Source organism: Oceanobacillus iheyensis HTE831, assembly GCF_000011245.1.
Classification (GTDB): domain Bacteria; phylum Bacillota; class Bacilli; order Bacillales; family Amphibacillaceae; genus Oceanobacillus; species Oceanobacillus iheyensis.
Genome location: NC_004193.1, coordinates 1659630 through 1717300 on the forward strand (window position 1 = coordinate 1659630; position 57671 = coordinate 1717300).

General features: G+C 36.1%; 52 protein-coding genes, 2 pseudogenes and 1 riboswitch (2 of these 55 cut by a window edge). Of the genes and pseudogenes, 44 read left to right on the forward strand and 10 right to left on the reverse strand.

The genetic code is table 11. The features are described 5' to 3' along the window. From OB_RS08380 to hfq, 16 genes are all read left to right on the forward strand, one after another. Positions 1-661 carry the 3' portion of a DUF3388 domain-containing protein gene (locus OB_RS08380; RefSeq protein WP_011066020.1) on the forward strand. It extends 125 nt beyond the left edge of the window, so the window shows 661 of its 786 coding nt (coding positions 126-786); its start codon lies off the left edge, out of view; its stop codon occupies positions 659-661. Positions 662-689: 28 nt separating this feature from the next. Beyond that, positions 690-1607 (forward strand): helix-turn-helix domain-containing protein, encoded by a 918-nt coding sequence (locus OB_RS08385; RefSeq protein ID WP_011066021.1) that lies wholly within the window; start codon positions 690-692, stop codon positions 1605-1607. A gap of 65 nt (positions 1608-1672) precedes the next feature. Beyond that, positions 1673-2251, forward strand: a complete 579-nt coding sequence (pgsA, locus tag OB_RS08390) for a CDP-diacylglycerol--glycerol-3-phosphate 3-phosphatidyltransferase (RefSeq protein WP_011066022.1) — start codon at positions 1673-1675, stop codon at positions 2249-2251. After that, positions 2251-3504 (forward strand): competence/damage-inducible protein A, encoded by a 1254-nt coding sequence (locus tag OB_RS08395; protein WP_011066023.1) that lies wholly within the window; start codon positions 2251-2253, stop codon positions 3502-3504. The genes pgsA and OB_RS08395 overlap by 1 nt, the downstream gene beginning before the upstream one ends. Before the next feature lie 168 nt (positions 3505-3672). Beyond that, positions 3673-4716: a recombinase RecA gene (gene recA, locus OB_RS08400; RefSeq protein ID WP_011066024.1), complete on the forward strand. Its 1044-nt coding sequence runs from the start codon at positions 3673-3675 to the stop codon at positions 4714-4716. Positions 4717-4977: 261 nt separating this feature from the next. Continuing rightward, positions 4978-6540, forward strand: coding sequence for a ribonuclease Y (gene rny / locus OB_RS08405; RefSeq protein WP_011066025.1), 1563 nt, complete (start codon positions 4978-4980; stop codon positions 6538-6540). Between the two features lie 246 nt (positions 6541-6786). After that, positions 6787-7584, forward strand: coding sequence for a TIGR00282 family metallophosphoesterase (locus tag OB_RS08410; protein ID WP_011066026.1), 798 nt, complete (start codon positions 6787-6789; stop codon positions 7582-7584). A 91-nt stretch (positions 7585-7675) separates the two neighbouring features. Continuing rightward, positions 7676-7936 (forward strand): stage V sporulation protein S, encoded by a 261-nt coding sequence (locus OB_RS08415; RefSeq protein WP_011066027.1) that lies wholly within the window; start codon positions 7676-7678, stop codon positions 7934-7936. Positions 7937-8072: 136 nt separating this feature from the next. Then, a complete protein-coding gene (miaB, locus tag OB_RS08420) occupies positions 8073-9632 on the forward strand; it encodes a tRNA (N6-isopentenyl adenosine(37)-C2)-methylthiotransferase MiaB (RefSeq protein ID WP_011066028.1) in 1560 nt (519 codons plus the stop codon). A gap of 1 nt (position 9633) precedes the next feature. After that, positions 9634-10062: a RicAFT regulatory complex protein RicA family protein gene (locus tag OB_RS08425; protein ID WP_011066029.1), complete on the forward strand. Its 429-nt coding sequence runs from the start codon at positions 9634-9636 to the stop codon at positions 10060-10062. Between the two features lie 426 nt (positions 10063-10488). Next, positions 10489-11061, forward strand: a complete 573-nt coding sequence (locus tag OB_RS08430; RefSeq protein WP_011066030.1) for an outer spore coat protein CotE — start codon at positions 10489-10491, stop codon at positions 11059-11061. Between the two features lie 117 nt (positions 11062-11178). Beyond that, entirely contained in the window at positions 11179-13782 is a 2604-nt protein-coding gene (gene mutS / locus OB_RS08435) for a DNA mismatch repair protein MutS (RefSeq protein WP_011066031.1), read from the forward strand. 13 nt (positions 13783-13795) lie between these two features. Then, positions 13796-15688, forward strand: coding sequence for a DNA mismatch repair endonuclease MutL (gene mutL / locus OB_RS08440; RefSeq protein ID WP_011066032.1), 1893 nt, complete (start codon positions 13796-13798; stop codon positions 15686-15688). 76 nt (positions 15689-15764) lie between these two features. Continuing rightward, the gene (locus tag OB_RS08445; protein WP_011066033.1) at positions 15765-16208 is read left to right on the forward strand and encodes a Dps family protein; all 444 of its coding nucleotides are present in this window, start codon (positions 15765-15767) and stop codon (positions 16206-16208) included. A 22-nt stretch (positions 16209-16230) separates the two neighbouring features. Further along, positions 16231-17172, forward strand: coding sequence for a tRNA (adenosine(37)-N6)-dimethylallyltransferase MiaA (miaA, locus tag OB_RS08450; protein ID WP_011066034.1), 942 nt, complete (start codon positions 16231-16233; stop codon positions 17170-17172). A 33-nt stretch (positions 17173-17205) separates the two neighbouring features. Continuing rightward, positions 17206-17430: an RNA chaperone Hfq gene (gene hfq, locus OB_RS08455; protein ID WP_011066035.1), complete on the forward strand. Its 225-nt coding sequence runs from the start codon at positions 17206-17208 to the stop codon at positions 17428-17430. 59 nt (positions 17431-17489) lie between these two features. Here the strand turns inward: hfq and OB_RS08460 are convergent. The 7 genes from OB_RS08460 to OB_RS08495 all read right to left on the reverse strand — a co-directional run bounded on the left by OB_RS08460 (position 17490) and on the right by OB_RS08495 (position 25571). Further along, a protein-coding gene (locus OB_RS08460; RefSeq protein WP_152023700.1) for an IS3 family transposase occupies positions 17490-18652 on the reverse strand; the annotation gives its coding sequence in 2 pieces (ribosomal slippage) (positions 17490-18370 and positions 18370-18652; 1164 coding nt in all). A gap of 181 nt (positions 18653-18833) precedes the next feature. Continuing rightward, positions 18834-19292, reverse strand: a complete 459-nt coding sequence (locus OB_RS08470) for a hypothetical protein (RefSeq protein ID WP_011066038.1) — start codon at positions 19290-19292, stop codon at positions 18834-18836. A 31-nt stretch (positions 19293-19323) separates the two neighbouring features. After that, positions 19324-21027, reverse strand: a complete 1704-nt coding sequence (locus OB_RS08475) for a sodium:solute symporter family protein (RefSeq protein WP_011066039.1) — start codon at positions 21025-21027, stop codon at positions 19324-19326. Positions 21028-21041: 14 nt separating this feature from the next. After that, positions 21042-21344, reverse strand: coding sequence for a DUF4212 domain-containing protein (locus OB_RS08480; RefSeq protein WP_011066040.1), 303 nt, complete (start codon positions 21342-21344; stop codon positions 21042-21044). A gap of 199 nt (positions 21345-21543) precedes the next feature. Further along, on the reverse strand, positions 21544-22284 hold the full coding sequence (locus OB_RS08485; RefSeq protein WP_011066041.1) for a LytR/AlgR family response regulator transcription factor: 741 nt from the start codon (positions 22282-22284) through the stop codon (positions 21544-21546). 30 nt (positions 22285-22314) lie between these two features. Further along, entirely contained in the window at positions 22315-24072 is a 1758-nt protein-coding gene (locus tag OB_RS08490) for a LytS/YhcK type 5TM receptor domain-containing protein (protein WP_011066042.1), read from the reverse strand. Continuing rightward, positions 24069-25571: a solute symporter family protein gene (locus OB_RS08495; protein ID WP_011066043.1), complete on the reverse strand. Its 1503-nt coding sequence runs from the start codon at positions 25569-25571 to the stop codon at positions 24069-24071. Before OB_RS08495 ends, OB_RS08490 begins: the two co-directional genes overlap by 4 nt. 450 nt (positions 25572-26021) lie before the next feature. Between OB_RS08495 and OB_RS18405 the strand changes: the two genes are divergently transcribed. The 22 genes and pseudogenes from OB_RS18405 (at position 26022) to OB_RS18790 (ending at position 49613) form a co-directional block, all read left to right on the forward strand. Beyond that, positions 26022-26216, forward strand: a complete 195-nt coding sequence (locus OB_RS18405; protein ID WP_011066045.1) for a hypothetical protein — start codon at positions 26022-26024, stop codon at positions 26214-26216. 134 nt (positions 26217-26350) lie between these two features. Continuing rightward, positions 26351-26548 (forward strand): hypothetical protein, encoded by a 198-nt coding sequence (locus tag OB_RS08510; RefSeq protein WP_041544135.1) that lies wholly within the window; start codon positions 26351-26353, stop codon positions 26546-26548. Between the two features lie 13 nt (positions 26549-26561). After that, positions 26562-26981, forward strand: coding sequence for a hypothetical protein (locus OB_RS08515; protein WP_011066046.1), 420 nt, complete (start codon positions 26562-26564; stop codon positions 26979-26981). 512 nt (positions 26982-27493) lie between these two features. After that, positions 27494-28708: an ISL3 family transposase gene (locus OB_RS08520; RefSeq protein ID WP_081427511.1), complete on the forward strand. Its 1215-nt coding sequence runs from the start codon at positions 27494-27496 to the stop codon at positions 28706-28708. Between the two features lie 376 nt (positions 28709-29084). Beyond that, complete coding sequence (gene spoVK / locus OB_RS08525; protein WP_050750242.1) at positions 29085-29954, forward strand: stage V sporulation protein K; 870 nt, start codon at positions 29085-29087, stop codon at positions 29952-29954. 44 nt (positions 29955-29998) lie between these two features. Further along, positions 29999-31240, forward strand: a complete 1242-nt coding sequence (gene hflX, locus OB_RS08530; RefSeq protein ID WP_011066049.1) for a GTPase HflX — start codon at positions 29999-30001, stop codon at positions 31238-31240. Positions 31241-31245: 5 nt separating this feature from the next. Beyond that, positions 31246-32484 (forward strand): aminotransferase class I/II-fold pyridoxal phosphate-dependent enzyme, encoded by a 1239-nt coding sequence (locus OB_RS08535; protein WP_041544136.1) that lies wholly within the window; start codon positions 31246-31248, stop codon positions 32482-32484. A gap of 138 nt (positions 32485-32622) precedes the next feature. Then, complete coding sequence (locus tag OB_RS08540; RefSeq protein ID WP_041544526.1) at positions 32623-32997, forward strand: MerR family transcriptional regulator; 375 nt, start codon at positions 32623-32625, stop codon at positions 32995-32997. Between the two features lie 89 nt (positions 32998-33086). Beyond that, positions 33087-34424, forward strand: a complete 1338-nt coding sequence (gene glnA / locus OB_RS08545; RefSeq protein ID WP_011066052.1) for a type I glutamate--ammonia ligase — start codon at positions 33087-33089, stop codon at positions 34422-34424. Between the two features lie 518 nt (positions 34425-34942). Continuing rightward, a complete protein-coding gene (locus tag OB_RS08550) occupies positions 34943-35665 on the forward strand; it encodes a phosphoadenylyl-sulfate reductase (protein ID WP_011066053.1) in 723 nt (240 codons plus the stop codon). A 119-nt stretch (positions 35666-35784) separates the two neighbouring features. After that, the gene (locus tag OB_RS08555; RefSeq protein WP_011066054.1) at positions 35785-37626 is read left to right on the forward strand and encodes an assimilatory sulfite reductase (NADPH) flavoprotein subunit; all 1842 of its coding nucleotides are present in this window, start codon (positions 35785-35787) and stop codon (positions 37624-37626) included. A gap of 29 nt (positions 37627-37655) precedes the next feature. Then, complete coding sequence (gene cysI / locus OB_RS08560; RefSeq protein WP_011066055.1) at positions 37656-39386, forward strand: assimilatory sulfite reductase (NADPH) hemoprotein subunit; 1731 nt, start codon at positions 37656-37658, stop codon at positions 39384-39386. Between the two features lie 27 nt (positions 39387-39413). Further along, on the forward strand, positions 39414-40187 hold the full coding sequence (cobA, locus tag OB_RS08565; RefSeq protein ID WP_011066056.1) for a uroporphyrinogen-III C-methyltransferase: 774 nt from the start codon (positions 39414-39416) through the stop codon (positions 40185-40187). Positions 40188-40202: 15 nt separating this feature from the next. Beyond that, a complete protein-coding gene (locus OB_RS08570) occupies positions 40203-40949 on the forward strand; it encodes a sirohydrochlorin chelatase (RefSeq protein ID WP_011066057.1) in 747 nt (248 codons plus the stop codon). Between the two features lie 15 nt (positions 40950-40964). Continuing rightward, positions 40965-41594, forward strand: coding sequence for an NAD(P)-binding protein (locus tag OB_RS08575; RefSeq protein ID WP_011066058.1), 630 nt, complete (start codon positions 40965-40967; stop codon positions 41592-41594). Then, positions 41594-42397, forward strand: a complete 804-nt coding sequence (locus OB_RS08580; RefSeq protein WP_231847028.1) for a uroporphyrinogen-III synthase — start codon at positions 41594-41596, stop codon at positions 42395-42397. The genes OB_RS08575 and OB_RS08580 overlap by 1 nt, the downstream gene beginning before the upstream one ends. Before the next feature lie 22 nt (positions 42398-42419). Beyond that, positions 42420-43607 (forward strand): sulfate adenylyltransferase, encoded by a 1188-nt coding sequence (sat, locus tag OB_RS08585; protein WP_011066060.1) that lies wholly within the window; start codon positions 42420-42422, stop codon positions 43605-43607. A gap of 24 nt (positions 43608-43631) precedes the next feature. Continuing rightward, entirely contained in the window at positions 43632-45398 is a 1767-nt protein-coding gene (locus OB_RS08590; RefSeq protein ID WP_011066061.1) for an SLC13 family permease, read from the forward strand. A gap of 11 nt (positions 45399-45409) precedes the next feature. Further along, the gene (gene cysC / locus OB_RS08595) at positions 45410-46009 is read left to right on the forward strand and encodes an adenylyl-sulfate kinase (RefSeq protein WP_011066062.1); all 600 of its coding nucleotides are present in this window, start codon (positions 45410-45412) and stop codon (positions 46007-46009) included. Between the two features lie 448 nt (positions 46010-46457). Continuing rightward, positions 46458-46616: riboswitch (cyclic di-AMP (ydaO/yuaA leader) on the forward strand. Between the two features lie 58 nt (positions 46617-46674). Further along, on the forward strand, positions 46675-47352 hold the full coding sequence (locus OB_RS08600) for a potassium channel family protein (RefSeq protein WP_011066063.1): 678 nt from the start codon (positions 46675-46677) through the stop codon (positions 47350-47352). Next, positions 47353-48685: pseudogene (locus OB_RS08605) on the forward strand (TrkH family potassium uptake protein). It begins immediately after the preceding gene. Positions 48686-48773: 88 nt separating this feature from the next. Further along, on the forward strand, positions 48774-49613 hold the full coding sequence (locus OB_RS18790) for a peptidoglycan DD-metalloendopeptidase family protein (protein ID WP_011066066.1): 840 nt from the start codon (positions 48774-48776) through the stop codon (positions 49611-49613). 105 nt (positions 49614-49718) lie between these two features. On the opposite strand, the pseudogene OB_RS08615 reads toward OB_RS18790, so the two are convergent. The 3 genes and pseudogenes from OB_RS08615 to lexA all read right to left on the reverse strand — a co-directional run bounded on the left by OB_RS08615 (position 49719) and on the right by lexA (position 51711). After that, positions 49719-50549: pseudogene (locus tag OB_RS08615) on the reverse strand (manganese catalase family protein). Between the two features lie 142 nt (positions 50550-50691). Continuing rightward, a complete protein-coding gene (locus tag OB_RS08620) occupies positions 50692-50952 on the reverse strand; it encodes a hypothetical protein (protein WP_011066069.1) in 261 nt (86 codons plus the stop codon). 135 nt (positions 50953-51087) lie between these two features. Beyond that, entirely contained in the window at positions 51088-51711 is a 624-nt protein-coding gene (gene lexA / locus OB_RS08625) for a transcriptional repressor LexA (RefSeq protein WP_011066070.1), read from the reverse strand. A 289-nt stretch (positions 51712-52000) separates the two neighbouring features. Here lexA and OB_RS08630 point away from each other — a divergent pair, with 289 nt between their 5' ends. From OB_RS08630 to OB_RS08655, 6 genes are all read left to right on the forward strand, one after another. Then, positions 52001-52639 carry a YneB family resolvase-like protein gene (locus tag OB_RS08630; RefSeq protein WP_011066071.1) on the forward strand — a complete coding sequence of 213 codons (639 nt, stop codon included), beginning with the start codon at positions 52001-52003 and terminating at the stop codon, positions 52637-52639. 83 nt (positions 52640-52722) lie between these two features. Beyond that, a complete protein-coding gene (locus OB_RS08635; RefSeq protein WP_011066072.1) occupies positions 52723-52956 on the forward strand; it encodes a DUF896 domain-containing protein in 234 nt (77 codons plus the stop codon). Positions 52957-53039: 83 nt separating this feature from the next. Beyond that, positions 53040-55040 carry a transketolase gene (tkt, locus tag OB_RS08640; protein WP_011066073.1) on the forward strand — a complete coding sequence of 667 codons (2001 nt, stop codon included), beginning with the start codon at positions 53040-53042 and terminating at the stop codon, positions 55038-55040. A gap of 156 nt (positions 55041-55196) precedes the next feature. Beyond that, on the forward strand, positions 55197-55655 hold the full coding sequence (gene sirA / locus OB_RS08645; RefSeq protein WP_011066074.1) for a sporulation inhibitor of replication protein SirA: 459 nt from the start codon (positions 55197-55199) through the stop codon (positions 55653-55655). A gap of 153 nt (positions 55656-55808) precedes the next feature. Further along, positions 55809-56276, forward strand: a complete 468-nt coding sequence (locus OB_RS08650; RefSeq protein ID WP_011066075.1) for a DinB family protein — start codon at positions 55809-55811, stop codon at positions 56274-56276. A gap of 220 nt (positions 56277-56496) precedes the next feature. Next, positions 56497-57671, forward strand: the 5' portion of a protein-coding gene (locus OB_RS08655) for a methyl-accepting chemotaxis protein (RefSeq protein ID WP_231847008.1). The gene runs 430 nt beyond the window's last position; 1175 of the gene's 1605 nt are visible here — the first part of the coding sequence; its start codon is at positions 56497-56499; the stop codon falls past the right edge of the window.

Below are 57671 nucleotides of genomic sequence, written 5' to 3' on the forward strand. Positions count from 1 at the left end.
TTCACGAAGAGGTATGCTGTTGTTGTCGAAATATGATGAAAATATTATGAGATTAAAGTCTATACTAAGTACGATGGGTGCAATTAAAGTTCATAAAATTAGAAAACCTAAACTCCGCGATAAAATGGCAGTTCGTCATGGAAAATACATTCATACGGATAGCGATGATCGAAAGACGATTCGATTTGTCAGAGAAGAGCTAGGTTTACTTGTTGATTTTATGGCTGAGTTATATAAAGTTGAAGGTCATAAACTGATTGGAATACGAGGTATGCCACGTGTAGGAAAGACGGAATCAATTGTTGCAGCTAGTGTTAGTGCTAATAAACGTTGGTTATTTGTTTCAAGTACGATGATTAAACAAACTGTTCGCAAAAGTTTAATTGAAGGTGAATACAATCCTGATAATATTTATATTATAGATGGAGTAGTCTCAAAAAGGAAGGCTAATGAACAACATTGGCAATTAATTCGTGAAATAATGCAACTTCCAACTATTAAAGTAGTTGAGCATCCGGACATATTCGTGCAATCTACGGAATATAGTATGGATGATTTTGATTATATCATCGAATTACGCACGGATGAAAATGAAGAGATTACATATGAAACAGTAGAAAAGCAAGATTTTCATCAGCAGGACGGGTTTTCTATGTTTTAATATTTTTTGACTATGGAAGGTGTTTTATATGGATGTTGGTGCGAAATTAAAAGAAGCACGTTTATCTAGCGGAATTTCACTAGATAGTTTACAGGAAACAACAAAGATTCAGAAAAGATATTTAGTAGCAATTGAAGAAGGAAATCTTCATATTTTGCCTGGTAAGTTTTATGCAAGAGCTTTTATAAAAGAATACGCAACTGCTGTTGGATTGGATCCGAATGAACTTCTCGAAGAACATAGAGAGGAGTTGCCTAGTACGGAAGAGGAGAATGTTCAATATACACGAATTCAGCGCACTAGAAGAGAAAATAATAGTAATGATAAAGGTTCACGCATTTCTTCCGTTATTCCTTCAATTATTGTCGTTCTATTAGTAATAGGTATAATTATTGTTGCGTGGTTGTTTATTCGTGCTAATTCTTCCTCGGATGCTACAGATTCATCTGAAGAGCCGCAAGAAAACAATGTAATTATTGAAGAAGGAACTAATGATTCTGAAAATAATACAGATGAATCAGCTGGAGATGAAGAAGAGAACAATGAAGAAAATGATGGTACTTCTGAAGGAAGTGAAGACAATGAATCTGAAGAGGATTCATCGGAAGATTTATCTGTTGAGGTAATTGAAGAAGGAACTGGGAGTTCCCCTAATTCAGTTATTGGTGTAAGCAATTACGGTGATGAACTTACTGTTTCTGTTGATGTTACAGCAGATGATATGGAGTCATGGTTAGGGGTAACAAGCGGAAATGGTGAATCACTTTATAACAGTATCTTTAATGCAGAGGCAGCTCCTCAAGAGTGGGATGCTACAGATTATGAATCAATTTCATTTAATGTAGGTAATACACCAGCTGTAGTCATTTCTATTAATGGTACTGAAATTGAATATCCAGTAGACACTTCTACTGCACATCAAAAAATAGAAATCCAATTTAATTAAACTTTGACCCTCCTATTTTTTGTGGGAGGGTTATATTTATTACTCAAAAGACGGAGGCAGACAGAATGAATTTACCAAATAAGTTAACATTTTCCAGAATATTAATGATCCCGATTTTTATTTTATTATTATCCATTCCTTTTCCTTGGGGAGCTTGGGATATCGGTAATAGTGAATTACCAGTCGCTCATTTTCTAGCCGCATTGATCTTTATTATTGCAGCTGCTACTGATTGGGTTGATGGTTATTATGCTAGAAAGTATCAATTAGTTACAAATTTAGGAAAGTTTATGGACCCGCTTGCAGATAAGTTACTAGTATCTGCTGCATTAATACTATTAGTGGAAATGGAAATTGCCCCAGCTTGGATAGTCATCATTATTATAAGCAGAGAATTAGCTGTTACAGGTTTAAGACTAGTAGCTGCAGGAGAAGGAATCGTACTTGCAGCAGGAAGTATGGGCAAATTAAAAACTGCAACTCAAATGATTTCTATTGCGGTATTATTACTACATAATTTTCCGTTTTCCTATATTGATTTTCCATTCGGTATAATCATGCTATATATAGCATTAATTTTCACAATTATTTCTGGAGTGGATTATTTTATTAAAAACTGGCATGTGATGAGGGATTCAAAATAATGAAAAATTATCAAGCTGAAATAGTAGCGGTTGGTACGGAATTGTTATTAGGCCAAATTGCGAATACAAATGCACAATGGTTATCCGAAAAATTAGCAACATATGGAATTAATATGTACAATCACACAGTAGTAGGCGATAATTTAGAACGTGTTGAGCAGGCTTTTCAGCTTGCTCAATCACGTTCTAATATTATCATTGTGACAGGTGGTCTTGGACCGACTGCGGACGATCTTACTCGTGAAGGTTTTCAACAGATGACAGGATTACCGCTGGTTGAAGATAAGGAAAGCATGGAAAAAATAGAGGGATTTTTTCAAAATCGTGGACGAACAATGACCCCGAATAACAGAAAACAGGCACGTGTATTTGAAGGTTCTACAGTACTGAACAATAAAGCAGGTATGGCACCTGGAATGTATGTTCATTATCAATCTTGTCATTGGTTCTTTTTACCGGGAGTACCTCGTGAAATGAAACATATTTCGCAAGAGGAACTCTTTCCATTTTTAGAAAAAGTAACCGGGAAACAACGAATTATACAATCCGTCGTACTAAAATTTATTGGTATTGGTGAATCAACATTAGAACATACATTATCAGACTTAATTGAAAAGCAAACAAATCCAACGATTGCGCCACTTGCACAAGATCAAGCCGTTGTTATTCGTCTAACAGCAAGAGGTGAAACAAAACAAGAAGCGGAAGCGATGTTAGAACAAACTAAAAAGCTTATTTTAGCAAGAGTTGGAGAGCATTACTTTGGTGAGAATGAGGAGTCAATAGAGGATATTGTTGTGCAACAACTCCAAGATTTAGGTTATTCAATAAGCGCAGCAGAGAGTATTACAGGAGGAATGTTTTCTCAAAGACTGGTGTCTGTAACTGGAGCATCGAATGTATTTGCGGGGAGTTTTATAACATACCAGTCTCGTATAAAGGAAGAGGTATTAGAAGTTCCGAGTGAAATCATACATTCACAAGGTGTGGTTAGCCGTGCATGTTCAGATGCAATGGCATCAAATGTTACGAGAAAAATACAAACAAATTTAGGTATTTCATTTACAGGAATAGCTGGACCGGATGAACAAGAAGGGAAACCAGTCGGAACAGTCTATATTTCAATCGCTGATGGTGATGAAGTGGTTGTCTCAAAACAATTTAACTTTACTGGAAATAGAAATCATATACGGGATAGAGCTTGTTTAAAAGGATTTGAACTAATATATCAATATTTAAAAAGTAAAAGCTAGGAGTCTTAATACAAGGATTTTTCTATTTATAAAACTATTTTTATAGTATTTTTCTAAATTTGACTATAAGTAGATTGTTAAAAAATAAGAACATCCATTCGTTTTTTTCTTGTTAAATAGATAAAAACATTGTATGATAGATACAGATATGTGAAGGAGGTAGTTTCTTTGAGTGATAGAAAACAAGCATTAGATATGGCTTTAAGACAAATAGAGAAGCAATTTGGTAAAGGTTCCATTATGAAAATGGGGGAGAATGAAATCCCGAAAATCGCTACTATCCCAAGTGGATCATTAGCATTAGATGTTGCCTTAGGTATAGGCGGGTATCCTCGTGGTCGTGTAGTTGAAATATATGGTCCAGAGTCCTCAGGTAAAACAACCGTAGCACTTCACGCAATTGCGGAAGCACAAAAGCAAGGAGGACAAGCTGCGTTTATCGATGCAGAGCATGCGCTTGACCCAGTATATGCGAAAGCTTTAGGTGTAAATATTGATGAATTACTGTTATCTCAACCAGATACAGGTGAACAAGCATTAGAAATTGCAGAGGCCCTTGTTCGAAGCGGTGCTGTAGATATTATCGTAGTTGACTCTGTAGCTGCGCTTGTGCCAAAAGCTGAAATTGAAGGTGAAATGGGAGATTCTCATGTTGGGCTACAAGCACGTTTAATGTCACAAGCATTACGTAAATTATCTGGTGCAATAAATAAGTCGAAAACAACGGCAATATTTATTAACCAAATCCGTGAAAAAGTCGGAGTTATGTTCGGAAATCCAGAGACAACTCCTGGTGGACGAGCATTAAAATTCTATTCCTCTGTACGTTTAGAAGTAAGAAGAGCGGAAACATTAAAGCTAGGTAATGATGCAGTCGGAAATAAAGCGCGAATTAAAGTTGTAAAAAATAAAGTTGCTCCACCGTTTAAACAAGCTGAAGTAGATATTATGTATGGAAAAGGTATTTCTAAAGAAGGTGAAGTATTAGATATTGGTTCCGATCTAGATATTGTTATGAAAAGTGGTGCATGGTATTCCTATAACAATGATCGTCTAGGACAGGGCAGAGAAAATGCGAAACAATATCTAAAAGAACATGAAGAAGTATTAACAGAAATCCATCAGTCTATTCGTCAGCATTATGAATTAGACAAGGTGGATGAAGATAAGACGGAAGAAGAAGCTTCTCAAGAGAGTCTTGATTTAAAATAGTCTAGCTTGTACAAAACTCTAAGGTCAAAAGCAATATGACCTTAGGGTTTTTTTATTTTAGTCGATCTCAATATTCAGAAGAGCTCGCCAACATGGATATTATTTCCGGGGATTCCTTGACATTCAACCAATTGAGAATTAATATTAGAAGTGTATAATTTTATAATTTCCATTATGAAATTAATATTTGATGCATTTAGAAAATGTTACATGCCGACACATATGAAATGTATAATTTTATAGGCAATAGGAGGTGAAATCATGGACATCGTTATCGTCGTCATCTCCATTTTGCTTGCTCTGATCGTCGGTATTGTTGTTGGTTATCTGGTACGCAGATCTATTGCAGAAGCAAAGATCTCTAGTGCGGAGAGACTTGCAAAGCAAATTGTCGAAGAAGCACACAGAAATGCAGATGCCGCCAAGAAAGAAGCGCTTCTTGAAGCAAAAGATGAAACTCATAAATTCCGTCAACAAGCGGAAGATGAAATAAGAGAGCGCCGCATGGAAGCTCAGAAGCAAGAAAATCGTCTGATGCAAAAAGAAGAGAATCTGGACCGAAAAAGTGAAACCTTAGACAAACGTGAGTCGAGTTTAGAGAGTAAAGAACAATCTCTAACCGAACAACAACAACAAATTGAAGAAATGAAAAGCAAAGTGGAAGCTATGAAAGACGAGCAGCAAGCTGAGCTTGAGCGCATTTCAGGATATACATCTGAACAGGCGAAACAGATTATTTTAGAGCGTATCGAAAAAGAGGTACAGCATGAATCAGCAGTGTTGATTAAAGAGTCTGAAACACGTGCAAAAGAGGAAGCTGATAAAAAAGCCAAAAACATTTTATCCCTTGCCTTACAGCGTTGTGCTGCAGACCATGTTGCTGAGACAACGGTTTCTGTTGTTAATTTGCCGAATGATGAAATGAAAGGTCGTATCATTGGTCGTGAAGGTAGAAACATAAGAACTCTAGAAACCTTAACTGGAATTGATTTAATTATAGATGACACTCCAGAAGCAGTTATACTCTCTGGTTTCGATCCAATTCGACGTGAAATTGCACGTATGGCATTAGAAAAGCTCGTGCAAGATGGAAGAATACACCCTGCACGTATCGAAGAAATGGTTGAGAAATCTAGACGCGAAGTAGACGAATATATTCGAGAAGTAGGCGAGGAAACTACTTTCGAAGTTGGAGTTCACGGATTACATCCGGATCTAGTGAAAATCTTAGGTCGTCTAAAATATCGTACAAGCTATGGTCAGAACGGACTGAAACACTCGGCAGAAGTTGCTTACTTGTCAGGACTGTTAGCGGCTGAACTTGGAGAAGATGTGACACTAGCTAGAAGAGCTGGTCTACTGCATGATATCGGGAAAGCTATCGACCATGAAGTAGAAGGAAGTCATGTTGAAATAGGTAAAGAGCTAGCGATGAAGTATAAAGAACACGAAGTCGTGATTAATTCAATTGCTTCCCACCATGGAGATGAAGAAGCAACATCTATTATTGCAGTATTGGTTGCTGCTGCGGACGCATTATCTGCAGCGAGACCTGGTGCTAGAAGTGAAACGCTGGAAAATTACATTAAACGACTAGAGAAACTAGAAGAAATCTCAGAATCCTTTGATGGCGTTGAAAAATCATTTGCTATTCAAGCGGGTAGAGAAATTCGTATCATGGTTAGACCTGATGAAATAGATGATATTGAATCTATAAGCATCGCACGTGATATCCGCAAGCGAATTGAAGGCGAACTTGACTATCCTGGACATATAAAAGTTACTGTAATAAGGGAAACAAGAGCAGTTGAATACGCGAAATAAGTACAGTGGCTGATATATTATACGTCGCTGTAAGAAAAAATCCGGTTATCTAATTGATAACCGGATTTTTTAGCATTATCGGTTTGACTATGTATCTCTTATTGCTTATGATGGATCAGCTTATTGCGTACATATAGCTTCTTTTATATTGAATAATACTACTCGCTTATGATCAACTAGTTTTTGACAATCGCTGTTAGGTGTGAAAAACTAAATATATATAATGTAGATAGGATGATTTTTAGAATGAAAATTTTATTTATAGGTGATGTTGTTGGATCACCTGGTAGAGATATGTTATTTGAGTATCTACCTAAACTAAAAGATAAATATAAGCCTCACATGACAATTATAAATGGGGAGAACGCAGCAGCCGGTAAGGGAATTACAGAAAAGATTTACAAACAATTTCTTGAGGCTGGTGCTCAGGTTATCACGATGGGAAATCATACGTGGGATAAGAAAGAAATCTTTGAGTTCATCGATAGTGCTCATAATATGATTCGTCCAGCAAATTTCCCGGATAATAATCCTGGTAAAGGAATTATTTACTCTAATTTTAACGGTAAAGAAATAGCGGTAATTAATTTACAGGGAAGAACGTTTCTACCGCCTGTAGATGATCCATTCCGTAAAGCCGATGAACTTATTGATGAAGCGAAGTTGCGAACAAATATTATTTTCGTTGATTTTCATGGAGAAGCAACGAGTGAAAAACAAGCAATGGCTTGGTATTTAGATGGTAGAGTATCAGCAGTTGTAGGGACACATACGCATACACAAACTGCCGATGAACGAATATTACCAGATGGTACAGCATATATATCTGATGTGGGGATGACAGGCCCGTACGATGGTATATTAGGTGTAGAAAGAGAAACGATAATGAAACGATTCTTAACATCTCTTCCTGTACGTTTTGAAATTGATAAAACGGGAAGAACACAATTAAATGGAGTAATTATTACCATCGATGATACATCGGGCCGAGCGAAAAACATCGAGCGGATTATGATTAACGAGGACCATCCATTCTTCTCGTAATAATGATTTGTTGCTCCTAAAGGGAATATGCTAACATCTCCAAGAATATAGTAGCAGTATAATTACAATAGTGCATGAGGAGGTACTAGTAATGGAAGTTTTAAAAGTTTCAGCTAAATCGAACCCAAATTCAGTAGCAGGAGCCTTGGCAAATGTACTAAGAGAACGTGGTACAGCAGAAATACAAGCTATAGGTGCCGGGGCACTAAATCAATCAGTTAAAGCAGTAGCAATCGCGCGTGGTTTTGTTGCTCCTAGTGGTGTCGATTTAATTTGTATTCCCGCATTTACGGACATCTTAATTGACAACGAAGAACGGACAGCGATTAAACTAATCGTTGAACCTCGATAACATCGGAAAAACCTTCCTTATAAGGAAGGTTTTTGTTTGTGTATAGGCTTACAATATTGTACTATTTGGAAAGAAGCTTTATACTATAGTATTGTACATATGTAACTATGATTCGAATGAAGAAAGGGGATACCTGATGAACGAACAGCAACGCAAACAGCAGTCCCAGATTCGTACAGAACAAGCAAATGTAGATAGAATTAAAAATACGTCAAGTGAAGATATGATTGCTAAGTATTTCCAACAAGAGTATGAGCCGCAATCGCCTGATATAAAACAAGCTAGAAAGCGTAAAAGAGAAGATGTTCAATTTCATTATGACTTCTCAATCCCAGAGGATATGGAGAAAATCGGGCACGGGAAGAAATTTTTAATTCGTACTTACGGTTGTCAAATGAACGAGCATGATACCGAAGTAATGGCAGGAATTCTATCTGAGATGGGATATGAATCGACTACTGTTACAGAAGAAGCTGATATAATTCTGTTAAACACTTGTGCAATCCGTGAAAATGCAGAAAATAAAGTGTTTGGTGAGATTGGTCATTTAAAACCTTTGAAATTAGAAAATCCAGATCTCATCATTGGGGTTTGTGGTTGTATGTCACAGGAAGAATCAGTAGTAGATCGAATATTACAGAAACATCAACATATCGATTTGATTTTTGGAACACATAATATTCATCGCCTACCACACCTTGTGAAAGAAGCATTGTTTGGAAAAGAAATGATTGTAGAGGTATGGTCTAAAGAAGGCGATATTATTGAAAATTTACCAAAAGCTCGTAAAGGCAAAATTAAAGCTTGGGTCAATATTATGTATGGATGTGATAAATTCTGTACGTACTGTATAGTTCCAATGACCCGCGGGAAAGAAAGAAGTCGTCGACCTAAAGACATTATTCAAGAAGTCCGTCATTTAGTTGCTCAAGGTTACCAAGAAGTAACTCTCCTCGGCCAAAATGTAAATGCCTACGGGAAAGATTTTGAAGATATCGAATATGGCCTAGGGGACTTAATGAATGATATTCATAAAATTGATATCCCGCGTGTTCGATTTACAACATCACATCCTAGAGACTTTGATGATCGATTAATTGAAGTATTAGCTCAGGGAGGCAACTTACTAGATCATATACACTTGCCTGTTCAGTCAGGAAGTAGTGAAATCTTGAAAAAGATGAATCGTAAATATACAAGAGAAGAATATTTAGAGTTGGTTCGAAAAATACGTATTGCAATGCCAAATGCAACGTTAACTACGGATATTATTGTAGGATTCCCGAATGAAACGGAAGAACAATTTGAAGAAACCATGACCTTAGTAGAAGAGGTTGGGTTTGAAGCTGCATATACATTTATATACTCCCCTCGTGAAGGCACACCTGCTGCTCGAAAAAAAGATGATGTGCCTGAGGAAGTAAAAAAACAACGTTTATACCGCTTAAACGAACTAGTTAACAAACAATCTGCGGCATCCATGAAAGATTATGCTGGAAAGAAAGTAAAAGTACTCGTTGAAGGTGAAAGTAAGAAGGATCCTGAAGTATTAGCTGGTTATACTGAAAAAAATAAACTTGTTAATTTCAAGGGACCAAAATCATCAATTGGTAAAATTGTAGAAGTAGAAATAACAGAAACCAAAACATGGTCTTTAAACGGCGTGATGGTTGAAAATACAGTTGAGGTGAACTAGTATGACAGAATATACTCGTAAAGAAGTGTTGGATGAAGCAAAGAAGTTAGCTAATATGTTAGCAAGCACAGAAGAAATTGATCGTTTTAAACAAGTAGAAGCAAAGCTTAACGAAAATAAAAAAGTTCAATCACTCATCCAAAAGATTAAAACATTGCAAAAACAAGCAGTTAATTTTCAAGCATATGAGAAAAGAGAAGCTTTAAAACGTGTAGAAGAGGAAATCGATCGTTTACAAGCTGAAATCGATGATATACCAGTTGTTCAAGAATTTAAGGAAACACAAATTGTCGTTAATGATGTATTGCAGTTAGTGTCAAAAACAATCGCTCGTGAAGTAACGAATGAAGTGATTGAATCTACTGGCGGAGATATTTTAGCAGGAGAGACAGGTTCTAAAGCAAAAAACAAGTCAGGGTGTTCGCATTAAACAGCGTATTCTCTAGAAACCGCACTGTTTTGATAAAGAAATAAAATGATAATCTCTCTTTGGCTAGAAGAGCTTGGGATAGAACAAAATTAAATTCAAAAGAAATTAAATAACGTAACATTGGAATTGTGCATAGGCTTTAAGAGGATGCCTAAGTGTTTTGCTCAAAAAACGCAACAACGATGCTACAGGGTACTGAACATAATTCCAAACATGCTGATTTTTCTTTTGTGTAAATTTTGTTACCCAAGCTTTTTGTATGTCTATATAAATAATTTATAGTGACAATCTTCATATTCATTGTCGTTCGAAAAGATATTCTAATCATTAAAACTCCTTCTTTTTTTCATTATCACGAAATGCTATGCACTTTAGGTATTTGTCTTGCATAAAATGACTATGAAAAAAGAGGAGGTAAAAGTAATCATGACTTTTCTTGATAAAGAATATAGAGAAATCATAACAAAAGCAGTTTGTGGTAAAGGTAGAAAGTTTACCAAAGAATCCCATACCATCTCCCCATCACATCGACCAACTAGTATATTAGGATGCTGGGTCATTAATCATTTATATCATGCAACTAAAAAATCTGAGGATAGTGTAGTTGTAACTGGAAGCTATGATATTAATGTATGGTATTCGTATAACGACAATACGAAAACCGAAGTGGTTACAGAGAGAGTAGAATATAAGGATACAATTCCATTATCGGTGAAGGATGATAATTGTATTAATGATGAGTATGATGTGATTGCAAAAGTACTGCAGCAACCAAATTGCCTTGAATGCAAAATCAGCGGAAAAGGAAGTAATATTACTGTTGAGATTGAACGTGAATTCGTAGTTCAAGTTATTGGGGATACTAGGCTGTTTGTAAAGGTTAGTCCGAAATTGGATCATGATGATGACGATGAAGAAAGTGTTTGGGATCATAATATGACGGATGATGAAGCAGAAAAAGTAAAACCAGACTTTTTTAATCATCGCCATAAGGATTAATCCGAAGACGAGGGTAGAAATTACTCTCGTTTTCTTTTTTCGACAGAATTGGACAAGTATAGGGGCAATTTATGCTATAATGGATGGAAAAAGATACGGTAAGTTGGAGGATTTAACATGGCAAAGCTCACGCCGATGATGGAACAATACATACAAATAAAGAACGAATATAAAGATGCTTTTCTTTTTTATAGACTAGGTGATTTCTATGAACTATTCTATGAGGATGCTACACGTGCAGCACAAGAATTAGAGATTACCTTAACAAAGAGAGCAGGTGGCAAAGGGGACCCTATTCCAATGTGTGGAGTGCCTTATCATTCTGCTGAAAATTATATAAAGACACTTATCGATAGAGGATATAAGGTAGCGATATGTGAACAGGTGGAAGACCCTAAAACAGCTAAGGGAGTTGTTAAAAGGGAAGTAGTTCAAATGATAACACCTGGAACGGTTATGGAAAGTACCATGTTAACTGATGGAGAAAATAACTATATTGGTAGTCTATCTCATTTTCAAGATGGTTCTTATGTCATCGTATATAACGATTTATCTACTGGTGAGAATCGTTTAGCATTTATTAATGATGGATGGGATGCTGTCATTCATGAATTTTATAATCAACCAATCAAGGAGATTGTTATCTCAAGCAATCTTCCAGAAGAACTGCAAATTCAATTAAAAGAACGTTTGAATGTCACCTTGTCTTATCAAGATGAAGTTACCTTTAATGCAGAGTTTCGTGAATTAAGTGAGAACCTAAATGACGAGAGATTGATGAAAGCATTTAGTAGATTATTGAACTATATCCAAACGACACAAAAAAGATCATTACATCATTTGCAAAAAGCAGAAGTGATCGAATTAAAAAAGTATATGAGTCTTGATATGTACTCCAAAAGAAATCTTGAATTAACGGAGACGATCATGAAAAAATCAAAACATGGCAGTCTTCTGTGGGTACTCGATAAAACTGTAACAGCAATGGGAGCAAGGACTTTGAAAAAGTGGTTAGAGCGGCCGTTGTTAAGTAAGCAGAAGATAAATGAACGATTAGAAGTGGTACAAGGTTTTTATGATGGTTTTATGGAGAGAGAGAGTCTTCGTGATTTATTAAAATCCGTATATGATCTGGAACGGCTTTCAGGACGTATTGCATTTGGCAATGTGAATGCCAGGGATTTAATCCAATTAAAACAGTCATTATCACGGATTCCGGCAATACAAGAAACTTTAAGACAATTCGATCAGCCAGAAATTACAAGATTGGCAGAAATGCTCATTTATCCTGAACAGATGGTAGAATCTCTAGAAAAGAGTATTGTAGACGAACCTCCAATTTCTATAAAAGAAGGCTCATTGATCAAGGAAGGATACCATGATCAATTAGATACGTACAGAGATGCTTCTAGAAATGGGAAGAAATGGATAGCCCAATTAGAACATCAAGAACGCGAAGAGACGGGTATACGTTCTTTAAAGGTCGGCTACAATCGGGTGTTTGGCTATTATATAGAAATAACGAAGCCGAATCTTCATTTGTTACCTGAAGGACGTTATGAACGAAGACAAACATTAACGAATGCTGAACGCTTTGTAAATGAAGAACTGAAAGAAAAAGAGAAACTTATTTTAGAAGCGGAAGAAAAAAGTGTGGAACTTGAATATGATTTATTTATTCAAATAAGAGATCAGATTAAAGAAGAAATTCCTTTAATTCAACAATTAGCTCATATTATTAGCCAAATGGATGTTTTGCAAAGTTTTGCTACGGTAAGTGAATCGAATAATTATGTTCGCCCGGACTTTAACGACGAACAGTTACAAGTCACTAAAGGGAGACATCCAGTAGTTGAACAAGTAATGAAGGATGGAACATTTGTCCCAAATGATGTTGTCTTTGACAAAAGTCAAAATATGCTCTTGATTACAGGACCAAATATGTCTGGTAAAAGTACGTATATGCGCCAAGTCGCATTAACTTCAATTATGGGACAAATTGGTTGCTTTATCCCAGCAGAACAAGCTACGCTATGTGTATTCGATCAAATATTTACTAGAATTGGGGCTGCGGATGATTTAGTATCGGGTCAAAGTACCTTTATGGTAGAAATGTTAGAAGCTAGACATGCAATCTCTAATGCTACTGATCGAAGTTTAATATTATTAGATGAAATTGGAAGAGGAACAAGCACGTATGATGGTATGGCACTAGCTCAAGCGATTGTAGAATATATTCATCATAACATAGCCGCAAAAACATTGTTCTCTACACATTATCATGAGTTAACAGCTTTAGAAGATTCTCTTCATCATTTAAAAAATATTCATGTACGTGCGGAAGAACATGAGGGTAATGTTGTATTTCTTCATCAAATAAAAGAAGGTGCAGCTGATCAAAGTTATGGTATTCACGTAGCTAAATTGGCGGATTTGCCTAATGAACTTATTGAACGTGCTTCGGTAATCTTAGAAGAACTAGAAGATGATTCAAATAAAAAGCCTACTCCGACAAAAGATAAATTAGAGTCAGGTCAGCTCTCTTTCTTTATAGAAGAGTCAAATAAGAAAAAGGCAGAAATGCCTAAACAAGAGAAAACTCATAACAATCAAGAACAGTCTGTTATTGAAGATTTAAAGAATGTTAATGTTCTGGATTTAACACCGTTAGAAGCAATGAATGAATTGTATCGCCTACAAAAAGGATTAAAGCAATATTAGAGAGGGTGATATCATGCCAATTATTCAAATGCCAGATGCACTCGCAAATAAAATCGCAGCTGGTGAAGTAGTGGAAAGGCCAGCTTCAGTGGTTAAAGAGCTATTAGAAAACAGTATAGATGCAGGTGCAACATGGATAAGAGTAGAAATAAAAGAAGCAGGACTGGAAGAAATTCGTATTACAGATAATGGCGCTGGAATGGAAGAGGATGATGTAGAAAGAGCTTTTCTGCGACATGCAACGAGTAAAATTAAGAATGAATCCGATTTGTTCCATGTAAAAACACTTGGTTTTCGCGGAGAGGCTTTAGCAAGTATTGCGTCTGTCAGTAAATTATCGGCCCAAACCTCCCAAGGAGATCAAGCAGGTACTCTCTTGCAGTTAGAGGGTGGAAGTGTTAAACATCGTGGGAAAAGCGATGCAAGGCAAGGGACAGATATTACAGTCAGTGAATTATTCTATAACACACCTGCACGATTAAAATATATGAAGAGCCTGCATACAGAATTAGGTCATATTTCTGATGTTTTAAATAGAATGGCATTAGCACATCCTGAGGTTCGGATAGAAGCTTTGCATAATGACAAAGGACTTATTAAAACAAATGGGAACGGAGATATTCTTCAGGTAATTTCGCAAGTGTACGGGATGAGTGTGGCAAAACAAATGCTGCCAGTTGATGTTAAAACGCTCGATTATAGAGTGCACGGTTATATCGCTAAACCAGAAGTGACAAGGGCTTCTCGTAATTATATGTCAACCATTATTAACGGACGTTTTATACGAAATATCGGATTAAATAAAGCAATATTACAAGGCTACCATACATTATTGCCTATTGGACGATCGCCGATTGTCGTACTCAATATCGAGATGGATCCGATTCTTGTGGATGTGAATGTACACCCTGCCAAACTAGAAGTTCGATTCAGTAAGGATAAAGAGCTTTTTACATCCATTGAAAGTATGATTCGAGATCGGTTTAGAGAGATTACACTTATTCCTAAGGTAGAGAAACAACCGGTGCAGAGGCAAAAATCAGAACAATCCTCTTTTCGATTTGATTCAAATAATCGTGAAAAACAACCCATTAACTCTGATTTTTCCCAGGATTCGCGCTCTATCATACGTGATCAAACAGAAAAATTTGATCTGCCTGAAACTCGAGATAAAATGATCAATCGTGAAATAGAGCAACACGCCAATTTAGTTGATAACGATGAATCAGAGGTAACTGAAAAAGTATCGGTGGATATGTCAACATCTTCATTTGAAGCAGCACATGCTCCAAATCGAGAAGAGCAAACGAATACCATTGATAAACGTGTTCCGATGATGTATCCAATTGGACAATTGCAAGGAACTTATATTCTTGCTCAAAATGAAAATGGGTTATTTATGGTTGATCAGCATGCAGCTCAGGAACGTGTGAAATACGAATTCTTTCGTAATAAATTAGGGAAACCGATGAACGAATCTCAGGAATTATTGATACCAATGACATTTGATTTCGCTAAGCAAGAATCATTGTTCATTGAAAATCATAAAGAAGATCTCGAACAAGTTGGATTATTTTTTGAGGCTTTTGGCAATCAAACGTATGTCATCCGTTCGCATCCTACCTGGTTCCCAAAAGGATTTGAGGAGGAAGTTATCCGTGAGATGGTGGATCAAGTGATGAATGAATCCAAAATAAGCGTAGAGGGTATTCGAGAAGAAGCAGCTATTCTGATGTCTTGTAAACGCTCGATAAAAGCGAATCATTATTTAACTTCGGATGAGATGTACCAACTTCTTGAAGATTTAAGAAATACAACGGATCCTTTTACTTGCCCACACGGAAGGCCGATTATCGTTCATTTTTCGACGTATGAATTGGAGAAGATGTTTAAACGTGTAATGTAGCAGTATAAACTTACTCTTTTATGTCAAACCTAGGAACATTAAATTAATACATAGGTTAACATTTGGAGTGAGTGACATGGAAAATCAACGGTTAATTAATTTTTTGAATCAATTACTTTCGAATTACTTCGTGTTATATGTAAAATTACATCGTTACCATTGGTTTGTAAAAGGTGTTCATTTCTTCACTTTGCACGATAAATTTGAAGAAATGTATGAACAAATTACTGTTCAATTGGATGAAATTGCAGAACGTATTTTAATGATCGGTGGAAAACCTTTAGCAACAATGGCAAAATATATTAAAGAGTCTACAATAGAAGAAGCAGCTGCAGATGATGAAGAAGCGGAGATTATTCAGCAATTAGTAAAGAATATCACTCAGTTAATCAGTGAAATCCAAGAAGAAGGATATGCACTTACAGAGGAGTTTCATGATCATCCTACAGAAGATTTGTTGACAAGTCTACATGCTGATTTAGATAAAAAGAAATGGATGTTAGAATCCTATCAAAAGTGATGGGACATTTAGGGGAATGTATATGAAAGAAACTGTTATATCGATAGTCGGACCAACTGCAGTAGGAAAGTCACTACTAGGAATAGAAATGGCCAAGCGTTTTAATGGAGAAGTCATTAGTGGTGACTCTACTCAAGTATATAAAGGCATGGATATTGGCACTGCAAAAGTTACAAAAGAGGAAATGGATGGAATCATGCATCATATGATTGATATAATTTCTCCAGATGAATCCTTTTCAGTTGCTGATTTTCAATTACACGCGAAGAAATGTATTGATGACGTGTTAGGTAGAGGCAAACTTCCTATATTGGTTGGAGGTAGTGGGTTATATATACAAGCTGTTTTATATAATTATAACTTTTCAGAGCAACGTCGTGATGAGTCATTCACGAAAAAACTAGAAGAGATTATTGAAGAAGAAGGACCTAACCAATTATATACGAGACTAAAAGAAGTCGATCCTGTACAAGCTGCAAAAGTTCATCCGAATAATCATCGTAGACTCATTCGTGCCCTTGAGGTTTATGAAACTACTGGAATGACTATGACAGAGTACCAACAGCAGCAACAGCTTGAATCACCCTATCACCTAATCTTAATTGGTTTAGATATGGATAGGGATGTATTATATGATCGAATAAATCAACGCGTGGATCATATGATTGATACTGGTTTAATAGAGGAAGTCAGGGATTTAATAGACCGAGGGTATGAAAACTGTCAATCTATGCATGCAATTGGGTATAAAGAAATTATCCAGCATATTTCTGGTAATCAACCGATGGAATACGCAATCGATGCTTTAAAGCAGCATTCTAGAAAATATGCAAAGCGACAGCTTACTTGGTTTCGAAATAAAATGAATGTTCAATGGTACAAGATGGAACCGTCAATAATCGATGAAAAAATTGAATTTATTTTGAATGATTTAGCAGGAATTTTAGAAGAAAAATCGAATTAATTATTATAGATAGAAAAGAGGAGGAACTTTCCCATGGCTCAATCCGTTAATATTCAAGATCAGTACTTAAATCAGCTAAGAAAGAATCATATTTCCGTTACTGTATTTTTAACAAATGGATTTCAATTACGAGGCTTAGTAAAAGCATTTGATAATTTTACAGTTTTATTAGAAACGGATGGAAAACAGCAGCTTATCTTTAAGCATGCTATATCCACGTTCTCACCGGTTAAAAATGTTTCACTCGATAAAGAATAATGAAAAAGCCAGCAGCGATAAAGTGAACTGACCTAGTAATATGAGACAAGAAAAAGCACCTATGCTGCCTTTTCCCTGAATTGAACAGGGGAGAGGCAGTTTAATTTTGAAAACGGTCGTATATAATTGTAATAATACATGTACGATTCCACTTTTTCTAGTACAATAGAATTTGTAAGACGCATCTTTTGATGTGTGTAGAATTCTTCTGACTTTATGGTGGAGTGGAAGGATTCAATGACGGCATTATCAAAGCAATTGCCTTTGCGGGACATGCTTGTGATAATGCCTTTTTCTTCTGCTAAACCTTGAAAAGCATACGATGTGTATTGTGATCCCTGATCACTGTGAAGAATCAGTCCTTTCGTTTCACGTCCATTACATGCTGTTTTCAATGTATCTAATACGAGTTCTACCCCTTGGGTATGGCTAACTTGATAAGCAACAATCTCGTTATTATACAAATCCATAATCGTTGATAGATACATTATTGATTCTCCAAAAGGCAAGTAGGTAATGTCGGTAACCCACTTTTGGTTTGGGCTTTCTGCCTTGAAATTCTGTTCCAATAAGTTAGGTACAACACATTTACTTTCGCCTGCGATCTTTGATTTTCTTTTTGGTTTGACGCGACATTGAATCTTATACTTTTGCATGATTCGTTGAACCGTATTTCGATTCACAAGAATATGATGATCCCCTTTCAACATCTTCTTAACCATTCGATGGCCAACACGGTATTTTAAAGATTGACAAATATCGATAATAAGTTGTTCTAGCTCTGTTGGTTCCCAGGATTTTTGAACCCAACGATAATAGGTAGCTCTTGGTACCCCTATACACTCACAAATCAGTTTTACAGGGTATTGCTTCTTTAACGAATTAACAAGTTGAATTACTATTTCCGGCTCCAACTCCTTTCGATTTCCCGGTACTTTTATAAAATTTGATTTTTAATTTCCAAATGGTTGACTTGCCTTTTTAATTGATCTATTTCACTTAATCCTTCAGGACCTTTACCAAAAGAATATTGTTTACCAATAGGTTGTGACAATCGATGTTCTTCCCCGTCCCGATACCACTTCATCCATACTTTGATTTGAGTTACGTTACGAATCCCCAGTTCATTCATAATCTGTTTATTGGTGTACTTTTTTGACAACTTCATTTCAATTACCTTACGTTTTATTTCTTCAGAATAGACATTTTTCCTTTCCCCCATGAGAAAAGCACCTCCTATAAGTCGTTATTATTATATACGACTCCGGGGGTGCTTTTTCCTCTGTCTCATTTAATTAGGTCTCTTCAAAAGCTGCTGGCTTTTTCATTTTGAATAATAAGCGAAGTCCTTGCTTATTATTAGTTTTATATTGTATCAAATAGAAATGCCAACCTTGATAAAGTTATGTCTCTATTAGTTTATTCTTTACCGTTTGATTCGTTTTATTTGCATTCTTCACAAAGTGTCCAGATCCTAACCAAGCAGAAAGTGCGAATATTAAATAGATTGCTTGCGTGGCAAAAGCTCCTTGTAAGAATACTTGTAATCCCATACCTAATCCTAGTGAAGGCACAACGATTAAAAATGTTCGAAAGATCCTCTCAAACCCTTTATCCGCAGGAAGGGGCCAAAGGCGCGAGTAAAATATCCCTAAGGCAACACCCAATCCAGTAACAACAAATAGTTGCAATAGTATAATCGGCGCAGGGAATGGCCAATCCATGATATAATGTCCAACCAAGTAAAATATCTCTAAAAACAATGTAATCCCAATTACTTTACGAAATGCTAACAGGTTCATCCATGGGTGTAGAAGAAAGAGAACTACCACTAATGCTCCTAATAATATTGTCCATACCATCATTTTTCCTCCTTCCTATAAATAATTAGTATTACTTATCCTCTTTTGTAGCAGCTATTTCTTCTTCGTCTATTTCAGGAGCACGAACATTTTCTATTAACTGTTGAATTTCAATAGGAGGAGCTTGTGTATTTCTAGAGACAATAAAACCGACTGTAAAGTTCAATAACATTCCAATTACACCTACGCCCTGAGCATTAATTCCAAAGAAATTCTCAATGATTGGCCCATCGGTTCCAAATATAGATTCAGATAAGATCAAACCAATAGTGATTAATGTAAACGTTAATCCGGTTAGGATACCTGCAATTGCACCTTCTTTATTCATTCGTTTATCAAATATACCCGTAAGTATTACTGGGAATAAGCTTGCTGCACCTAATCCGAAGGCAAGTGCTACAACTTCCCCTGCAAAACCCGGTGGTCGAATTCCTACATAGGCAGCAATTAATAATGCAACAAATAAGGTAATTCTACCTACTCGAAGACGCTGCTTCTCTGATGCTTCCTGATTAAATATTCGGTAGTAAATATCATGTGAAACAGCACTAGTCATTGTTATAAGTAGGCCTGAAGCTGTTGAAAGGGCAGCTGCCAGTCCTCCTGCAGCAACTAATGCAATAACAAAAGGTGCTAGATTTGCAACCTCTGGAGTGGATAATACGATAATGTCACCATCAATGACTACTTCATTATCTGGTCCACTCGTAAAATTAATCATACCGTCATCATCCAAATCATTGAACTGTAATAGTCCGGTAGTTTCCCATTTATTAACCCATTCAATGTTTTGTACTTCTTCAAGTGGTTCGTCTGCAATCGTACTTATTAGATTATATTTGGCAAATGCACCAACTGCAGGGGCAGTTAGATAAAGTAAAGCGATGAATGCAATTGCCCAAACCGCAGACCATCTTGCAGATCGCACACTCTTAACTGTATAGAAACGTACAATAACATGGGGGAGTCCAGCAGTTCCAGCCATTAATGCTAGTGTAATCATAAATACATTGAGTAAGGATAAGTTAGTAAAAGGCTCCATATATTCATTCATACCCAAATCAACCTGGATTTGACCTAATCTCTCCACAATGTCACTTCCAATTAACGAGATTTGTGGAATTGGATTACCAGTCAATTGGAAAGAAATTGCGATAGCAGGGATTAAAAAAGCAATGATGATGACAAAGTATTGTACTGCTTGTGTCCAGGTGACACCTTTCATTCCTCCTAATAAAGAGAAGAACCCAACGATAGCCATTCCAATGAGCACACCTACAATAATATCCACTTGCAAATAGCGACTAAATACAATTCCAACTCCACGCATTTGTCCAGATATATACGTCAAAGAAATAAATATCGTCGCAATCGCAGCAACTGCACGGGCACTGTTAGAGTAAAAACGATCCCCAATAAAATCAGGTACAGTAAATTTACCGAACTTGCGTAGATATGGAGCCAAAAGTAGGGCTAGTAATACGTAGCCGCCGGTCCATCCCATCAAATAAATTGTTCCATCGTATCCTAGAAAGGCTACTAAACCAGCCATGGAGATAAATGATGCAGCTGACATCCAGTCTGCTGCAATTGCTGCGCCATTAGCTACGGTTGGAACATTTTGTCCAGCGACATAAAAACTTGAAGTATCACGTACACGAGACCACCATCCGATAGCCGTATAAATAATAAATGTGATAAGGACTAATCCAATAGTAATTGCTTCTACACTCAAATTAAAAACCCCCTTTATTTCTGTGATTGTTTCTCATTTTTCAGTGAGTCTAAGTATTCTTTATCTAATCGATCCATTCGAATGGCGTATATCAAAATTAATAATATAAAAACTAAAATGGCTCCTTGCTGAGAAATCCAAAAGGAAAGTGATACCCCAAAGAAAGGTACATTACTTAAAGGATCTGCAAGTAAGACGCCGCCACCAAAACCAACAATGGCCCAGACAGAAAGCAGAATGGTAATGAGTTTTACATTTTTCTTCCAGTATTTCTGTTGTTTATCATCTAATGTTTGGTAATTTTGCTTATTCTCCAATATTAATCCCTCCTTGATATATGATAAGCGTTAAATAGCCTCCTCTCCAATGTAAGTAAACGCTTACATTATTCAAATAAAAATATACTGAATATTCAGCTATGAATTCAGTATATTGTAAATGATTCTATTTATTTTAAATTTAAACCTAAAATGTAGGATATGAGGGTTAAGTTGTAGTATAGCGTTTTAAATTGTATTAATGGTGTACACCTTGTAATGCATCAAATAACCCTTTAGCAGCAGTTCTGCTAACCGGTATTGTTGATTCAGCTAGGTCTTTAATTACTAAATTATAGGCGCCATTAAACCATGGAGTAATTTCTTTGATACAATCCATATTTACTAAGTAACTTCGATGTGGGCGATAAAAGGGAAAACCAGAAAGCTTTTCTTCTAATTCTTTAAGATTCATTTTGGTTTCAATTACTTCATTTGATATAAAATGTATTTTTACAGTGCGCCCTTCACGAGCAGCGAATCCAATTTGATTAGGGTCAATGACCATCATCTTTTCATCGAGATTCACCACTAATTTATCGACTTTTGGCTTCCTTACCTTTTTAGTAGATAAAGTCTTTCGAATTCGATTCATTGCAATTTTGAATCTTTCTTCGCTAAATGGTTTTAATAAATAATCAGTTGCTTGTATTTCAAACGCTTGTACACCGTAAGATTCATAAGCTGTAGTGAAAATAATAATTATATCTTTATCTTCAAACTCGTTTCGTATTTTTTTAGCAACCTCAATTCCATTTATTCCAGGCATATGGATATCGAGAAAAATGACATTGGGATTGTATTCTTGATATAAGTTAAGTAATTGATCTCCATTTTCTGCACTAGGGCATAATATAATATCATTTTCTTGTTGCAAAAGATACATAAGCTCCTCTCTTGCTAATCGTTCATCTTCTGCAATCATGATATGAATTTTCAATATATACACCTCCTCAATTTTATTGCATGATCACATGATTTTCTTACAGTTACGATATGGTAGTATAAATTGGACCATGCTTCCTTTGTCTGTATTTTGAATATGAAGTTGACTATCTTCTCCTAATAAACTTATTAAGCGTTGGTTTATATTATACAGTGCAATTCCATTCCCTTTATTTTCATTTTGATGTAATGGTTTTTTCCCCAGTATTGGAAGTAACTTTTCTTCAAAACCTTGCCCATTATCCAATAATACAATCGAGACATTATTATCTGTCTTCGTTATATTGATGGTAAGTATCCCTTTAGATGTAGACAGAGATAAACCATGCTGAATGCTATTTTCGACAAGAGGTTGTAGGGTGGCTGGTGGAATTTCGATATCTAACAAATAATCGTCTACATGAATAGAAGTCGATATTTGATCCGGAAATCGAGCTTGAACGATTTCTAAATATGCTTGCAAATGTTCCAGTTCTTTATGAAGCGGAACAAGGGATTCACTTGCAATCTTTAAATTTGCTCTCATAAACTGACTTAATTGTACGAGAATGTGTCTTGCTTTTTCTGCATCTACCCGTAATAGGCTATGAATTAAATGAAATGTATTGAACAGAAAATGAGGGTTTATTTGGGCTTGTAAGTTACGCATTTTAGCTTCCTTTAGTAATTTCTTCATTTTTTCTGCTTCAAGTCCGCTTATTTGATTGGAAATAATTGTTCCTAAACCTTTTGCTAACGTTATTTCGACTGCTGTTATTTGTTGTGAATGTCGGTAATATAGATTAATTAAACCGATTACTTCGCCTGATCGGTATATAGGTACCATGATGGCTGTCTTTAGCTTACAATTTTCTACACCACATTGGATATCACTTTGATGATAAGCAATCTGTATTCTCCCATCTTTAACTGCTTTTTTAGAAAGTCGCATTTTTAATGGCTCACCAGGTTGATGATGATCATCTCCTAATCCGACGTGGCTTAATACTGTTGTTCGGTTTGTAATCGATATAGCAGCAATATCTAATTCTTTAAAAAGTAACTTAGCCATCTTACGAGCATTCATTGTACCTGGTTCTTCACTTAGCAAAGGAAGTGCCTTCTCGGCAATTGTTAAAGCGCGATTAGTCTCTAAAGCAGCCTCTTGTTCTGTTTCATTTAAGGCTAAACGTATCATCATCGTAAAAATAGTCAGTGCAATCGAGTTAGTAACTACTAAGGGAATACCGATTGTATTTACAATTTGCACACCAATTTGTTGGTCAGGCAGCATAATAAGTAATAATCCCATATGTAAAACAGGGGGGAATATCCCGATAAAGAGTGCTTTATTGGGGGACATTACTCGATCATCTGAAAAGAATTGACCAGCCCATCCAGTTAATAAGCCAGCTAAAGGATTAATCAAACTATTTGCAACCCATCCTCCGCCACCTAAAAAAATGATATATAAGCCGGCAACCATTCCTGTGCCTAATCCTAAAAATGGTCCGCCAAGTAGTCCGGCAATCATCACAACAACGATACTAAACCCTATTAAGACTTCATTTTCTGCAACATTTATAATCCAAGCTTGCATGATTAACTCATTACCTATCATAACAACTCCAACATGTGCTCCAATAATACTTATTAATCCAAATATAAGAGAATGATAGATAACTGTTTTTAACGTAATATCTTTATCTAGCAATGAACGAAATCGAGGTATTCTCGTTAAGATAAAAGCCATTAATAATAACAAACCAATACGTTGGAATAAGACTATCGTTAGTTCTATCAAGATTTATTCACTCCAATCCTGGTGTGAATCCTTATTAACATTTCTTGATAATTTCCACGATCACCATTTGAGTCTAGAAAAGAACCAACAATACAAGCTAAAAATCCAATTGGTATCGCAACAATTCCAGGGTTATTAAGGCGAATTAAATTAGCTCCCTCAGGACCGAAGAGAAATAATGCTCCAGAAATAATCAACCCAGAAAATAATCCAACATAGGCTCCGATTTTTGTGAAACGCTTCCAATAAAAGGTGAAAATTAATAAAGGAAATATCGTAGAAGCAGCAAGCGAAAAAGTTAAAGATACTAAATATGCGACGTTTGTAGTTTCCAAGCTAATTGAAAGTCCTATAGAAATAACCCCGATAATTACTGCTGTTGATCGAGCGACGAGTAATTTTTTCTTTTCACTGGCATCTTGTTTATTCAAATAATGGACGTAAATATCATGTGCAAAAGAAGAAGTGGCTGCAAAAATAAGTCCCGTAACAACTGCAATAATGGTTGCAAATGCAATTGCCATAACAAAAGCTACAAGAAAATCTCCGCCTAACACATCTGCTAATAAGAACACAGTTAAATTTCCTGTTGAATCCGACTGTGTCAATGCGTCCCAACTAACAAGACTAATGGCACCAATTCCTAAAATTAATGTCATTAAGTAAAAACAGCCTATTAACCAAGTCGCCGAAATTGCTGAGAGACGAGCATTTTTAGCATTTCTTACGGTAAGAAAACGTATTAAAATATGGGGAAGACCAGAAGTGCCCAAAATTAAAGTTAACGCAAGAGAAAACATTTCAATATTGTTATGTAGTAAATTACCAGGTGAGAAAAAATCCTCACCAAGTGGACTATTAACGGATGCTTGATTTATTAAAAATGAGATATCCCAATTAATCCATGATAATAAAATAAACAATAACATCAATGTACCCGACATTAGGAGCACCGTTTTTATAATTTGTACCCATGAGGTTGCAACCATACCCCCAAACACAACATAAATAGTCATGAGAATACCAATAATCCAAACCGAAGAAATATAATCTACTCCTAATAACAATCGTATTAATAAACCAGAAGCTACTAATTGTGGAATTAAATATAAGATCGAAATGATAATCCCAGTAGTTGCCACAAACAACCGCATATTTCTTCCTGAAAATCGTGAAGCTACTACATCGCCAACGGAATATGTACCCAAGTTATGTACGGGCTCAGCAATTAGTAGAAGTAAAATAATGTAGGAAACAAGGAAGCCAGTTGCATATAAAAAACCATCAAATCCGTAGTAGGCGATCAATCCAATAATACCTAAAAAGGAAGCAGAACTTATATAATCTCCAGCAATAGCTAGTCCATTTTGAAATCCTGTTAAACTACCACTAGCAATATAAAATTGTTCTGTAGTTTTACTTCGCTCTGCTGCCCAATGCGTCATGATTAATGTGCCTGCAACAATAGCTAAAAAGAAAATGAAATAAGTGAGATTCATTATAAGGCTCCTTTAAAGGATATTGAATTTAGCTTTATGTCTATTTATTCATCCTTCTCCAATAAAGCCAACCAATGATCCAAGTAAGTGGGAAAAAGGAAAAAATAAAGATCCAAACGAACGAAATATACAAATCTATAAGTGAAATAATAAGTGGCACAGATAGAAATATAGCAAGGAAAATAATTGCAACAATAATATGAAATCGTTGTCTTTTCTGTTGCAATTGTACATCATTTTTTAATCGGCTAATATTAGAATGCGATTCGGTATTTCTTCCCATTCGATAACACCGCTTTCCACTTTTATAGTACTCTAATAGTAGGTGATATGAAATAAGTATAAGTTAATGCATTAATTTTAGTCAATATTTAAAAAATTTAAACGATGTTAAAAAATAATAGGATAAAGGAGAGATGTGTAGGAAGAAGATTAAACAAAAAAGAAAGAATGGACCAACCAAAAGTAGAATCACGTACAACAGTAGCGAAACAAATAAATAGTCCTTTACAATTAGTCGATAGAGAATTTTTCTCTATTGTTAGGTTAAAGAAATTGAGTGAGATAACTGAGGAAATTGTGATAAGGAATTTTTTAAAATTCACAGGACATTTTATAGGGATGTATTTTATTTCCTTAATATAACAATTAGTTTTCACAGAGATTAAATTCTGAGTTTTCGAGTTTACACTAGTGGACATTAGGTAAGAGTTGTAATAATATAAGAAAAAAATGAAAAAACAAATAATAATATTCAATTTTTTAAAGGTGGTTTTAAAATGAATATTCTAGAAAACAAAAAAGCAGTATTAAAAATTTGGTTTTTCATGATAGCCCTTACAGTCATCATTGGTTTTGTCCATTTTGTAATTAGTCCAATCAACATTAATTACCTTATGGTTCTTGGTTTCCTGAATTTTTCTATCAGCACATTAGTGATGATAGTATATATGAAAGACAACAAACAAAAATCTTAGAAAGGTGGTATGCATGAGAAAGCTATTTACTGTATTTGTGATAGCAGTAGTTATTGTAGGTTTAAACTTTAGTGCACTCGGAAGTGTTAGTGCAGATAATTGCCAAGGGGTATCCAAAGAGGTGACAGATAAGTCCGAAGTAGTTCAAGTGAAGTATATTTATCTTAACTCTTGTGATGCCACGGAAGCAGCGGTGCATGTATCTCAACAGTCATCAAATAATACGTTTATGAGTGGGTTAATTAGTATGATCCCAGGATTTCAACCTATTGGATTAATCGGATTACTTTCTGCTAAACTTATGGCGGATAGAGGCAATTTAATTTCGATTGCCAATTCTGAAGGAACTGGTGTGAAAATGAAGTTTGAACGAGATCTTGGCCACAAAGACACTTCTCATTTATGGTTATTTGATGGGATAGTGTCACAGTAAAATAGCATTCTAGTAATCTCATACACCATGAATTTTAGCTTCGAAGAATGAAAAAAGGAGCTAAGTACACTGTTAGCTCCTTTTGGTGAATTTTGGTTCTTAGAAATCTTGAGTTATTGATAGATTAAAATATTTTATTTCAAAGTTTTATCCACTAATAACCTATGCGTCTTTTGATAATCTTCTAATTGCAATCTCTGTTTTACTGTCAATCCTCACCTCTGGCACGCATGTTATATTCTTTCAACATCTTTACCTTGACTTCCAATCTTAAATAGATATCAGGATATGGGATAATTGCTTTTCCTGATTATTTTAAAGAAGATTTGCTTGAATTGTGCTATCAGACTTACTTTAGGAATTTAAATATGTAACGATTCTGTTTCATTTTGAATCCACTTAAGAATAATGGCTCTATAATATTTGTTGGGGTAAAAGAAAAATAAAAAACACGCAATCTCCTATTTTTGTTATCATTGTTTAAACCACTAAACAAACCAAAAAGGAGATGCGTGCAATTGAATTCTAACATAACATTACCTGGGTTGGAAGAAGGAAATATATTAGATACAGAAGTACGAGAAGGTATTTATTACATTAGGTGGGAGTTGGAGAAAACCTCTCATCGTTGTCCACAGTGTGGAGAGTGGACAAACAAGGTACATGATTATCGTACGCAGAAAGTCCGTCATCCTAGCATATTCGGAAGGCAAACGATTATTTTTTACCGAAAGAGAAGATATAAATGCTTTTTCTGCGGAAAGCGATTCTTTGAAAGAAACCCTTTAGTCAAACGTTATAAAAGACAATCCATTGAGTTTAATCAAGTATTGTCATTAGAGCTTGTTCATGGAAAAAGCTTTCGAGACTTGGCGACACGTTTTCATACATCGCCAACTACCATTATGCGTCGATTTGATGAGATTACTGCATCGAAGATGAAGGAAACACAAGCATTGCCTAAAGTGATAGCGATTGATGAGTATAAAGGGGATGCAGGGAACGAGAAGTATCAAACGGTTATAGCTGATCCGATTAATAGAAAACCTTTAGAGATTTTAAAAGATCGTAAAAAAGATACATTAGTGGATTATCTAAGAATGCATGGTGAGAAGGTAGAATTTGTAGTCATGGACATGAGTCCATCCTTTAAAGCAGCTGTTGATAAGGCATTAGGGCACCCCATTGTTATCGCCGATCGTTTTCATTTTACACGATATATATATTGGGCTTTAGAAAGAGTGAGAATTCGTGTACAGAGAGAGTTTCATGATTATGATCGGAAGAAGTGTAAACGTATGCGACATGTGTTTTATAAAAAGCAATCGAAGTTAACGAAAAAGCAACAATGGTATTTAGATCGCTATTTACACATGTCACCAGATTTAAAACGCGCCCATGAGTTAAAAGAAGCGTATAATGTCTGGTTTCAACTAGCCAAGGCCAACGGCCCTAATGCTTTAAAAAATACTAAAAAGTATCTCTATCAGTTTTATGAACTTGTGCAAAATGCAGGGCTGCCGGAATTCCTAAAAGCAAAAGAAACCTTTCACAATTGGCAAAAAGAAATTATGAATAGTTTTGCCTTTGATTTACATAATGGTTATATCGAAGGAATCAACAATCAAACAAAGGTTATAAAACGAAATGCATTTGGATTTAAGCGATTCGATCGCTTTCGAGCAAGAATACTATTACATCATCAATATAAAAAGAAAGTGGTTTAATATAAATAGGAGTGAGCTAATTGCTCACCCCAACATTTGACTTAGAACCAGAATAATTGCTTTTACAGGGTGTTGATTTCCTATTATTTTTCAATTTGATTTCTGTCGCTCTTGATGCCTCTTTGCCAAATAATCCCTCTATCAAAATAAAACTCTTCGTTTAGTTACATTTCTCAATAAATTTCTTTTGAAAATTATGATATGCTAATAAAAACCGATTCATTATTAAATACATTAATACATAATAAATGCTGGGCATTTGTCACCCCTTTTGGGCGTTTGCGTATACTGTTAAAGAGTAAGGGGTGATGATTGGTTGGCACAGGTTCAAGGGTATAAAAACGGAAGAATAAATATCATCTTACAAGATCAAAAGATGATGGAACAACCAAAAGCAGAATCACGTACAACAGTAGCGAAACGAATGAACAGTCCTTTACAATTAGTCGACAGAGAATTTTCCTCTTTTGTTGGGCTAAAGGACTTAAAAACATCAATTAAAGAAATTTATGCGAGTATACTCATTAATGAGAAACGTAAAGAATCAGGGTTAAAAGATTCAAAACAAGTGCTTCATATGTTGTTTAAAGGGAATCCTGGTACGGGAAAGACAACGGTAGCTCGTAAGCTTGCAAAAATTTATTATGAAATGAATATCTTATCCAAAGGTCACTTTATTGAAGCGGAACGTGCAGATTTAGTAGGAGAGTATATTGGCCAGACAGCACAAAAGACACGAGCAATTATTCAGCGTGCTATGGGCGGAGTATTATTTATTGATGAGGCGTACTCACTTTCCCGTGGTGGAGAGAAGGACTTTGGAAAAGAAGCAATTGATACACTTGTCAAACATATGGAGGATCAGCATCAAGATTTAGTGCTTATTTTAGCTGGATATCCATATGAGATGGAGCGGTTTCTGACTTTTAATCCTGGATTAGAATCACGATTTCCATTTATATTAGAGTTTGATGACTATGATGTCGAAGAACTGATGGAAATTGCAAAACGCATGGTAGATGAGCGAGAATACAAATTTACTAGAGAAGCAGAATGGAAGCTCAGAAATCATTTAGCAAGAAAAGTTCGCGCCAGTAGTGTTAATTTTTCGAATGCTCGCTATGTCCGTAATGTGATTGAACGTGCGATACGCCTTCATGCAGTCCGCTTATTATCGGAGGATAATTACAGTTCAAACGACTTAATGTTATTAACTGGAGAAGATATGTTGTTAGATATAGAATAAGGGTATACTAATAACAGTGAAAAACACAAGAAAGAGGTTCATATATGACGCAAGAGAAAGTATTAGTAATTGCCGTAAATCAAACAAAACAAGACGATACTCGATTCCAATCTTCACTACATGAACTTGTCTCGTTATGTAAAACAGCTGGTGGTACGGTCGAAGAGGTAATCACTCAAAAGCGCGACCGTATTCACCCTGCTACGTATATGGGGGAAGGAAAGTTACAAGAAATTCGTGAAATTGTAGAGGATAAAGATATTGACATTGTTGTTGCCAATAATGAATTAGCTGCGGGTCAAATTCGAAACTTATCAGATGAGTTTGGTGTTCGAGTGCTTGATCGTAGTCAGTTAATTCTTGATATATTTGCAATGCGTGCACAAACCAAGGAAGGGAAACTCCAAGTAGAACTAGCGCAATTGGAGTATTTGCTTCCTCGTTTGCATGGACAAGGTACACAATTATCTCGACTTGGTGCAGGTATAGGAACAAGAGGGCCAGGTGAAACCAAGCTAGAGACTGATCGCCGTCACATTGAACGAAGAATTTATGATATAAAACGTCGCCTGCAGCTCGTGGTAAAACAACGTAGTCAATATAGGCAACGTAGGAAAGCAAATGATGTATTTCAAATCGCAATTGTTGGTTATACCAATGCTGGAAAATCAACACTTTTTAATCGATTAACCAAGAGCAGTTCATTAGAAGAAGATCAATTATTTGCTACACTCGATCCGTTAACAAGAAGAGTAAAGTTACCATCGGATATGATCTGTTTGATTACAGATACCGTTGGATTTATTCAGGATTTACCTACAGCGTTAATTGCAGCATTTAAATCCACCTTAGAAGAGGTTGCTGAGGCAGACTTCTTATTACATGTGGTTGATGCATCAGATTCTGATTTGAATCAACAGCAAAAGACAGTGCAAAAATTATTGGAAGAACTTAATGCAAATCATATTCCGATGCTTACGGTTTATAATAAAAAAGATTTAATACAAGGGGAAGATTTTATTGCGAATCAATTTCCGAATGTATTAGTTAGTGCATATGATGAAAATGATCTTCAACATATGATGTTACAAGTTGAATCTATTTTAAAAGAAGAATGGAATTTTTATACTACTCACGTACATCCAGAAAAAGGAGATTTACTTTATCGGCTAAAAACAGAGACATTAATAACAAACAGAGAATTTAATGAGGACAAGGAAGAATATGTTGTACAAGGTTTTGTAAGACACAATCATCCTTTAAATCGTTTGGTAGAGGGGAAATAGTCATCATGATGGAATCACTTATAGAACAAGCAGAACAAGATTGTTCATTACAGCAAAAAGATATACAAAAAAATGTAGAAATTAACCAAAAGCGTGTGCTTAATGCATTTCGTCATCATCGCATCAGTGATAGCCATCTCCAAGGAACGACAGGGTATGGATACGATGATATTGGAAGAGATTCTTTAGAAGCGGTTTATGCGGAAGTTTTTGGGGGAGAAGACGCGCTCGTTCGACCTCAATTAGTCTCTGGAACACATGCTATTACGACTGCTTTATTTGGTGTACTTCGTCCAGGGGATGAGCTAGTTTATATTACTGGCAAGCCATACGACACAATGGAAGAAGTAATAGGGAAGCCTGGAAAACAAGAAGGGTCGTTACATGACTTTAATATCGGGTATCGTGAAATTCCTTTACTTGCTGATGGTTCGGTGAATTACAAGCAAGTGAAAGAAAGTTGGACAAGCAATACGAAGGTAATTGCTATTCAACGTTCGAAAGGATACGATGAACGACCGTCTTATACTGTAGACCAAATTAGTGAAATGATTCAATTTGTAAAAGGAATTGATCCGTCTGTTATCGTATTTGTTGATAATTGCTATGGAGAATTTACGGAAACAAAGGAACCACTCCATGTAGGAGCAGACTTAATGGCGGGGTCACTCATTAAGAATCCTGGTGGGGGCTTGGTCCGCGCAGGTGGATATATTGCTGGAAATAAAGAGTTAATTCACCTTTGCGCTAATCGTTTAACTGCACCAGGGCTTGGTAAAGAAACCGGAGCGTCATTAGGGATGTTACAAGAGATGTACCAGGGGTTTTTCCTGGCTCCGCATACGGTTGGAGAAGCGTTAAAAGGAGCGATTTTAACTGCTAGATTTTTAGAGTTAGCAGGATTTAATACTTCTCCGTCGTATTTAGAAAAGAGAACCGATTTAATTCAAACAGTTATATTTGACGAAGCAGATCAAATGATTGCTTTCTGTCAATCTATACAAGAAAATTCTCCGATCAACTCTTATGTAAAGCCATATCCAAGTGATATGCCAGGATATGAAGATCAAGTCATCATGGCTGCCGGGACATTTATTCAGGGGTCCAGTATCGAGCTTTCTGCTGACGGCCCAATTCGTGCACCTTATACTGCTTATGTGCAAGGCGGATTAACTTATACTCATGTTAAAATTGCGCTATTAGAAGCGGTGAAATCCTTAAAAGATAAGGGTTTAGTTTCTTGAAATTAGGGAAAAAGTAAAGGGACAGACAATTTCATGTTAGAAATACTAACATTTGTTTGACATATAAGCTGACGTTGAATATAATAGGATTATAAATGAAAAGGGGGTCATCTTTTGAATGATAAAGATCGGCGTTCCATGCCCTTATTCTCTATTGGTATTGTTATCAAACTCACAGAATTGACAGCACGCCAAATACGATACTATGAAGAGAATGAATTAATTGCACCCGAACGAACCAAGGGAAACCAACGTTTGTTTTCATTCAATGATGTTGACCGTTTACTTGAAATAAAAGATTTACTCGATAAAGGCTTAAATATGGCAGGAATTAAATTGCTGTTAGTTGAAGGTAGAAAAACGGAAGAAACATCTAAAAAAAATGACAGCAACATATCTGACAGGGAACTTCGAACTATTCTAAGGAATGAATTGAATGAAGCTGGAAGAATGGGGAAAACAAGTATACGTCAAGGAGAATTAGCTCGTTTCTTTACGAGCCAACATCAGTAGTAAATTAGAAAAATGATTGTTACGAAATGTAGCGTAGTAAGATTTTTTCTGATCATAAAAATCTAATTTAATTTATAGGAGGAGAACGAATGGGTAAGTCATTTACGAAAGACGAAGTTATCAAGCAAATTAAAGAGGAAAACGTTAAGTTTATTCGATTACAATTTACGGATATGCTAGGAACAATTAAAAACGTGGAGATTCCATACAGCCAGCTAGATAAGGCTCTAGATAATAAAATGACGTTTGACGGGTCTAGTATTGAAGGTTTTGTACGTATAGAAGAATCTGATATGTTGTTATATCCAGATTTGGATACTTTTGTAGTATTTCCTTGGACTTCTGAAAAAGGTAAAGTAGCACGTTTTATTTGTGATATTTATAATCCAGATGGTACTCCGTTTGAAGGTTGCCCACGTTATAACTTGAAGCGTAACCTTAAAAAGATGGAAGAGTTAGGGTTTGATGCATTCAATATTGGTACAGAACCAGAGTTCTTCTTATTTAAATTAGACGAAAAAGGTGAACCAACTCTTGAACTAAATGACCATGGTGGTTATTTTGATCTTGCACCAACGGACTTGGGTGAAAACTGCCGTCGTGATATCGTACTTGAATTAGAAGAAATGGGCTTTGAAATTGAAGCTTCTCACCACGAAGTTGCTCCAGGTCAGCATGAAATTGACTTTAAATATTCGGACGCTGTAAAACACGCCGATGACATCCAAACTTTTAAACTAGTAGTTAAAACTATTGCTAGAAAGCATAATCTGCACGCTACTTTCATGCCGAAACCATTATTCGGTGTAAACGGGTCTGGTATGCACGTGAATATGTCCCTATTCAACGGGAAAGAAAATGCATTCTACGACACAAGTGGTGAGCTAGAGTTGAGCAATACTGCTTATCAGTTTATTGCTGGTATCATTAAGCACGCTACAAACTTTACAGCAGTTACTAACCCTACTGTAAACTCTTATAAGCGTCTAGTACCAGGTTATGAAGCACCTTGTTATGTTGCTTGGTCTGGTTCTAACCGTAGTCCGTTAATTCGTATTCCAAGCTCTCGTGGTCTAAGTACACGTATTGAAGTGCGTAGTGTAGATCCGGCTGCTAACCCATACATGGCTCTATCAGTACTACTTGCATCAGGATTAGATGGTATTGAACAAGGTTTAGAAGCTCCAGAATCTGTAGATCGCAACATCTATGTTATGGATAAAGCTGAGCGTGAAGCTAATGGTGTTCAAGATCTTCCGGCAACATTGAAAGATGCGATGGAAAACTTGAAAAAAGATAAGATTCTTGTTGATTCTCTTGGTGAACACCTATTCGAACACTTTATTGAAGCAAAAGAAATTGAATGGGATATGTTCCGTACAACTGTACACCCTTGGGAACGTGAACAATATTTATCAAATTACTAATCTTGATAAAAAAGTGTATTACACAGGTTGGGTAATTCCGAGTTAGTAGATTCTTTCTACCCGACAATTATTATTACATTTTGAAGATACTGGCAAAGTACTTATCGTGCTTGTCAGTATCTTTTTTGTATTTTATGAAATGTACTTATAAAATGCATCTAATCCAATAAGTAAATATTTGTGTATCTGAACAATATTAAATCAATCAGAATATAATTAAAAAACTTGGGTTTAATTTTTATTTGTTAAATTATTCGAATTTAAAATTAAATTTATTTTATCAATAAGTTATTAAGATATAGGAAATAAGCCGTTTTAATGGAAAGCAGTTCTCGAAATCAATGTAGTTATTTATTTCTAATTATCAAACTTTTTTAAATTTACTGTTGACTTTGTTATTTTTTAGCGGTAAAATGCATACAATTCACATTGTATTACTATGAATTATATTCATAAGAGAAGACGCGATTAAACCGAATTCAATCTGCATGTATTATAACGTCTAGGAGGGATGTTAAATGGGTGGCTATTCAGTTACCTATAGTAATTTTGTTAAGGATCCATATAAAGACTGGTTTCCTGACGATGAGACGAATGGTGCTTCAAAAATATTGCAATGGGCTTATGAAGTATATGGAACGGATATCGTATATGCTTGCAGCTTTGGAGCGGAAGGAATGGTGCTGATCGATCTCATTTCGAAGACACAAAAGAATGCTGATATTGTCTTTCTTGATACTGATCTTCATTTTCAGGAAACATATGACCTGATAGAAGATATAAAAGTGAAATACCCAACACTCAACATTCATATCAAGAAGCCTGATTTAACGTTGGAAGAGCAGGCAGCCGAACATGGTTCAGCTTTATGGAAGCGTCAGCCAGACCAATGCTGTTATATTCGTAAAATTAAGCCATTAGAGGATGCATTAAGTGGTGCACCAGCATGGATATCTGGTCTACGGAGAGAACAGTCCGTATCAAGAAGCAAAACAGATTTTATAAACAAAGATGAACGGTTTAAATCTATCAAAGTTTGTCCCTTAATTCATTGGACGTGGGACGATGTATGGGAGTATATCAAAGACAATAACTTACCGTACAATGAATTACATGATAATGGATATCCGAGTATTGGGTGTATTCCTTGTACTTCCCAAGTGAGTGATTCCTCTGATTCACGTGCAGGAAGATGGGCGGGTACCCAAAAGACGGAATGTGGTCTCCATACTTCCGATTAATTACTGGAAAGTTCTTTATTTTTAAGAAGATGCCTTTTTTATAAAATCCGAGTAAATTGATATGTAAACTTATGAAATTAAAAATTACTTGATGTATCTATAACGTGAGGTGGAATATATTGCTGTTACAAGAAACAAACAGTCCGTTTAATAAAGAACAGTCTGACTATCTTAATAAGTTACTACCGACGTTAACGGAGAGTCAGCGTATTTGGCTAAGTGGTTACCTGTCAGCTAAACAGTTAGCTGACAGTGATACCAAAGCCCAACAATCAACCAATCCGATTTTAGCCCATGAACAGTCATTAAAGCCAGTCAATGAAACAAAGTTAAGGGATGTAACCATTCTTTATGGTTCAGAGACTGGAAATGGAGAGACAATTGCAAAGGACTTGGGAGAAAAAGTAGAATCAAGAGATTTTAAAGTCACTATTTCCTCTATGGATAACTTTAAAGCGAAGGATCTTAAGAAAGTGCAGGATATTTTCATCATTACAGCAACGCATGGTGAAGGTGATCCTCCTGAGAATGCAATATCTTTTCATGAATTTCTCCATGGTAGAAAAGCACCGAAACTGAAAGATGTTAGGTTCTCTGTTCTCTCACTTGGTGATCAGTCGTATGAATTCTTTTGCCAGACTGGAAAGGAGTTTGATAATCGTTTAGAAGAGTTAGGAGGGGATAGGCTCTATCCGAGAGTAGATTGTGATGTGGATTTTGATGACCTGGCAGCTGAATGGATAGACGGCGTACTTCATGAATTATCTAAAGCAAAATCCGCGCATGATCCAGAGTTATCCGAGACCTCTACAGAAATTGATACGGAAGGTCCAGTCTATTCAAGAACGAATCCATTCCACGCGGAAGTGTTGGAGAATTTGAATCTTAATGGTGAAGGATCCAATAAAGAGACGTATCATATGGAGTTATCTATTGAGGATGCAAATTTTGAATTTGAGATAGGGGACAGTCTCGGTATTTATCCTAAAAATAATCCTGATATGGTGGAGCAGCTTATCACTGGGTTGAATTTCGAACCTGAAGGAAGTGTATCGATTAACAAACAAGGAGAAAGACGATCGTTACGAGAAGCATTGTTGACCAATTTTGAAATATCTAGAATCACAAAACCTTTATTGGAAAAAGCTGCACAGTATTTCAATAATAATAATCTAAAGGATCTTGTAACGCCGGAAAAAGTCGAAGAACAAAAAGCCTATATCCAAGGCAGGGATGTCATCGATTTAATTACGGATTATCCGCCAGTGGATATGACACCAGAAGAATTTATTCAGATTCTAAGGAAAATGCCGGCAAGATTGTATTCTATTTCAAGCAGTTTTAGAGCAAATCCGGATGAAGTACATATCACTGTCGCAAAAGCCATTTATACAGGTAACAGGCAAGAACAGGCTGGTGTTTGCTCTGGACAATGTGCGGAAAGGGTAACCCCTGGAGATCTATTGCCGATATACATCCATCGTAATCCGAATTTTAAGTTTCCAAATGATGTTGATACACCTGTAATCATGATTGGACCTGGCACAGGAGTGGCACCCTACAGATCCCTGCTAGAGGAACGTGAAGAAATAGGAGCAAATGGCAGAACTTGGCTATTTTATGGGGATCAGCATTTTGCCACTGACTTTCTCTATCAAGTAGAATGGCAAAACTGGCTGAAAAAAGGAGTACTGACCAAGATGGATGTGGCCTTCTCGCGAGACAGTGCGGATAAAGTGTATGTGCAACATCGAATGTTGGAGCATAGCAAGGAACTTTTTCAATGGTTGCAAGATGGAGCAAATATCTATGTATGTGGAGATGAAAAGTATATGGCAAATGATGTTCACCAAATGCTTTCAACAATTATTCAAAAGGAAGGAAGATACAGTTTTGAGGAAGCAGAAGCATATTTGACTGATATGCGAAAACAGAAACGATACCAACGAGACGTGTATTGAAATAAGTATACGAAAAAGGAGTTGAAAGAGTGACGAAATCTAATATTTCTAAAGATAACGGTCCATTGGATGAAGTGGAGGGTATTAAGGAGAGAAGTAACTTTTTGCGGGGCACCATTGCAGAGGGATTGGAAGACCGAATTACCGGAGCGATTTCAGATGAAGATAATAAACTTTTAAAGTTTCACGGGAGCTATCAACAGGATGATAGGGATTTACGTGATGAAAGACGTCGTAAAAAACTAGAACCGGCATACCAGTTTATGATTCGTGTGCGTACTCCAGGAGGTGTCACGACGCCTGAACAGTGGCTGGTGATGGATGACTTAGCTCATAAATATGCAAATGGATCAATGCGGTTAACCACCAGACAAACATTTCAACTACATGGCATTGTGAAATGGGATTTGAAGAAGACCATGCAGGGTATGAATCAGGCATTGATGACCACAATTGCAGCATGTGGGGATATAAATAGGAATGTCATGTGTAATGTTAATCCAGAACAGTCAGATGTACATGCAGAGGTATATGAGTGGTCGAAGAAAGTTAGTGATCACTTGTTACCGGAGACCAATGCTTATCATGAAATTTGGTTGGAAGACAAGAAGATTGTAGATAGCCGTGAAGAAAGTGAACCAATCTATGGATCGACCTACCTTCCTAGGAAATTCAAGATTGGTATTGCGGTTCCTCCATCGAATGATATCGACATTTATTCTCAAGATTTGGGCTTTATAGCAATCGTGGAGGAAGGGAAATTGTTGGGCTTTAATGTTGCTGTTGGCGGGGGTATGGGAATGACCCATGGTGATACAAATACCTATCCACAGATATCTCGGGTAATCGGGTTTTGTGTGCCTGAGAAGGTCACCGAAGTTGCTGAAAAAGTAGTAACGATTCAAAGGGATTTTGGAAACCGTTCGAACAGAAAAAATGCTCGTTTTAAATATACGATTGATAGCAGAGGAATAGATTGGTTTATAGATGAATTGAACGAAAGGTTAGGTTGGGAGCTAGAAGGCAAACGACACTATGAATTTGATTCTAATGGCGACAGTTATGGATGGATAGAAGGAAAAGATTATTGGCATCTAACCTTATTTATTCAGAATGGCCGAATAAAAGATGTTGAGGATTATCCGTTAATGACGGGGTTACGAGAAATTGCAAAGGTGCATACAGGCGACTTCCGTCTGACTCCGAATCAAAATCTTATAATCGCAAATGTATCCAGTGATAACAAGAAACAAATCAATGATCTGGTAGAAAAATTTAATCTTACTGAAGGAAAGACATATTCCGGGCTTAGGAGAAATTCAATGGCATGTGTTGCATTCCCAACATGTGGGCTTGCCATGGCGGAATCAGAAAGGTACTTGCCGGAGCTTTTGGATAAAATCGAGGTCATACTTGACGAATCAGGTCTTCGTGAGGAAGAAATAGTCATCCGTATGTCAGGTTGTCCAAATGGTTGTTCACGTCCTGCATTGGCCGAAATCGCCTTTATTGGAAAAGCTCCTGGAAAATACAATATGTATTTGGGCGGGAGCTTTAATGGAAGTCGGCTTAACAAACTTTACAAGGAAAATATAGGCGAAGAGGAGATTCTGAACACATTGCGCCCTATATTTATAGACTTTGCTAAGGATAAACAGAAAGATGAACACTTTGGTGATTTTGTGATTCGTGCTGGATACGTGGAAGAAGTTAAATCTGGTTTGGATTTTCATTCTAGCAAGGAAGACGTACGTAGTTGATAACGACTCTGGAAGGGAAGTGAAAGAATGGGGAAGGTTTATTTAGTTGGAGCCGGTCCTGGTGACCCGGAACTGATTACGCTCAAAGGCTTAAAAGCAATTCAGCAATCTGACATTATCTTATATGACAGACTAGTGAATGAGGAGTTATTAGGCTACGCTTCTAAGAATGCCGAGTTGATATATTGTGGTAAGAGTCCAGAACACCATTCACTTACGCAGGACAATATAAACAAATTACTCTGCGCATATGCGAAGGAGGATAAAATTGTCACGAGACTAAAAGGCGGTGATCCGTTTATCTTTGGGAGAGGTGGGGAAGAAGCGATGGTTCTAAGAGAAAATGGATTGATTTTTGAAATCATTCCTGGAATTACTTCTGGTTCCGCTGCTCCTACCTATGCTGGTATACCTTTAACCCATCGGGACTACAGTTCTTCCGTATCTTTTGTATCTGGGGTTAGTAAAACTGGTGAGGAGCATGAAAGATATTGGGAACATCTTGCGAAAAGTTCAGATACTCTTTGCATTTATATGGGAGTGAAAAGCTTACCAGAGATTTGTGAACGATTAATCCGCTATGGCCGTCATTCCACAACACCAATTGCAGTTATTCATTGGGGAACGACTGAAATGCAACAAACCGTCACAGGGACATTGGAAGATATCACCCATGTTACAGAAAAGTTAAAAAATCCTTCCATGATTATTATCGGTGAAGTAGTGCGACTTAGGGATGAGATTCAATGGTTTAATGAGGAAACGATAGAACACTTTAATCCAGAAGTGGTTATTGGATAGTTGGGAGGTGCAGTTGTGCAAGGGGTGCTTTATGTCAGTCACGGTAGTCGTATACCTGAAGCAACAGCAGATGCAATTGCTTTTATTAATCAAGTGAAAAAACAGATTGGTATTCCATTGCAGGAAACTTGTTTTCTGGAAATTTCCGAACCAGATGTCGGGCAGGGCATCAATAAGCTCTTAAAAAAAGGAGCGACGAAGATTGCTATTGTACCTGTCCTCCTATTACGTGCCGGGCATTACTATCAGGATATTCCAGAAGAAGTCGAACGAATTAAAGTTGAATTTCCTTCTATACAATTTACCTATGGGGAACCACTTGGCGTACAAACCCGTTTGACGAATGTTTTGGCAGAGCGGGTGGGAGAAACAAATATTAAGGTCCGTAAAGGTTCAAAAATCCTGCTTGTTGGCCGGGGAAGCCGTAGCCCCCAAACGAAAAAAGATATTGAGCAAATTGCATCGAATTTGCAGATGAAAATGAACGTGCATGTCGATGTCTGTTATTTGGCTGCGTGCAGTCCTTCGTTTGAACAAGGATTAAGGTCCTCATTGGAAGAGGAAGGTTACTCACGTGTTTTTGTCCTACCATATTTATGGTTTACAGGGGTATTGTTTCAATCTATGGAAAGTGAAATCAACAATATGGAGAAGAAGGAAAAGAATTTTATTCTCTGTCGTCAATTGTCTGATCATCCAATTATGGTCGAAGCATTGAAAGAACGAGTTTTAGAAGCAATTCATTCAAATACAAACTTATAGAGGGGAGGTTAGATAATGGCTTTCACTCCACTGATGATTGATTTAAGTGACAGGCATGTCGTAATAGTCGGCGGAGGAAAAGTAGCTCTTCGCAGAGCAAAAACACTTTTGGAAAACAATGCTGTTGTAACGGTGATAAGTCCGAAAGCAGTGGAAGCTATTGTATACCTATGGCAAGAAGGACAATTACTTTGGAAAGAGAAAGTTATTGAAGCCACGGATCTTAAAGATGCTTTTCTTATTATTGTCGCTACGAATAATCCTATCGTTAATCAACATGTAATCAACTGGGCACCAAAAGAGTCACTGATCAATGCTGCAGCAGAAGTGGAAAAAGGAAATGTTGCTTTTCCAACTTATTTTAGAAGAGGACATCTCTCTGTTAGTGTATCGACGAATGGAGCAAGCCCGCAATTCGCGGTCAAAATGAAAGAAGAGCTTGAACGTTTATATCCTGAAGACTACGGAGATTATATCCATTTTTTATCTGAATGCCGACAGCTTATTAAGAAATCTCTATTAGATAAATTTCAGCAGAAGTTGCTATTGAAAGAGCTTTTGTCGGAGGAATATTTAGACAAAGATAGGCAGAGAAGGTTTATTGAATGGTTCAAGAAAAATGATAGAAAGAGTGAATCAGATTGATGGAGAAGGAAGCTAAAAGAATTGGCATCGCAGCGAGCCGAAGATCAGATGAAATCGCAGCGCTTGTTAAAAAGATTGGTGGAACTCCTATAGTATTTTCCATTCAAGGAGAACAGATTTTAAATAATGAAACGAGTGAACATGATGTCTTTGAACTGATTGACAACGCTTTTGACTTTGTTGTGTTGACTACCGGTATAGGAGCTTCAACATTGGAAGAAGCTTCATTGCGTGTCAGTCGTTTCCCTGAATTTATCTCGAAGCTCAGTAGTATTCCGTTGGCTATACGTGGTAGTAAAACGGAGAAATGGCTGAAGCGTCATTCCCTGGATGCGAAGGTTGTTTCAACAGATGGAACGATGCAAAATCTACTATATTCCTTGCAATCAGTAATAGGAGGGAATTCCAAGACAGTTTTTTTGCAGACATATAATGAGGACGATATTGTATTAAAAGAAAAACTTGAAAATCTAGGCTGTAATGTATATATGTCAAAGCCATATCGTTACAGAAATCCAGATAAAGAAACGATAGCTAAATTGGAGTCAAATATAGTCGAGCAAAATCTCGAAGCCGTAATTTTCACGAGTAAAACCCAGGTCAAAAACTTATTTCAAATGGCGTCTGATACAGCGTTATTGACAGAAGCCTTTAATAAACATGTAACGGCTGTAGCAGTTGGAAAAGTAACCGCCAATCAGCTGAATCAATATGGTGTTAGCCGAGTGGTTCAACCTGCAAATCAAAAGATGGGTGCTATGGTAATCGAACTTAGGGATTATCTTTTAAAAAATACTAATTAATAAAATGATGGAGGTTTTGCATTTGAGTTCTGTAGAAATGAAAGAACAGGAGAATATTCTGCCTCATGGTGGTGAGCTCATCGATAGGGAATTAACAGGAGATCGAAAAGAGTCATACCTACATAAATCAAAATCGTTGCTCGCTTTAAAATTAGACGCATGGAGTTTGTCGGATTTAGAACTTATTGCTAATGGTGGTTTTAGCCCGTTAACCGGATTCATGGGGGAGGAAGATTATCAAAGCGTCATTGAAAATGTTTGTTTAAAAGATGGAACAGTTTGGAGCATTCCTATTACATTGGCAGTAAATAAAGAGCAAGCAGATTCCTATGATATTGGTACATCGATTGCTCTGTTTGGAGAGGACGATATTTTATATGGTGTGCTTGAGTTGGAAGAAAAGTATACCTATGAGAAGGAAAAAGAAGCAAGTCTTGTCTATGGCACTACTGATGCTGCGCATCCTGGTGTTAAAAAACTGTACGAAAAAGGAGATGTGTATTTAGCTGGACCGATTTTCATGTTGAATCGACCAAGTCACGACAATTTCGAAAAGTTTTATTATGATCCGAAAGAAACAAGGAAAATGTTTGCTGAACTAGGATGGAAAACAATTGTTGGCTTCCAAACACGGAACCCGGTTCATCGTGCCCATGAATACATTCAGAAAAGTGCTTTAGAATCTGTGGATGGATTGTTATTGAATCCATTGGTGGGTGAAACAAAATCAGATGACATTTCTGCGGAAATACGTATGGAAAGCTATCAGGTTATTCTTAAAAATTATTATCCCGAGAACCGAGCAAGACTTGTTATTTATCCAGCGGCAATGCGATATGCCGGACCAAAGGAAGCAATTCTCCATGCGATTGTCCGAAAAAACTATGGATGCACACACTTTATAGTTGGTCGAGATCATGCTGGTGTAGGGGATTACTACGGCACTTATGAAGCGCAAGATTTGATATCCCAGTATGAAGAAAAACTTGGTATACAGATATTTAAATTTGAACATGCATTTTTTTGTACCAAATGCGAGAATATGGGCACTGAAAAAACGTGTCCACACGGAAAAGAGTTCCACGTTCATTTAAGTGGTACCAAGGTCCGTGAGAAGCTTCGCAACGGTGAGCAGCTACCCAAAGAATTTTCCAGACCAGAGGTTGCCTCTGTACTGATGAAAGGATTGAGCAAGAACAATACAAATTAAAGGGTGTTTCCCGTGTCAGCAGAAATGATATTCGTACTCCTTATGGTTATTGCCATGTTGGGAGCATTGCTTTTTGAAGTGGCAAGTCCATCGATTGTTGTGTTCACGGTACTTACTGTTTTCCTGATAACGGGCATTCTTAATCCCTCTGAAGCTCTAAGCGGCTTTTCCAATGAAGGGATGATTACTGTTGGTCTCCTATTTGTTGTGGCAGGAGCAGTAAAGAAAAGTGGGATACTTGAAGATATTATGAAATCATGGATGGCAGGAAGCCATAGAATGATAGATTCTGTGGCACGCTTTTTCATTCCTGTATCACTTCTATCAGGATTTCTCAATAATACACCTATTGTCGTAACATTTATGCCGATCGTTAAAGGCTGGTGTGAAGAAAGGGGTATTGCACCTTCGAAGTTTTTGATCCCCCTTTCTTACGTGACAATACTAGGTGGAACCATTACTGTTCTTGGAACGTCTACCAATTTGGTAGTTCACGGAATGCTAATCGATTATGGTTATGGTGGTTTTACTTTATTTCAGCTGGCAATTGTCGGTATACCGATTACTATAGTTGGTCTTATCTATATTTTTACGATTGGTTCCAAACTTCTTCCGGAGAATAAAGGCCTTCAACAACAAATTGATGAGGATCCACGTGAATATTTGGCAGAACTGATTGTGGATCAGTCTTTCCCATACGCCAATCAAAGTATAAAAAATGCTGGATTACGAAATTTGAAGGGATTATATTTAATTGAAATTATTAGAGATAAAGAACGGATTTCTCCTGTCAGACCAACTACAATAATCCAGACAGCTGACCGATTAATTTTTACTGGATTGATCGAGACGCTTAGAGATGTCCAAATGACAAAAGGTTTAACATTACGAACAGGGACAGATTTGGAACTTAGAGAACTGAAAAATGGTAATTCCGAGATTGTAGAAGTTGTTATAGCACATCAGTCTTCGTTGCAATCAAAAACGATCAAACAATTAAAGTTTCGCTCGAAATTTGAGGCAGGTGTGATAGCTGTTCACCGAGAAAGTGAGCGAATCGCAAGCAAAATTGGAGACATTGTTCTAAAACCAGGAGATACGTTATTACTTCTAGCTGACAAAGATTTTGTTAGAAAGTATAAACATTCGAAAGACTTCTATATCTTAACTTCTCCGGATACTACTGAAACGTTAAGGATAGACCCTATTAAAGGTTGGTTCACTATTATCCTGTTTTTTGGGATGATAGCACTTGTAACGTTAGGTGTATTCACCATGTTTAAAGCGATGACGATGGCAGTTGTTTTATTACTACTGTTCAAGGTAATAAAACCGGGGGAAGCAAAGAAATATATACATTTCGACGTATTACTTTTGATTGCAAGCTCATTCGGTATCGGTTTGGCCATTACTAAAACAGGGTTAGCTGAATATATTGCAAAAGGCATATTGATGTTGGGAAAGCCAGCTGGTTTGGTAATTCTCTTACTATTGATTTATATTTTGACTAATATTTTCACAGAAATAATTACGAATAGCGCGGCAGCAGTATTGATGTTTCCTGTTGGAATGGAAATGGCAAGGAATCTTCATGTTGAACCAATGGGGTTTGCAGTAATAATCGCCATCGCTGCTTCTGCCAGTTTCATCACTCCAATTGGCTATCAAACAAATATGATTGTATATGGTCCAGGGGGTTACAAGTTTATAGATTATGTAAAAATAGGGACACCATTAAGTCTGATAGTGATGGTATTGACTGTTAGCATTGTCAGTTACTGGTGGTATTAGGAGGGGAAAACATGAATAAATCTACGAATATCGTATGGCAAAAAACCAGTGTAAAGAAAGCAGATAGACAACATTTGAATAACCATAAAAGTGCTGTATTGTGGTTTACTGGATTATCGGGGTCTGGTAAATCAACCTTATCTTCAGCATTGGAAAAAGAATTGTTTTCGCTTGAGACACACACCTATCATCTTGATGGGGATAATGTTCGACATGGGTTGAATAAGAATCTTGGATTTAGTCCAGAAGATCGGGAAGAGAATATTCGTCGTATAGGAGAAGTTTCCAAACTGATGGTTGATGCGGGCTTAATTACACTGACAGCATTTATCTCCCCTTACCAAGAAGACAGGGATCATGTGAGAGCAACTCTTGCGCAAGATGAATTCATTGAGATTTACGTGAAGTGCAGTCTGGATATGTGTGAAGCAAGAGATCCAAAGGGCTTGTACAAAAAAGCTCGATTGGGAGAAATTAATAATTTCACTGGAATTGATGCGCCGTATGAAGAACCACTTCATCCGGAAATTGTAATCGATACGGAAAACCAATCAATAGAGGAATCCGTTCAAACCATCATTCATTATTTAAAAGATAAGCAATATATCTAAGTCATGCGTTGACAATCGAGTTAGACGATCTACATTAATAAGAAACATTAAACCTTTATATGAAATATCATCATAACTATACAAAATTATTTACTCCATACTAATATTGTATGATTAAGAACTGCTTCTAAAATAACTTCGTATATCCTGGTGAACCTCCTAATAATCGGGGGTTCACCAATTTATTCTTCATAAATAAAGAGTCTAATCCATTTTCTTTTTTCTATCTTTTTTCTATGGTTTTGCAAAAGTAGTAAATAATCTATTTAAAAAATATTATAGATAAAGTAGAATCGTAGATGCTTTTGATTTTAATTCCACTTATTATATATATAGTAATCGATGTAAGCCATGAAAGGTTATTATATTAGAATTATCTGTGTATTTAAAAGTGGATTGACATTATTATTATTCAAGAGTAAATTCAATATTAAAACCAAATATGACGCCTTTTTAGTCGCTGAAACTGTTGCTTTAGTATTGTGCAGTGCGGGGGACCCATTTTTGGCAATAAAACATTTGTCTTGGGGTGAATCTAAATATTTAGAAGGGATACTTTATGTCCCTAATCCGACAGCTAACCTCGTAAGCGTCATAGGGAGAAAAGGTCTTATTTCTAGACCATTTCTTTGTAATGGTTTTTTAATGTCAAAGGAGTGGTGAAAATGCCAAGAAGAATTAGTGGGAAGAAGAAACAATTTATTGTCATTGGATTAGGTAGTTTTGGAGGAAGTATTACCAGAGAGCTTTATTATTTAGGGTGTGATGTTTTAGCTATTGATAAAGACATCGAAAAAGTTAAAAAGTATATGCCGTATACGATCCATGCTGTCCAATTAGATAGTACAGACGAAGAAGCGTTAAATAGTCTTGGAGTATCCAATTTTGACCATGTTGTTGTAGCAATTGGAGATAATATTCAATCAAGTGTACTAACCACTTTAATCCTTAAAGAATTAGGGACAGATAAAGTATGGGTTAAAGCTGAGAATAGACATCATCAAAATGTCCTTACTAAAATCGGAGCAGATTTAGTTATACACCCTGAATCAGATATGGGTTTAAGAGTAGCACATAACATGGCGTCGGAGAAAATTGTTGATTATATAAATTTATCAAATGAATATAGTATTGTAGAATTAGTTGCTTCTAAAAAAATTCACAATAAAAGTCTATTAGAATTAGATTTAAGAGCAAAATTCGGTGTGACTATCCTAGCAATAAAAACAAAGGAGGGAATTAATGTCTCTCCGCATCCTGATGAGATTATTCCAGAGGGATCTATTCTAGTAACTATGGGAAGTAATCAATCTATACGAAAATTTGAGGAAAAGGGGATATAAATGATGAGTCGCTTTCCAATATTTTGGAAACTTTCACTAAATCCTCCTCAGATTTTAACATTAGGGTTTATAGCAGTAATAATAGTAGGTACATTTTTATTAACCTTGCCGATTTCAACTTCGGAACCAATCAGTGTAATCGATGCTTTATTTACAGCGACTTCAGCAACCACTGTAACAGGGTTAGTCGTACTCGACACAGGTACGGAATTTACACTTTTTGGTCAGATTGTGATAATGATTCTGATACAACTAGGTGGTCTGGGGTTAATGACATTTGCAATAATGATTGTCTTGATCCTAGGTAAGAAAATAGGACTACGTGAAAGAATACTCGTGCAGGAATCCTTTAATCAATCAACACTTGGTGGGTTAGTAAGACTTGTTAAATCACTTTTAATATTTACATTTTCTATGGAAATAATTGCAACAGTCTTGTTATCTATTCGTTGGGTACCAGAATATGGATTTGGTGGGCATATTTACAAGTTTGTTTCATGTAGTTTCTGCCTTTAATAATGCTGGATTCTCGCTTTGGTCAGATAGTCTAATGGGCTACGTCGGCGACCCGGTAGTAAATATAATCATAACTTTTCTTTTTATCGTCGGAGGAATAGGTTTTACAGTTATTTCTGATCTGATGATGACGAGAAAGTATCACCAATTATCATTACACACAAAATTAATGATAATTGGTACATTATCGATTAATATAATAGCTACTATTGTAATTTTTTTACTTGAATATACAAATTCTGAAACATTGGCTAATTTAGCGTTGGATGAGAAATTATGGGCTTCTTATTTTCAAGCAGTAACACCTAGAACTGCTGGATTTAACAGTCTTGATATAGGAAGTATGAATCCTGCTACCTTAACTTTAACAATGTTTCTTATGTTTATTGGTGCTGGAAGTGCTTCTACAGGTAGTGGTATCAAATTAACTACTTTTATCGTTATTGTATTAGCTGTAAATGCTTACCTAAGAGGAAAAAAAGAAGCTGTAATATTCAAACGGTCCATACCAGGTCAAGTAGTTCATCGTGCTTTAGCTATCACAGTTATTAGTTTGTTAATGGTAATTACTGTGATTTTTTTACTAACCATAACGGAGGACGCTCCTTACCTTCACATCATTTTTGAGGCGTTTTCTGCATTCGGTACAGTAGGTTTATCGATGGGGCTAACTGCTGAACTTAGTGAAAGCGGGAAATTGCTACTATGTATATTAATGCTAGCAGGAAGAATAGGTCCGATTACCTTAGCCTTTGCTTTAGCGAGAACTTCCAAAGGGAATATAGGCTATCCAAAGGATGATGTATTTACTGGATAACAAGAAAATAGACGATTTACTTAGGTGGCTAGTCCTGTCGGGCTGGTCACTTTTTTCATATAAATACTAGAAAAGGGAGGAGAATTATATGCCATTTCGAGATTACCGGGTAACATCTCCATTTGGATTTAGAAGAGACGTGTGGTCAGGAATTGGATTTACTTTTCATACAGGAATAGACTTAGTTAAATCTCATAAAGCAAATATTCAAGCATTTACAGAAGGAAAAGTCATTTTTGCTGGTATGGGTAGGACTGGTACTGGCTTAGGTGGATTTGGAATTGTTGTACTTCTTCAAGATAAAAATAACCGAGGCCAATTATATGCTCATTTGGATAGTGTCTCCGTACAGCCTGGTCAGTTTGTGAAAAAAGGGCAAGTAATAGGTAAACAAGGTGATACAGGAAATGTAACCGGTTCCCATTTGCACTATGAAGTACGTAAAAAAGCCGAGAGTCAACCACCTTATGGTTGGACATCTGATAGAGTAAATAATTGTTTAGACCCTACGAAATATTTACAAAAATTTAGTGATAACAAGACAATTATGGAAGATATTCAAACTGGATTGAATCGGAAATATGATACAGGTTTAGCGGTTGATGGAATAGCTGGTCCATTAACAATTAAAGCAGCAATCAAAGGTTATCAAATAGAATTAAATAAGCAATTCAATGCAAATTTAACAGTTGATGGTATATGGGGACAGAAAACTAAATCTGCTACAGTAACAATAGCAAGTGGTGCTAAAGGAAATATTACATGGATACTTCAAGCAATGCTTTATATTAATGGAGAAGATCCTAAAGGGTTAGATGGTATTTTTGGCGATAATACAAATAATGCAGTGAGATCTTTTCAACAAAAAGAAAGTATTTTAGTTGACGGGAAAGCAGGAAAAGTAACTTGGGAGAAATTATTCCTGTAACTTTAATATAAATCAATAAACATCAAAGTTAAGGGGATTTTAACTTTGATGTTTATTGATTTCGTGATTTCGTATAAACATTGAATACTATACTTAAGGAGGTTTTTACATTTTAGATGGTGGAGTATTGTAATATAGTGGGGGAGCTGGTGGTAATTTAGGTGCACCTCCCCAAAAAACTGGTTCGCTTACATATTTATATTCTCCTCTTCCATCAAAACTTGGGCCATGTGCCCATCTACCTTTTTTACTTTCTTCGCCTTCTGAGAAATTAAATAGTGTATACGACACTTCTTGAAACTCTTTTGATCTAGAGAAAGTTGAAGGGACAACAATATCATTCTCCCTTTCTTCAAGTTCTCGTATTGCAGCAAACCATTGATTTTGATGATAAGTATCTCTTGCAATTAGGAAGGATAACAAATCTCTTACACCTGGATCATCTGTCATATTATATAAACGAGTAACTTGTAATCTTCCCTGTGACTCGGCTGTAAGGTTAGCACGAAAGTCCGCTAGTAAATTCCCGCTGGAAATAATGAAATTTGCAGACCAGCGATTTCCATTACTATCAGCTGGCATAGCGCCAAGTCAACTAACAATAGCATGTTGTGGGTTGGAACCACCTAATATAGCTGCTAAAGCAGGATCTGTGTCATAAGCATTTTTCTGCGTTTCAAATGGTGCATCGTTTAATAATCGAGCAATCATTGTAGCTAACATTTCTACGTGCCCAATTTCTTCTGTTCCAATATCAAATAACAAATCGCGATATTTTGGTTCTGCTCTAGAGTTAAACCCCTGGAATAAATATTGCATCATTACACTAATTTCCCCATATTGTCCACCGAGTACTTCTTGTAATTTTCTAGCAAATACAGGATCAGGTTTGCTTGGTTTTGCTTCGAATTGCAATTCTTTAAAATGATAAAACAAAGATTATTCCTCCCTCCATGTAATAACCAATTAAGTATATGCAGATAAAAAGTCTGACATTCTTATACTAAACAGATTCTTACACTATTTGATTTATGTATTAGAGAGAGGTTGAATAAGATATATAATATAAGTATATTTTTTATAAAATGAAGACAGTGATCTGGTACCATAAAGCAAGCACGATTAATAATCCGGATGACCCTAACTTAAGTATATTTTCTTTTGACTTTATATTTTTTGTTTCTAATACTTCTAACGTTGTAACAATAATTAAGATAATACATAAGAAAGGTAATGTTAAGAAATCGATATATTTGGTTAAATAATAAATACCTAGTACCATTGCTATGACAGCAGTGGGAATATAAAACCATCTTCGTTGGTAGAATTTATCTGACATTTGATCTCACTCCTCCTATTCTCTAATATTAGGATATTAGTTTGATTGCAAATTTATGTACAAACTATGTAGATGAATAATTCTTTGCATATAAAAAAAGAGTTTAGCTATAGAATTTTAGCTAAACTCTTTTTTTTAATGTATATTTCGATATAATCCAATCACTTTTCCAAGGATTGTTACATTATCATAAAATAATGGTTCCATTGTGGCATTTTCTGGTTGAAGTCGAATACGATTTTCTTCTTTAAAGAATCGTTTTACTGTTGCTTCATTCTCCTCGGTCATCGCTACAACTATTTCTCCATTCACTGCTGTGTTCTGTTGTTTAACAATTACCATGTCTCCATCTAATATGCCTGCCTCAATCATACTTTCACCATCAATTACAAGTACAAATACATTATCGTCAGGACCGGCACTTGAACTTGGAATTGGGACGAACTCTTCAATATTTTCAACAGCTGTAATTGGTATCCCTGCCGTTACTTTACCAATTACAGGTGCATACCGTGCCTCATCTTTTGGTAGTTGTTGCTCCATTTCTAAATCAATAATTTCAATTGCTCTTGGTTTAGTAGGATCTCTTCTTATATATCCTTTATTTTCCAATCTCTCTAAATGTCCGTGGACAGTTGAACTGGAAGCGAGTCCGACTGCTACGGCAATTTCTCGAACTGATGGTGGATATCCTTTTAACTTAACTTCGCTTTTAATGAAGTCAAAGATCATTTGTTGTCTTTTTGATAGTTTTGTCATCAAACGTTCACCTCTAGCATAGGTTTTTATTAATGATAGTTTATCATTTTACTATAAAATAAGCAAACACTCGTTCTAATTTTTTGTTGACAAGATCATATGTTCGGTATATACTTTTAATCAAATAAGAACAATTGTTCTGCAAACGGAGGAAAGGGGCTTTGAAATCATGCTAAAGAAAATTTACTAGAACCGATGCTTTCTATGTGGTAGCATTTGCCTTTAGCGCTCGCTTTTTTATATTTCTCTATGGTAACGAGCGGTTAATTGAAACAGGAGGAAGTTAGGATTGAAAGCAGTAGTATATTGTCGAGTTAGTACGGATAAACATACCCAAGAGTCATCCCTAATACGCCAACGAGAGGAATTGCAAACATTAGCAAGTAAGCTAGACTTTACGATTGTTGATTGTATCGAAGAACAAGCAAGCGGATACGATATCGAACGGGAAGGACTTTTTCAACTTCTTGAATATTTTTCCAGTAAAGAAGCGGATTGTTTATGTATTCAAGATGAAACTCGATTAGGGAGAGGGAATACAAAAATTGCACTTTTTCATCAATTAGGCAAACTGAATATTCCTATCTACACAGTTGCTCACGAAGGTGAGTTAGTATTAAATGAAGCGGATTCGATGGTATTACAAATTGTGGGTATTGTAGAAGAATACCAGAGAAAAATACAAAATATGAAAATAAAAAGAGGAATGCGAAGAGCGGTACGCGAGGGATATCGGCCGGAAAAAAATCTGAAACAAATCGACCAGTCTCCCGGTAGAGATCGATCCGAACTACCTATAGAAGAAATTGTTCGATTAAGACAAAACGAGCTAACATTTAATGAAATTACAAAGGTACTAAATGGTTTAGGTTACAACGTTTCGAAAGCTACTGTACACCGTAGATACCAAGAATATCAAAATACTTGAATCTGAAATCCAGGTAGAGTACGATAAAAGTCAGGATGTGAAATCCTGTCTTTTTTTATTTTAATTGCGGGGAGGTAGACACCATGTTATCTAAGGATAAGTTAGATAGAATTAATGTTTTGTCTAAAAAGTCCAAAGAAGAAGGATTAACAACTGAAGAAAAAGCAGAGCAGAAAAAACTTCGTGAAGAATATTTAAAGAATGTACGAAGCTCTTTCAAAAACCAGTTAAGTACAGTGACCGTTTTAGATCCAGAAGGTAAAGACGTTACTCCCCAAAAGCTTCGTGATTACCAAGATCGAAACAAAAAACATTAAATTCTATTAGTCATGCTTGTTGTCATGATAAATTCAATATAGAATGGATAAGTAAAGGCTTTATTTTGAAAGGGGTAGGCAAAATGTCAGGCAAGGTAGAACAATTATCAATAAATACAATTCGTACTTTATCTATTGACGCAATTGAAAATGCGAACTCAGGACACCCTGGTTTACCAATGGGTGCAGCGCCAATGGCGTACACATTATGGACAGACTTTATGAATCATCATCCAAAAAACTCTAAATGGTTTAACCGTGATCGCTTTGTATTATCAGCGGGACACGGATCAATGTTACTATATAGTTTATTGCACCTTTCTGGATACGATGTATCTATTGAAGACCTTAAAGGATTTCGTCAGTGGGATTCCAAAACTCCTGGACATCCGGAAGTACATCATACCGATGGTGTAGAAGCAACTACTGGACCTTTAGGACAAGGTATTGCGATGTCAGTGGGTATGGCTATGGCAGAAGCTCATTTAGGCGCAACGTTTAATAAAGATAAATATTCTGTAGTGGATCACTATACGTATGCCTTAGTAAGTGACGGTGATTTAATGGAAGGGATTTCTCATGAATCCGCTTCTTTAGCAGGTCACTTAGGTCTAGGTAAACTTATTGCTCTATATGATTCTAATGATATTTCATTAGATGGAGATCTAGATCGTTCTTTCTCAGAGGAAACGGAAAAACGTTTTGAAGCTTATGGTTGGCAAGTATTGCGAGTGGAAGATGGAAACGATGTAAATGCTATTCGTGAAGCAATTAAAGAAGCTCAACGTAATACGAAGCAACCAACACTTATTGAAGTGAAGACAATTATAGGTTATGGTTCTCCAAATAAATCAGCTTCTGCTGCTTCGCATGGTGCGCCACTAGGTGAAGATGAAATAATATTAACAAAAGAATATTATGAGTGGGAACATGAACCATTCCATGTACCAGATGAAGTATATGCTGATTTCCAAGAAAAAATCGTTAACGATGGTGAAAAGAAAGAAGCTGCTTGGAATCAACTGGTTGAAGAATATAAAAAATCTTATCCAGAATTAGGAGAGCAATTCGATTTAGCAATCAAAGGTCAACTTCCAGAAGGTTGGGAAAAAGAACTTCCAATATATGAGCCTGGAAGCAGCATTGCAACTCGTGCATCTTCAGGTGAAGTGTTAAATGCAGTAGCTAAAGCAGTTCCTAACTTCTTTGGTGGAAGTGCAGATCTAGCTGGATCTAACAAAACAACCATAAAAGAAGAAGGCGACTTTACAAAAGAAGATTATTCTGGACGTAATGTATGGTTTGGCGTACGTGAACACGCTATGGGAGCGGCATTAAATGGAATGGCCTTGCATGGAGGTTTACAAGTATTTGCTGGAACGTTCTTCGTGTTTAGTGATTACCTTCGCCCTGCTGTTCGTTTAGCAGCAATTATGAATATGCCAGTAAACTTTGTGTTTACTCATGATTCTATTGCGGTTGGTGAAGATGGTCCGACTCATGAACCAATTGAACAATTAGCATCTTTAAGAGCAGTTCCAAACTTATCACTTATTCGTCCTGCGGATGCGAATGAAGTACAAGCTGCATGGAGACTAGCTCTTGAATCTGAACATCAGCCAACAGCGCTTGTTCTTACTCGTCAAAACTTACCAACACTAGAAGGTACGAAGGAAAATGCGTACGAAGGTGTGAAAAAAGGTGCCTATGTAATTAGTAAATCTGAGAAAGAAACTCCAGATGCACTATTACTAGCTACTGGTTCAGAAGTTCAATTAGCAGTGCGTGCACAAGAAACATTAAAAGAAAAAGGTATCGATGTTCAAGTCGTTAGCATGCCTTCATGGGATCGTTTTGAAGCTCAAGAGGATGCATACAAGAATGAAGTACTACCAAAAGAAGTGAAAGCTAGAGTAGGAATCGAAATGGCTGCTTCATTTGGATGGGAACGTTATGTAGGTCTTGATGGCAAAGTAATCGGTATTAATCGCTTTGGTGCATCTGCAAAAGGTGATAAAGTTATTGAAGAGTATGGATTCACAGTAGAAAATGTTGTAAAACATGTGGAAGACTTATTAAAATAATAGGTCCATATAGAAGAAAGGCGATTCCATTAAGGTTTCGTCTTTCTTTTTATATTTTTAGTTGGATTCGACAAAAGAAGAAGTTATTTGCGAACTAATTTGACAACATTTGAAAGTCTACCTTTCTATAATAGTTAATAGAAGGGGGAATACGGTATGAATGCATACTCTATTTATTGGATCAAAGAACCAGTCGCTAAAAGCTATTTTCATAAAAGTGATTTATTGCATCGTTTTTTTAATGAATATGAGAACGACCCCGAAAGAAATTATTTGATTAAACAGTTTACATTTATAACTCAGAAGTTTCATTTGTATAAATTTGCTATGCATCTAAAACAATTTTCATCACCGAATATTTATGTGAAGCGAATAGGCAACCGAATTCAAATAAAACGAGATCAAGAAGTACTGTTTCTATATGTAGAAAATGGAGGGTTATCGCTACGATGTTCCAATCTCGAAGCGGCCGTATCGATTTTATTCCCTGTATTAGAAGACATTCATCCTTACTTTTTCGTACAAGGGCAAGATAACAAGCATTTTGGTTGGATTTCTCCAATGTCTTACGAGGATAAAAATGAATTACAACAAGTATTATATTCTTATTTTTAAAGATATAGTGGGTTAAAGATATAGTTAAGGGGAACGGAATTACAATCTATGTAATTTAGATTGTAATTCCGTTTTTTAGTGCTAGTAAAGAAGGGTTACTCCAAGTTATGTAGAATAATACCTATTATAATTAGTAGAAGGTAGGTTAGTTTTGTGAAAAACGAGCATGAAGTATTGTTTAATCAATTAAAGACGTATCGCAATGAAATTCTATTAGCGGTAGAAGAGGTATCATCGATTGAAGCGGAAATCATACCGGAATATTTTAATAACAATATTCGTTGGAATTTAGGCCATATCTTTTTAGATCAACTTTTATGGTTAGAAGCATTAACGAAAGAATCTTCAAGTACTACTAAAGCGTTTATGGAATGGTTTGGATATGGAACTTCACCAGATAATTTCACCTCGAAAACACCGAGTTTTGAAGAATTAAAAGATTTGCTAAGGCAACAACCTACAGAAATTGAAAATTGTTATGGACACTTACTCAAAAAAGAATTTCCTCCGATTGAAATGGGGATGTATACAATTGAACAAGTATTAATTCGAACGATTTTTCACGAAGGAATGCATCTACAAGCAATAATGGATATTAAGAAACATATCCGTAGTAATTAACTAGAAATACTCATCCATTTTACTTATATTGTTTTATAAACCAAATATTAACATTATATTAATATTAAATTGGTACAATACGTAAGTATCAGGACTATAGAACTATTGAGAGAGTGGGATGAGCTACATGATTTTATATTTAAAAAAATTTTTTTCAAAGACATCATTTAGGTTAAGATTACTTATATTATTCATAAGTTTAACGGTATTTTCCATTTCTATGGTTGGGATTATCTCTTATTATCAAGCAAAAAATATTACCTTAGATACTATAGAAGAGCGATTAGTAAGTGAAACAGAACTCATGGGGTATATCTCTGAAAATTTACACTTTACATACATAAGTGACCCCGAATACTTTATGCAACAATTGAATTCCAATATACGAACACAGAAAGAAAGGCTAGAGTCAGATGGAATTGATTCAGAATATGTGTATATTCGTAATGGAGATGTTACTGCTTTTCCAGTTAGTGAAGGTGAAATACCGTCCATACCTACTTCACTTATAGCTGAAATAGAGGAGAACGGAGATGGGCAAGTTACTAGAAGTATTGATGGAGAAGAATATACAATTTCTTTTCAAACAATGGATGAAGTGAGCGGAACTTATGTTGTATTTGTACGTAATGCTTCTTTTATGTCTCCAATTACAAACATGGGAAATATCATAGTGTTAATAATTATTGCTAGTGTTCTTGTTTCTGTGATTCTATTAATAAAGTTTATCAAATCATTAACGACTCCTTTAACTGATTTACAGGCAACGATGAAGGAAGTGAAGAAAGGGAATTTCTTCATTTCTTCTCCTAAGACAACGATTCCTGAAATTATGTCCTTACATAATAGTTATAATATTATGATGAATTACATTCAACAGGTGCTTCAAGAAATGAAAAATAGTACAACCTCATTGCAAGCTACCGGAAATCAATTGAAAAGTTCATCTACACTTACATTACAATCGAGTGAAGAACTAACCAACTCCATATCTATTGTTAACGATGGAGCAAAACAAACAGCTAATAGTTCAGAAAACAATTTGAGAACTACCGTGGAAATGAAAGGTAAAATCGAAGAACTAATAAATAATATGAACAATATACTTCATACATCTAAAAAAATGAATAGCACTGCAAATAGAGGAGAAAAAAGCATTAAGAAGTTAATCTCTACCTTTGAAGACTATGAAAGAGATGTTGATGAATTAACAAAGAGTGTAGAAGGGGTATTCCGTCAATCATTGTATATTTCAGAACTAGTACAACTTATACAAAAAGTGTCGGAACAAACAAAATTACTTTCATTAAATGCTTCTATTGAAGCCGCTCGAGCTGGAGATAAAGGTAAAGGATTTGCAGTAGTAGCCAACGAGATTGGGAAATTAGCTGAACA

Excerpts from the sequence above, each read along its gene's own strand:
- OB_RS08385 (WP_011066021.1), top strand. The coding sequence starts at position 690 with ATGGATGTTGGTGCGAAATTAAAAGAAGCACGTTTATCTAGCGGAATT.
- pgsA (WP_011066022.1), top strand. The coding sequence starts at position 1,673 with ATGAATTTACCAAATAAGTTAACATTTTCCAGAATATTAATGATCCCG.
- OB_RS08395 (WP_011066023.1), top strand. The coding sequence starts at position 2,251 with ATGAAAAATTATCAAGCTGAAATAGTAGCGGTTGGTACGGAATTGTTA.
- rny (WP_011066025.1), top strand. The coding sequence starts at position 4,978 with ATGGACATCGTTATCGTCGTCATCTCCATTTTGCTTGCTCTGATCGTC.
- OB_RS08410 (WP_011066026.1), top strand. The coding sequence starts at position 6,787 with ATGAAAATTTTATTTATAGGTGATGTTGTTGGATCACCTGGTAGAGAT.
- OB_RS08415 (WP_011066027.1), top strand. The coding sequence starts at position 7,676 with ATGGAAGTTTTAAAAGTTTCAGCTAAATCGAACCCAAATTCAGTAGCA.
- miaB (WP_011066028.1), top strand. The coding sequence starts at position 8,073 with ATGAACGAACAGCAACGCAAACAGCAGTCCCAGATTCGTACAGAACAA.
- OB_RS08425 (WP_011066029.1), top strand. The coding sequence starts at position 9,634 with ATGACAGAATATACTCGTAAAGAAGTGTTGGATGAAGCAAAGAAGTTA.
- OB_RS08430 (WP_011066030.1), top strand. The coding sequence starts at position 10,489 with ATGACTTTTCTTGATAAAGAATATAGAGAAATCATAACAAAAGCAGTT.
- mutS (WP_011066031.1), top strand. The coding sequence starts at position 11,179 with ATGGCAAAGCTCACGCCGATGATGGAACAATACATACAAATAAAGAAC.
- mutL (WP_011066032.1), top strand. The coding sequence starts at position 13,796 with ATGCCAATTATTCAAATGCCAGATGCACTCGCAAATAAAATCGCAGCT.
- OB_RS08445 (WP_011066033.1), top strand. The coding sequence starts at position 15,765 with ATGGAAAATCAACGGTTAATTAATTTTTTGAATCAATTACTTTCGAAT.
- miaA (WP_011066034.1), top strand. The coding sequence starts at position 16,231 with ATGAAAGAAACTGTTATATCGATAGTCGGACCAACTGCAGTAGGAAAG.
- hfq (WP_011066035.1), top strand. The coding sequence starts at position 17,206 with ATGGCTCAATCCGTTAATATTCAAGATCAGTACTTAAATCAGCTAAGA.
- OB_RS08470 (WP_011066038.1), bottom strand. The coding sequence starts at position 19,292 with ATGGTATGGACAATATTATTAGGAGCATTAGTGGTAGTTCTCTTTCTT.
- OB_RS08495 (WP_011066043.1), bottom strand. The coding sequence starts at position 25,571 with ATGAATCTCACTTATTTCATTTTCTTTTTAGCTATTGTTGCAGGCACA.
- OB_RS18405 (WP_011066045.1), top strand. The coding sequence starts at position 26,022 with ATGGACCAACCAAAAGTAGAATCACGTACAACAGTAGCGAAACAAATA.
- OB_RS08510 (WP_041544135.1), top strand. The coding sequence starts at position 26,351 with ATGAATATTCTAGAAAACAAAAAAGCAGTATTAAAAATTTGGTTTTTC.
- OB_RS08515 (WP_011066046.1), top strand. The coding sequence starts at position 26,562 with ATGAGAAAGCTATTTACTGTATTTGTGATAGCAGTAGTTATTGTAGGT.
- spoVK (WP_050750242.1), top strand. The coding sequence starts at position 29,085 with ATGATGGAACAACCAAAAGCAGAATCACGTACAACAGTAGCGAAACGA.
- hflX (WP_011066049.1), top strand. The coding sequence starts at position 29,999 with ATGACGCAAGAGAAAGTATTAGTAATTGCCGTAAATCAAACAAAACAA.
- OB_RS08535 (WP_041544136.1), top strand. The coding sequence starts at position 31,246 with ATGATGGAATCACTTATAGAACAAGCAGAACAAGATTGTTCATTACAG.
- OB_RS08540 (WP_041544526.1), top strand. The coding sequence starts at position 32,623 with ATGCCCTTATTCTCTATTGGTATTGTTATCAAACTCACAGAATTGACA.
- glnA (WP_011066052.1), top strand. The coding sequence starts at position 33,087 with ATGGGTAAGTCATTTACGAAAGACGAAGTTATCAAGCAAATTAAAGAG.
- OB_RS08550 (WP_011066053.1), top strand. The coding sequence starts at position 34,943 with ATGGGTGGCTATTCAGTTACCTATAGTAATTTTGTTAAGGATCCATAT.
- cobA (WP_011066056.1), top strand. The coding sequence starts at position 39,414 with ATGGGGAAGGTTTATTTAGTTGGAGCCGGTCCTGGTGACCCGGAACTG.
- OB_RS08575 (WP_011066058.1), top strand. The coding sequence starts at position 40,965 with ATGGCTTTCACTCCACTGATGATTGATTTAAGTGACAGGCATGTCGTA.
- OB_RS08580 (WP_231847028.1), top strand. The coding sequence starts at position 41,594 with ATGGAGAAGGAAGCTAAAAGAATTGGCATCGCAGCGAGCCGAAGATCA.
- OB_RS08590 (WP_011066061.1), top strand. The coding sequence starts at position 43,632 with ATGATATTCGTACTCCTTATGGTTATTGCCATGTTGGGAGCATTGCTT.
- cysC (WP_011066062.1), top strand. The coding sequence starts at position 45,410 with ATGAATAAATCTACGAATATCGTATGGCAAAAAACCAGTGTAAAGAAA.
- OB_RS08600 (WP_011066063.1), top strand. The coding sequence starts at position 46,675 with ATGCCAAGAAGAATTAGTGGGAAGAAGAAACAATTTATTGTCATTGGA.
- OB_RS18790 (WP_011066066.1), top strand. The coding sequence starts at position 48,774 with ATGCCATTTCGAGATTACCGGGTAACATCTCCATTTGGATTTAGAAGA.
- OB_RS08620 (WP_011066069.1), bottom strand. The coding sequence starts at position 50,952 with ATGTCAGATAAATTCTACCAACGAAGATGGTTTTATATTCCCACTGCT.
- lexA (WP_011066070.1), bottom strand. The coding sequence starts at position 51,711 with ATGACAAAACTATCAAAAAGACAACAAATGATCTTTGACTTCATTAAA.
- OB_RS08635 (WP_011066072.1), top strand. The coding sequence starts at position 52,723 with ATGTTATCTAAGGATAAGTTAGATAGAATTAATGTTTTGTCTAAAAAG.
- tkt (WP_011066073.1), top strand. The coding sequence starts at position 53,040 with ATGTCAGGCAAGGTAGAACAATTATCAATAAATACAATTCGTACTTTA.
- sirA (WP_011066074.1), top strand. The coding sequence starts at position 55,197 with ATGAATGCATACTCTATTTATTGGATCAAAGAACCAGTCGCTAAAAGC.